The 51,332-nt window shown below is 61.0% G+C and carries 44 protein-coding genes and 7 pseudogenes; 25 read left to right on the top strand and 26 right to left on the bottom strand.

Annotation, left to right across the window (positions count from 1 at the left end; genetic code table 11):
* Positions 1-831: 831 nt before the first annotated feature.
* Positions 832-1,272 carry a cupin domain-containing protein gene (locus DN412_RS29145; protein WP_115214737.1) on the top strand — a complete coding sequence of 147 codons (441 nt, stop codon included), beginning with the start codon at positions 832-834 and terminating at the stop codon, positions 1,270-1,272.
* A 49-nt stretch (positions 1,273-1,321) separates the two neighbouring features.
* On the opposite strand, the pseudogene DN412_RS44800 reads toward DN412_RS29145, so the two are convergent.
* Both DN412_RS44800 and DN412_RS45985 read right to left on the bottom strand, forming a co-directional pair.
* A pseudogene (locus tag DN412_RS44800) lies at positions 1,322-2,115 on the bottom strand (ISKra4 family transposase); the annotation flags it as partial.
* A 77-nt stretch (positions 2,116-2,192) separates the two neighbouring features.
* Positions 2,193-2,520: pseudogene (locus DN412_RS45985) on the bottom strand (ISKra4-like element ISBte1 family transposase); the annotation flags it as partial.
* 541 nt (positions 2,521-3,061) lie between these two features.
* Between DN412_RS45985 and DN412_RS29130 the strand changes: the two are divergent.
* The 4 genes from DN412_RS29130 to DN412_RS29115 all read left to right on the top strand — a co-directional run bounded on the left by DN412_RS29130 (position 3,062) and on the right by DN412_RS29115 (position 4,634).
* Positions 3,062-3,277, top strand: coding sequence for a DUF4160 domain-containing protein (locus tag DN412_RS29130; RefSeq protein ID WP_208647676.1), 216 nt, complete (start codon positions 3,062-3,064; stop codon positions 3,275-3,277).
* Positions 3,264-3,689, top strand: coding sequence for a DUF2442 domain-containing protein (locus DN412_RS29125; RefSeq protein ID WP_115214733.1), 426 nt, complete (start codon positions 3,264-3,266; stop codon positions 3,687-3,689). Before DN412_RS29130 ends, DN412_RS29125 begins: the two co-directional genes overlap by 14 nt.
* Before the next feature lie 377 nt (positions 3,690-4,066).
* Complete coding sequence (gene relB / locus DN412_RS29120; protein WP_115214732.1) at positions 4,067-4,363, top strand: type II toxin-antitoxin system RelB family antitoxin; 297 nt, start codon at positions 4,067-4,069, stop codon at positions 4,361-4,363.
* Positions 4,350-4,634 carry a type II toxin-antitoxin system RelE/ParE family toxin gene (locus DN412_RS29115; RefSeq protein WP_115214731.1) on the top strand — a complete coding sequence of 95 codons (285 nt, stop codon included), beginning with the start codon at positions 4,350-4,352 and terminating at the stop codon, positions 4,632-4,634. Before relB ends, DN412_RS29115 begins: the two co-directional genes overlap by 14 nt.
* Before the next feature lie 244 nt (positions 4,635-4,878).
* On the opposite strand, the gene DN412_RS29110 is transcribed toward DN412_RS29115, so the two are convergent.
* Complete coding sequence (locus DN412_RS29110) at positions 4,879-5,190, bottom strand: hypothetical protein (protein ID WP_133303095.1); 312 nt, start codon at positions 5,188-5,190, stop codon at positions 4,879-4,881.
* Between the two features lie 557 nt (positions 5,191-5,747).
* Here DN412_RS29110 and DN412_RS29100 point away from each other — a divergent pair.
* From DN412_RS29100 to DN412_RS29080, 4 genes are all read left to right on the top strand, one after another.
* On the top strand, positions 5,748-8,426 hold the full coding sequence (locus tag DN412_RS29100) for a DEAD/DEAH box helicase (RefSeq protein WP_115214728.1): 2,679 nt from the start codon (positions 5,748-5,750) through the stop codon (positions 8,424-8,426).
* 18 nt (positions 8,427-8,444) lie between these two features.
* Positions 8,445-9,467, top strand: coding sequence for an SWIM zinc finger family protein (locus DN412_RS29095; protein ID WP_115214727.1), 1,023 nt, complete (start codon positions 8,445-8,447; stop codon positions 9,465-9,467).
* A 235-nt stretch (positions 9,468-9,702) separates the two neighbouring features.
* Positions 9,703-10,131, top strand: coding sequence for a hypothetical protein (locus DN412_RS29090; protein WP_115214726.1), 429 nt, complete (start codon positions 9,703-9,705; stop codon positions 10,129-10,131).
* Between the two features lie 734 nt (positions 10,132-10,865).
* Positions 10,866-11,114 (top strand): hypothetical protein, encoded by a 249-nt coding sequence (locus DN412_RS29080; RefSeq protein WP_011154088.1) that lies wholly within the window; start codon positions 10,866-10,868, stop codon positions 11,112-11,114.
* A gap of 236 nt (positions 11,115-11,350) precedes the next feature.
* Here DN412_RS29080 and DN412_RS29075 read toward each other — a convergent pair whose 3' ends face one another.
* The 5 genes and pseudogenes from DN412_RS29075 to DN412_RS44785 all read right to left on the bottom strand — a co-directional run bounded on the left by DN412_RS29075 (position 11,351) and on the right by DN412_RS44785 (position 14,238).
* Positions 11,351-11,656, bottom strand: coding sequence for a type II toxin-antitoxin system RelE/ParE family toxin (locus tag DN412_RS29075; protein WP_081862355.1), 306 nt, complete (start codon positions 11,654-11,656; stop codon positions 11,351-11,353).
* Positions 11,653-11,922, bottom strand: a complete 270-nt coding sequence (locus DN412_RS29070; RefSeq protein ID WP_011154086.1) for a type II toxin-antitoxin system ParD family antitoxin — start codon at positions 11,920-11,922, stop codon at positions 11,653-11,655. Before DN412_RS29070 ends, DN412_RS29075 begins: the two co-directional genes overlap by 4 nt.
* Before the next feature lie 629 nt (positions 11,923-12,551).
* Positions 12,552-12,742 (bottom strand): annotated as a pseudogene (locus tag DN412_RS44790) (hypothetical protein); the annotation flags it as partial.
* 137 nt (positions 12,743-12,879) lie between these two features.
* Positions 12,880-13,710: an alpha/beta fold hydrolase gene (locus DN412_RS29060; protein ID WP_115214725.1), complete on the bottom strand. Its 831-nt coding sequence runs from the start codon at positions 13,708-13,710 to the stop codon at positions 12,880-12,882.
* 273 nt (positions 13,711-13,983) lie between these two features.
* A complete protein-coding gene (locus DN412_RS44785) occupies positions 13,984-14,238 on the bottom strand; it encodes a hypothetical protein (protein WP_244222817.1) in 255 nt (84 codons plus the stop codon).
* Between the two features lie 413 nt (positions 14,239-14,651).
* On the opposite strand from DN412_RS44785, the gene DN412_RS29050 reads away from it, so the two are divergent.
* On the top strand, positions 14,652-15,677 hold the full coding sequence (locus tag DN412_RS29050) for a LysR family transcriptional regulator (RefSeq protein ID WP_115214742.1): 1,026 nt from the start codon (positions 14,652-14,654) through the stop codon (positions 15,675-15,677).
* Positions 15,678-15,984: 307 nt separating this feature from the next.
* Here the strand turns inward: DN412_RS29050 and DN412_RS29040 are convergent.
* Together DN412_RS29040 and DN412_RS44780 are read right to left on the bottom strand one after the other, a co-directional pair.
* Positions 15,985-16,820, bottom strand: a pseudogene (locus DN412_RS29040) (ISNCY family transposase); the annotation flags it as partial.
* A 1-nt stretch (position 16,821) separates the two neighbouring features.
* Positions 16,822-17,003 (bottom strand): annotated as a pseudogene (locus DN412_RS44780) (alpha/beta fold hydrolase); the annotation flags it as partial.
* A gap of 708 nt (positions 17,004-17,711) precedes the next feature.
* On the opposite strand from DN412_RS44780, the gene DN412_RS29030 reads away from it, so the two are divergent.
* Positions 17,712-18,296 carry a DUF6436 domain-containing protein gene (locus tag DN412_RS29030; protein ID WP_244222816.1) on the top strand — a complete coding sequence of 195 codons (585 nt, stop codon included), beginning with the start codon at positions 17,712-17,714 and terminating at the stop codon, positions 18,294-18,296.
* Between the two features lie 21 nt (positions 18,297-18,317).
* Here the strand turns inward: DN412_RS29030 and cyoE are convergent, their stop codons facing one another.
* From cyoE to DN412_RS28990, 8 genes and pseudogenes are all read right to left on the bottom strand, one after another.
* Complete coding sequence (gene cyoE, locus DN412_RS29025) at positions 18,318-19,205, bottom strand: heme o synthase (RefSeq protein ID WP_115214723.1); 888 nt, start codon at positions 19,203-19,205, stop codon at positions 18,318-18,320.
* A gap of 38 nt (positions 19,206-19,243) precedes the next feature.
* Positions 19,244-19,576 carry a cytochrome o ubiquinol oxidase subunit IV gene (gene cyoD, locus DN412_RS29020; protein ID WP_115214722.1) on the bottom strand — a complete coding sequence of 111 codons (333 nt, stop codon included), beginning with the start codon at positions 19,574-19,576 and terminating at the stop codon, positions 19,244-19,246.
* A 2-nt stretch (positions 19,577-19,578) separates the two neighbouring features.
* Positions 19,579-20,202, bottom strand: coding sequence for a cytochrome o ubiquinol oxidase subunit III (gene cyoC / locus DN412_RS29015; protein WP_115214721.1), 624 nt, complete (start codon positions 20,200-20,202; stop codon positions 19,579-19,581).
* A gap of 2 nt (positions 20,203-20,204) precedes the next feature.
* Positions 20,205-22,181 carry a cytochrome o ubiquinol oxidase subunit I gene (gene cyoB / locus DN412_RS29010; RefSeq protein WP_115214720.1) on the bottom strand — a complete coding sequence of 659 codons (1,977 nt, stop codon included), beginning with the start codon at positions 22,179-22,181 and terminating at the stop codon, positions 20,205-20,207.
* Positions 22,182-22,188: 7 nt separating this feature from the next.
* Positions 22,189-23,295 carry a ubiquinol oxidase subunit II gene (gene cyoA / locus DN412_RS29005; protein WP_244222815.1) on the bottom strand — a complete coding sequence of 369 codons (1,107 nt, stop codon included), beginning with the start codon at positions 23,293-23,295 and terminating at the stop codon, positions 22,189-22,191.
* Between the two features lie 19 nt (positions 23,296-23,314).
* Positions 23,315-23,467 (bottom strand): annotated as a pseudogene (locus DN412_RS44775) (acetoacetate decarboxylase); the annotation flags it as partial.
* 711 nt (positions 23,468-24,178) lie between these two features.
* Positions 24,179-24,817, bottom strand: a complete 639-nt coding sequence (locus DN412_RS28995; protein ID WP_115214719.1) for a response regulator — start codon at positions 24,815-24,817, stop codon at positions 24,179-24,181.
* Positions 24,814-26,043: a sensor histidine kinase gene (locus DN412_RS28990; protein ID WP_115214718.1), complete on the bottom strand. Its 1,230-nt coding sequence runs from the start codon at positions 26,041-26,043 to the stop codon at positions 24,814-24,816. Before DN412_RS28990 ends, DN412_RS28995 begins: the two co-directional genes overlap by 4 nt.
* Positions 26,044-26,478: 435 nt before the next feature.
* Here DN412_RS28990 and DN412_RS28985 point away from each other — a divergent pair, with 435 nt between their 5' ends.
* From DN412_RS28985 to DN412_RS28925, 13 genes are all read left to right on the top strand, one after another.
* Positions 26,479-27,096 carry a response regulator gene (locus DN412_RS28985; protein WP_115214717.1) on the top strand — a complete coding sequence of 206 codons (618 nt, stop codon included), beginning with the start codon at positions 26,479-26,481 and terminating at the stop codon, positions 27,094-27,096.
* 126 nt (positions 27,097-27,222) lie between these two features.
* A complete protein-coding gene (locus tag DN412_RS28980; protein WP_244222814.1) occupies positions 27,223-28,179 on the top strand; it encodes a 3-hydroxyacyl-CoA dehydrogenase in 957 nt (318 codons plus the stop codon).
* A gap of 48 nt (positions 28,180-28,227) precedes the next feature.
* Entirely contained in the window at positions 28,228-29,160 is a 933-nt protein-coding gene (locus DN412_RS28975) for a 3-hydroxyacyl-CoA dehydrogenase NAD-binding domain-containing protein (RefSeq protein WP_115214716.1), read from the top strand.
* 357 nt (positions 29,161-29,517) lie between these two features.
* A complete protein-coding gene (locus tag DN412_RS28970; RefSeq protein WP_115214715.1) occupies positions 29,518-30,348 on the top strand; it encodes an alpha/beta fold hydrolase in 831 nt (276 codons plus the stop codon).
* A gap of 95 nt (positions 30,349-30,443) precedes the next feature.
* Positions 30,444-30,578: a hypothetical protein gene (locus DN412_RS45540; RefSeq protein WP_279635252.1), complete on the top strand. Its 135-nt coding sequence runs from the start codon at positions 30,444-30,446 to the stop codon at positions 30,576-30,578.
* Between the two features lie 107 nt (positions 30,579-30,685).
* Positions 30,686-31,435: an electron transfer flavoprotein subunit beta/FixA family protein gene (locus tag DN412_RS28960; protein WP_115214713.1), complete on the top strand. Its 750-nt coding sequence runs from the start codon at positions 30,686-30,688 to the stop codon at positions 31,433-31,435.
* The gene (locus DN412_RS28955) at positions 31,432-32,373 is read left to right on the top strand and encodes an electron transfer flavoprotein subunit alpha/FixB family protein (protein ID WP_115214712.1); all 942 of its coding nucleotides are present in this window, start codon (positions 31,432-31,434) and stop codon (positions 32,371-32,373) included. The genes DN412_RS28960 and DN412_RS28955 overlap by 4 nt, the downstream gene beginning before the upstream one ends.
* A gap of 42 nt (positions 32,374-32,415) precedes the next feature.
* The gene (locus DN412_RS28950; protein ID WP_115214711.1) at positions 32,416-34,212 is read left to right on the top strand and encodes an acyl-CoA dehydrogenase C-terminal domain-containing protein; all 1,797 of its coding nucleotides are present in this window, start codon (positions 32,416-32,418) and stop codon (positions 34,210-34,212) included.
* Between the two features lie 14 nt (positions 34,213-34,226).
* Positions 34,227-35,885, top strand: a complete 1,659-nt coding sequence (locus tag DN412_RS28945) for an electron transfer flavoprotein-ubiquinone oxidoreductase (RefSeq protein ID WP_115214710.1) — start codon at positions 34,227-34,229, stop codon at positions 35,883-35,885.
* Between the two features lie 20 nt (positions 35,886-35,905).
* Positions 35,906-37,168 (top strand): CaiB/BaiF CoA transferase family protein, encoded by a 1,263-nt coding sequence (locus DN412_RS28940; protein WP_244222813.1) that lies wholly within the window; start codon positions 35,906-35,908, stop codon positions 37,166-37,168.
* 93 nt (positions 37,169-37,261) lie between these two features.
* On the top strand, positions 37,262-38,092 hold the full coding sequence (locus tag DN412_RS28935) for an enoyl-CoA hydratase/isomerase family protein (protein WP_115214708.1): 831 nt from the start codon (positions 37,262-37,264) through the stop codon (positions 38,090-38,092).
* A 248-nt stretch (positions 38,093-38,340) separates the two neighbouring features.
* Complete coding sequence (locus DN412_RS28930; protein ID WP_244222812.1) at positions 38,341-38,550, top strand: response regulator; 210 nt, start codon at positions 38,341-38,343, stop codon at positions 38,548-38,550.
* Between the two features lie 33 nt (positions 38,551-38,583).
* Positions 38,584-39,207, top strand: a complete 624-nt coding sequence (locus DN412_RS28925; RefSeq protein ID WP_167471145.1) for a response regulator transcription factor — start codon at positions 38,584-38,586, stop codon at positions 39,205-39,207.
* A 102-nt stretch (positions 39,208-39,309) separates the two neighbouring features.
* Here the strand turns inward: DN412_RS28925 and DN412_RS28920 are convergent.
* From DN412_RS28920 to DN412_RS44760, 3 genes and pseudogenes are all read right to left on the bottom strand, one after another.
* Positions 39,310-39,868 (bottom strand): annotated as a pseudogene (locus tag DN412_RS28920) (alpha/beta fold hydrolase); the annotation flags it as partial.
* A 788-nt stretch (positions 39,869-40,656) separates the two neighbouring features.
* Entirely contained in the window at positions 40,657-41,448 is a 792-nt protein-coding gene (locus DN412_RS44765) for a Kelch repeat-containing protein (protein ID WP_425267456.1), read from the bottom strand.
* The gene (locus DN412_RS44760; protein WP_115214705.1) at positions 41,336-42,106 is read right to left on the bottom strand and encodes a putative Ig domain-containing protein; all 771 of its coding nucleotides are present in this window, start codon (positions 42,104-42,106) and stop codon (positions 41,336-41,338) included. Before DN412_RS44760 ends, DN412_RS44765 begins: the two co-directional genes overlap by 113 nt.
* 701 nt (positions 42,107-42,807) lie before the next feature.
* Here DN412_RS44760 and DN412_RS28895 point away from each other — a divergent pair.
* Positions 42,808-44,331 carry a tannase/feruloyl esterase family alpha/beta hydrolase gene (locus DN412_RS28895; protein ID WP_161564055.1) on the top strand — a complete coding sequence of 508 codons (1,524 nt, stop codon included), beginning with the start codon at positions 42,808-42,810 and terminating at the stop codon, positions 44,329-44,331.
* Between the two features lie 443 nt (positions 44,332-44,774).
* Here the strand turns inward: DN412_RS28895 and DN412_RS28890 are convergent, their stop codons facing one another.
* From DN412_RS28890 to DN412_RS28870, 5 genes are all read right to left on the bottom strand, one after another.
* Positions 44,775-46,043 (bottom strand): patatin-like phospholipase family protein, encoded by a 1,269-nt coding sequence (locus DN412_RS28890; RefSeq protein WP_115214738.1) that lies wholly within the window; start codon positions 46,041-46,043, stop codon positions 44,775-44,777.
* A 396-nt stretch (positions 46,044-46,439) separates the two neighbouring features.
* Positions 46,440-47,150, bottom strand: a complete 711-nt coding sequence (locus DN412_RS28885; protein ID WP_115214703.1) for an SDR family NAD(P)-dependent oxidoreductase — start codon at positions 47,148-47,150, stop codon at positions 46,440-46,442.
* Positions 47,151-47,568: 418 nt separating this feature from the next.
* The gene (locus DN412_RS28880; protein ID WP_115214702.1) at positions 47,569-49,266 is read right to left on the bottom strand and encodes an FAD-dependent oxidoreductase; all 1,698 of its coding nucleotides are present in this window, start codon (positions 49,264-49,266) and stop codon (positions 47,569-47,571) included.
* Positions 49,267-49,438: 172 nt separating this feature from the next.
* Complete coding sequence (locus tag DN412_RS28875) at positions 49,439-49,918, bottom strand: carboxymuconolactone decarboxylase family protein (RefSeq protein WP_115214701.1); 480 nt, start codon at positions 49,916-49,918, stop codon at positions 49,439-49,441.
* A 1,059-nt stretch (positions 49,919-50,977) separates the two neighbouring features.
* The coding region (locus DN412_RS28870; protein WP_279635251.1) for a group II intron maturase-specific domain-containing protein at positions 50,978-51,332 on the bottom strand (355 nt) is incomplete at its 5' end.

The following is a 51,332-nucleotide window of genomic DNA, read 5'->3' as shown; positions in this document are numbered from 1 at the left end:
TCGATACGCCCTCGTGGAGACTCGCCAACCGCTGAGAACGCTCGATCAGCGCGACACCGTCTCAAAAGCCGCGGCGCACCGATCCATCGGATTCCCTCGGGCTCAAGTCCGACGGACTCCTAGCGCCTTCATACTAACTTTGCCCCCTTGCGTGTTGGACCTGGCTGGTGGTCTTAGGACGGCTCATGTAGAAGTAATGGCAGCTAGCCGCCCCGGGCTCCCGCCCGCGGATGGTGATGGTGGCGTTGCAAGCCTGGTCAATGGGCCCAGGAACCGGCCTCGCCGCAGCCGAGTCGGCCTGCTTCAAGGAAGTGGCCGTCACCACGCTGGTTGGTTCTGGGCGCGAATGCTGCCAACCATTTCTAGTATGGAATGTGCACGCGCTGAGCGCCACCCAAGCTGACCGATTCACTACCGGCCCCCGGAGCGGGCCATGCGACAGCGCGCGGTACTAGGAAACCGCGCCAAATCGGGGGCAACAACGACGTTCGCCGGCTTAGGATCTGCTAGGTGGCTCATTGGCCTTTCAGGAGCGGTAAGTCCAGGGAGGCCTGGAAGCGCTCGATGGGCGGCAGGGCGGGCATGGTTGAGGGAATTGGTGGTGGTTCGCATTGCGTCGGCAGATAATGAGCAGGCGGGTCGTTCCGCAGTGCGCCGCACCACAATCAGGTACAACGTTGCCCCGGACGTCCGTGCGGAAACGCTGACGGTGCAATGCCTTGGCGAAGCTGCGCTGCACGCGCCACACGGAGGGCCAGACGAGGCCCGGCGCGCCGATGGCGCGGATGTTGCATCGCCCGCATGGCTTCACCCAAGCGAAAGGAGCCTGTCATGGCCGAGCTCAAGCCAACGCGGTTTTCCCACGTCCGTCCCCAGGACACCGCCTTTGTCGACCAGGGTTTGCGAGATTTCTTCCTCTACCGCGATCTCGGCATTGCCGAGGCCACCGGCGGCCGGGTGCTGGCGCAGTTGGTCAAGGCCAACCAGCCGCCCGAGCATGGCACCGGCTGGCATCGTCACGAGGCCGACTTCCATATCGTGCTGATGCTCAAGGGCTGGGCCCGCTTCATGTACGAGGACAAGGAGACCAAGGTGGCTGCCGGGGATTGCGTGCACCAGCGGCCAGGCATCGTCCACTACCTGTTCGATTACTCGCCGGACATGGAGTACCTGGAGATTGTGGGGCCGGCCGACTTCAAGACCATCGATGTGGAAGGGCCTTGCGCGGTGCCTGCGGTCACGCCCTGGCCAACGGACCATCCGGCGCCATAGGGCGTGCCGCCCACGCTGATCACTGCGTGCTCCCCAACCGGGGGGCTGACTACTCGGCAAGGTGATGGTTTTCTTCTCCGGCGATGGACGGGTACCATCGTTCAACGTAAGACCGGAGCTGGTCATTGAGCACGGCCGTCCGGATTTGCAGTAGGTTGTGCGCGTGGCGAGGTCGCCAGGCCATCTGCTGCCGTTTGACGAACCGCTTGCTGACCACCTGGTTGACGGCTGACTCGACAAAACCTGAGGCAATGGGCTCGCCATGCCGATAGCGGTCACCGTAGTTCACGATGAAGTGCCGGTTGTTGTCCAGGTAGACAATGAACTCCTCGAGCTTGCCAAGGAGTTTGGCCTCCTCCGGGCTGGCCTCAGCGTCCAGATCCCAGCCCAGGCTTTCCAATCGGCGCAACGCCGGATAGGGGCAGCCGTGCCACAGGTGCCACTTGGCGCTATGCAGTGCCTTGATCAATGCCGCGTTGCTGGGGCAGTCGCGGTGTGCCGGCGGCCCTTGATAATCTGTTCGAGGTTCTGTATCCGCATGGCGATGTGGAACCAATCAAGGACGTACTAACCGCGGTCACCAAAACCGAGCTGTGCAAATCGTACGGTATCCCCTCCGTCCGACAGGAAGGTGACCGGCTGATCGGGCTGCACACCCTCTCCTAGCGGAAAATTTGACATCCGATCGGCCGGGCGGTGCTCCAGCTTGTGCACGTAGGCAAAAGTGTGGCCGGCTTCCTGATCCCGCATTGATTTCCCGACGATCACTTCAAACCAGCCGTCCTGGCGTCGTCCATGGCCCGCCATCCGAAGGTAGCCGCCGTCAATGCCAACTGCGCGCACCGGGCTGGGCTCCGGGACATCTTGCAAACGGGTGCCCGCGGCTATCTCCCCCTGCTGCCTGCCATCGGTCGCCTGGTCCGCTTCCAGCCTGCGACTGAGCGCCGTGACCTGACGTCGGATCGAGCTGGCTGCCAGGACGTGATCGAGCGGCAAAATCTCCTGTAGTACGTTGACGGTCAAGCCATAGGACATCAACGCGGCAAACTTGACCTCGAGATACTGTAGTTCGGGACTGATCCGCTCTGGCAGACAGCGGGCGACCGGACTGAAGGTAGGGGCGTAGGCCATGCATTGCCGGCAGGGATACAGCCTCGGACTATCAATCGACAGTCGTCCAAACGGCGAGCGGAAAACCAGCCGATGGTGCCCCTTGCAGGTCAACGGTGTACCGCACGTGGGACAAAGTTCGCCTTTGCTTGACGTATCGTGTTTGGCCCACCGCACGGGAGGAGGCGCACGAGATGCAAGGCTGGCAGAGCACGTACTTGGGCGCGCGGGAGGTGCCGCGTGAACTCAGCAGTTTCGAACTGCAGCCTGCGCACCGCCAGCGCCCCGCCTGGCGCACGATTTGAGGTTCCCAGGTGTTAATTTCCCGGCCCTTGAGGGGCGAGCTTCCCGGCGCACCATATCCTTAGCGAAGTGCGCTAAACGGCACTTCTCGCATAATAATCATTATGTTAAGTATGAGGCACATTTACGCATTGTACGTCGACTGGGCCGTTGGTTTGCGTAATTTTGTGCCTGGCCGCATGGGCTCGGCTGACGAGCGCTGCCGCAATCGAACCAGAGCCGGGCCTTAGCCCCTCCAGTGCCGTCCGCGTGCGAATCCGCGTATGGCGAACTAGTCATAGGCACCAGGCCGTTGTAAGATCATGCAACTAATAACCCAAGCCGCTTAGGTTTGGTACAATCAATGCCAACGGTCTTATCGATTTTCGGCCTGCGCGTGGTGATCTACCCCAACGACCATCGCCCGGCCCATGTCCACGTGATGGGCAAAGGCTGCGAAGCTGTCTTCAATCTGCACTGCCCGAAGGGGCCGCCAGAATTGCGCGAGAACTATGGCTTTTCGGCCAGGGACTTGGGGAAAATCGTCGACGCGCTGATCGCCCATCTGGCGGCGTTGTGCCGCGACTGGAGAGGCATCCATGGAAATTACTGACGACGTGCTGGCCGCTGCGAATGCGCGCGGCGCGGCCAAAAAGGCCTCCTTCCCGGCGGTGGTGTCGGTGCGCTATGACCGGCGCGTCTCGCGCGTGGTGATCGCGCTGGCATCCGGCCTTGAACTGGCGTTTTCGCCCAAGGCGGCGCGGGGTCTGGAGCACGCCCACCCGGCGGACCTGGCCGATGCCGAAATCAGCCCCTCGGGGCTTGGCATCCATTTCCCCCACCTGGACGCGGATCTGTATCTGCCGGCGCTGCTCGAAGGTTTTCTCGGCTCCAAGCGTTGGATGGCGTCAGAGCTGGGCAAACGCGGAGGTGCGGCCTCGACGGCTGCCAAGGCGGCGGCTGCGCGGGAAAACGGTAGGCTTGGCGGACGCCCCCGCAAAAGCAAGTTGCCTGCCGCCGCGTGAAACAAAGAGCGCCCCTGAAGCGCTTCAGCAGTGGCCAACCATGACGCACTATCGTTGCGAATTAACCCGCGGCCGGCCGAAGTGAATGGTGGCTGGCGCCTGCGATTGCTCGAGGATGGCGAGGACGATCCGTTGGGAAAGGAACAAAATTGCTTCAATCGTCGGCCGGCGGAACAGTTTTCTGCAAAATTGTTCCTATCGCCTCGGCAACCGGCTACCTGACGGGCGACCAGCGGGAACAAAATTATGCAAACCAACGGCCGGACAATGACTCGCTGACGTGGCATGGCGCATGCGGATACCACGGTCCTGCGCTTACCACCTTGGTTGTATCTCAATTGAGATGCATAATGTAGGTCAAAGCATAGGAGATTTCCATGGCGCATACTTCAATGCTGCACATCCGCGTGGACGACGACCTTAAAGCCCGGGCCACGCAAAACCTCGCCAGCGTCGGGCTAACCCTGTCCGACGCAGTTCGCATCCTGTTGACACGGATCGCCAAGGAGGGCGGGCTGCCGCCCGGTCTGACGACGGATCCCGAGACCTATGATGCTTGGTTCCGCGCCAAGGTCCAGCAAGCGCTGACCGACCCGGCCCCGCCGCTCCCACATGACCAGGTCATGGACGACGTTCAGGCGCTGATCGACCGGAAACGCCGTGCGCGCGGTTGAATGGACGCGGTGGGCCAGGGCCGATCTTCTCGCCATCGTTGACTACATCTCGGATGAGAATCCGGATGCGGCCCAGAGCCTGAAGGACGACCTCGAAGCGAAAGCGGCACGGCTGCCGGAACACCCCGAGCTCTACCGTGCCGGCCGCGTCGCGGGCACGCGCGAGATGGTCGTGGCCGCCAACTACCTGGTCGTGTACGCCGTGGATGCCACCTCCATCCGGATCCTGCGGGTACTCCATGCCGCGCAGCAATGGCCGTCGCCCGGTTGAGCCAGGCGAGGACTGACCAAAAAATGGGTGCGCCGCCCTGCCGCGACGCGCCTTCGGCTTCGCCCTCGGCGAACCCACCAGCCTTTTGCGTGACAGACCGCCTGACACCTCCAAGCACTAACGCTGCCTGACGTCGCGTCCAGGACGCGCAAACACGGCGCGCCGGCTTCGATGCTGGTCGTCGCGGCAGCTTGTCGACTGCCTTTTTGAGATTGTTGCCACGCGTTGGATGTGACTGCCGAACTCAGGGGCTAAGCACGAGTCCGTCGCCGAGCTTGGCCGCCAGAATCATCAAGTTCTGGCAGAACTTCCGCTTTTCCTCTGGCACCCCTGGCTGGTTGGCAATCCAACCCTTGAATGCGTAGAAGGACTCCGGGGAGATCGCGGTCAGGCGCTCCATGACGCCCGTATTGGTAAAAACGATTGTGCTGACCCGACCGCCACGCGGGAGCTTGGTCATCCCATATGACATGGCCGCCCCACTGTCATCCGCAATCGTGGTCGACAGCGTCGCTTCCGCTGTGCTCGCTTGCACGGCGCCAATGATGTCGACCACGAAGCCGACTTCGCTTCGCCCGCGCACGCAGGCAGCCGAGATACCCCACTCTGCCGCGCGTAGCCGCCTATCTCCGGACGCTCGAACGGTCGGCTCCGCTGAGGCAGCTGCCATTCGCCTCGTCAGTCGCCTTCAAAGCGATTCGGCCATTCGGGACACCTCCACTATTTTGTTTTCGCCGCGACGGTCGCCATCGACATCCCATCTCGTGGGACTGAGGTTTTGGTACCCTTTCACGGAAGGTCGTATTTCTTCTGGCAAAATTCGGAAGTTCGCGGGAGACCGTCACAAAGATCAGCTGGCGGCGAAGCCGGGAGCGAATTCGATCAGGTTGTCCTACAGCAGATGAAAAGACAGTTCACAAGACATGTGCAGCGCAGCGGACAGGCATACCCCGGACGGTTGGCCGAGCCGATGATTCGGTCGGTCCAGAGGCAATCGAAGATTCGTCCAGTCCAACCTAGGCCGGAGGGCCTGCTGATTGATTTCGCAGCCGCTTCCCTTGAAAGCATGCAGCTTCAGCGCTTGCTGCAACAGTGCGATTGGAACGGGCACCTGTGACTGCTCCCGACATTCTTGTGCCACACCTGACGCCCGGCGGGCACCTACTTGCAGTGCCGGAGGACGCCGCGCCAATCTTGGCAGATGAAACGCGACGGCGGCTTGAGAGTTCTTTTGCGCTTGGCGCGGGACATGGCCTGCTGCACCTGGGAACGGCCGAAATCGGCCGCATTTTGCCCCCTGCATGGGCCTGGTGGCGTGATTTTGCGGCGCGCTATGTTACTGCTTTGTGCGGCACGCCCGAAGGCGGCGAGATCGCGGTCGCAACGCCTGCTGCCAAGGATTTCGATGCCATGATTGGCGATGCACCGCCGATGACGGGCGGCGAGTATCTGACGCCAGATGTGCTGGGCACGTTGTGGGGCGAGATCGATACTGCCTTGCACCAGGAACTGGCGACCGCAAACGTCTCGCTTCAGGATTTCCTCAAGCTGCGTCACCCGGCCTGGAATCTCGTCGGCCGCGTGCATTTCAACCTTGCTGAGAACCGCAAGGACCCGGAGTCACCGTTCGCCTTCCTTGCGACTTACACGTCGCGTCTGTCGGCCCATGGTAAAGCGCAACATCAGCCACTGTCGCAGGCCCTGGCGGAATTCTCGGGAGTCAGGAGCAAGGCGCAGCTCCTGTCATTACTGCTGCCGGTGCAGCGCGCCGCGGAACACTGCGATTGGCTTCGCGAAATGGTGGATACCGGCGAGATATACCATCCGCTGCGCTGGACGCCGCTCGATGCCCATCGCCTTCTCTCGGACCTGTCCAAACTCGAAGCTGCCGGGATTGTCGTACGTATGCCAGGCGTCTGGCAGGCGGGCCGCCCTGCTCGTCCCGTTGTGAAAGCCAGCGTCGGAGCACGGCCGCCCTCGCTCTTTGGCAAAGACGCGTTGCTGGACTTTAGCATGGAGGTTTCGCTCGATGGCGAGTGTCTCAGCGCCACCGAGGTCAGGAATCTGCTCAAAGGCGCCGACGGCTTGCAGCTCATCCGTGGTCGCTGGGTCGAGGTGGACAAGAAAAAGCTCAGTCGCCTCATGAAGCGATTCGAGGCCATGGAAAAGGCGGCGCGAAGCGGTCTGCCTCTTAATGAGGCTCTACGCCTTCTGGCGGGGGTTTCGCTCGACGATAGTGCCGACCCCGCTGACCGCGACTGGTCGCAGCTTGTTGCAGGGCCCTGGCTGGCCGACACCCTGCAGGAGTTGCGTCAGCCGGAGGGGTTGGCGCAGGTCAGCCCGGGACCGGAACTGAAGGCCACCCTGCGGCCCTACCAACAGGCCGGCGTGCGGTGGTTGTACCTGCTCACCCGGCTCGGTTTGGGCGCTTGCCTGGCGGATGATATGGGCCTGGGCAAGACCATGCAGGTACTCTCGCTTCTGCTCGTGCTGAAGCGAGAAAGTGCCGAGGCGCGGCCCAGTCTGCTGGTCGCCCCTGCATCGCTGCTGGCCAACTGGGCGGCAGAGGCTGAGCGCTTTGCCCCCGGCTTGCGCCTACTGATCGCCCATCCGTCGGTCATGCCGACGGCCGAATTGCGTGCGCTGAACCCGGCGCGACTTGCGGACATCGATCTCGTCATCACCAGCTTTGGCTCGCTTCTTCGCCAGCCGGTACTGGGAGCCTTCCAATGGCGCGTTGCCATTGTCGACGAAGCGCAGGCGATAAAAAATCCGGGCGCCAAGCAAACGCGACAGGTCAAGCAGCTCCAGGCACAATCGCGCATCGCGCTGACCGGCACTCCTGTGGAAAACCGCCTGTCCGATCTGTGGTCCATATTCGATTTCACCCACCCCGGCTTACTGGGATCAGACAAAGTCTTTGCCGACTTTACCAGGCGGCTGGCGAAGGCCGAGCACTTCGGTCCGCTGCGAACGCTCGTGCGGCCCTACATCCTGCGCCGCCTGAAGACCGACAAGCGGATAATCGACGACCTTCCGGACAAGACCGAGCTCAAGGCCTGGTGCCACCTGAGCCCGAGCCAGGCGGCACTGTATCAGCGTGCGGTGAAGGATCTGGCTGCCGCGCTTGAAGATGCCGAAGGCATCGGTCGCAAGGGGGTAGTGCTGAGCTACCTGATGCGCTTCAAACAGATATGCAACCATCCGTCGCAGTGGTTGGGCGACGCCGCCTGGAAGGCGGAAGACAGCGGCAAGTTCGCCCGCCTGCGCCAACTGGCCGAAGTCATTGCCGCCAAACAGGAAAAGGTGCTGGTATTCACCCAGTTCCGCGAGACCACTGAGCCGCTTGCGGCATTTCTAGGTTCGGTCTTTGGCCGCGAAGGTCTGGTGCTTCATGGCGGCACCCCGGTAGCCAAGCGCCGCGAACTGGTGAAGCGATTCCAGGAAGATGAGCTGATCCCCTTCTTCGTGCTCTCACTCAAGGCCGGTGGGGCAGGTCTGAACCTTACCGCCGCGTCGCATGTGATCCATTACGACCGCTGGTGGAACCCGGCCGTGGAAAACCAGGCGACTGATCGTGCATTTCGTATCGGCCAGCGGAGGAACGTCCTGGTGCATAAGTTTATCTGCCGTGGCACGGTCGAGGACCGTATCGACCAGTTGATCGAAGCGAAGCAGCAATTGGTGAAGGATGTGTTGGAAGGCGGCGCAGAACTCCTGCTTACCGAGATGAGCAATCGTGAATTGCTCGATCTCGTGAAGCTAGACGTTCATGCCGCGCAAGAAAACTGATCGTCAAGAGGAACCGGAATGGGTTACGGTTACGGGGGATGGAAGCCCTATGTCTCAGTCGCCGAGCGCAGAAAAAAGGCTGAACGAGCCGCCGAGAAGGCGAAGAAGGCTGGTTCGGTGCTGTCGCCAATCGCCTCATACCGCGGTGCCATCGCCAAGACCTTCTGGGGCAAGGCCTGGTGCGACAATCTAGAAAGCTACAGCGACTATGCCAACCGCCTGCCGCGCGGCCGTACCTATGTGCGCAACGGTTCTGTGATCGACCTTCAGATTACGGCAGGCGAAGTCCGCGCGCAGGTAATGGGTTCGAGTCTGTACACGGTCGCTGTGACCGTGACGGCATGTCCCGCAAAGAAATGGCGAGCGATCGGCGCCGATTGCGCGGAGTCGATCGATTCGATCGTGGAACTCTTGCAGGGCAAGCTCTCGACAGCCGTGATGGAGCGCATCTGCAAACCTCGCAGCGGTCTTTTCCCGGTGCCGGAAGAAATCAGGTTCAGTTGCAGTTGTCCGGACTGGGCGTCAATGTGCAAGCACGTTGCTGCCGTACTTTACGGCATCGGCGCGCGGCTCGACCAACAGCCGGAATTGCTCTTCGCCCTGCGCCGCGTCGATGCCAATGATCTCGTCAGGCAGGCCGGCGCTGGCCTGCCCAAATCGACAAAACGACCCGCCACCAGCAAGGTGCTCGACGACGCCCTGGTGGCCGACGTGTTTGGCATCGAGATGGCCGACGCTAACCCACCGCCGAAGCCTGCTGTCAGACTTAACAAGCCACGGGCAGGTAAGGTGACAGCGAAGAAGGCGACCCAGTCGGCCGTCTCGACAACCCGTAAGCCACCTGCGAATGCGAAGACTGCGGAGGATAATAAGTCGGTAACAAAGAAGTCATCAGTCAAGGCATCCGCAGGGCCACGCAAATCAGCATCTGGCAACGTTGTTGCCGGTAAAGCAAACGTGGCGACCCCGCCTGCAACCCAGAACGAGGCTGCAACAAGGAAGCGCGTCAGTACTCGACCGGTGAAGGGGACGTCCCGCTAAACTTCGATTCCATCTCGCATGGAAGCCGTCGTGATATTCCGAGAAATTGTCCTGGCAAGAGTACGTGCGGGGCGATGCGCTTTCAGCGGTCGGTGGATGACCATGGATCTCGGCCTTCGGGCCGCGATGAGCGCTGCGGTACCATCATCATGCATCGGCCCTTGACGAAGACAGATGTCCGGCTGTCACCGAATATTGCTGGGCCGTTCACCTCGCAACCCAAGGGAGTACAGACATGGTCGCAGTCAAACACGACGATCTTTCCATGGCATTCGACTTCGTTAGCTGCGCGGCGCCGATGGAGCACAACGCGTATGTCTCACTCGATACGGGCAAAGTCTATTGGACTTCTGATTACAACGACACCTTCGACGAGGAGGTTCCTGACGACCTTGAAACCTCGGACCGCTACCTTGCGATACCGCATAAGAACGAACTCGGTCTTGGACGAAGCCTCGCCCTCCAATTTGTTGCACAGGAGTTGCCTGAGTGTTGCGACCAGGTGGAAGAATTCTTCCGACGACAAGGCGCTTACGCACGCTTCAAGCACTTGCTGGAGCGCAAAGGCATGCTCGAGCGCTGGTATTCGTTTGAAGCCGACTCGGCCGAAAGAGCGCTGAGGCAATGGTGTGCCGAAAGTGGGCTGGAGATTCTGGAGTCGTAGCGCCGGATAGACATGCCGCAATGTCTGGCGGTAAAGGGTGGTCCTCTGGGAATTCAGGCACCGCCGTAACAAACAAATTGCCTGGCAGATCGGCCATATACTGACGTTGGCCCACGGCTTTATGCGGAACGTTCGAGTGGCGGCTCCCCCGAACGTGGCCGATTTTCTTGCGCTTGAACCACGATCCGCTGTGAGTCGGCTAGCGATGACGAGCATAGCCGTCCGCGGGGCCCATTGTCACAATACTTTCATGATCATGAAAGTATTGATTGTGCGCGGCTCATTCGCCGCTGTCGCCTACCAGGCGTGCGGCCTAGCTCCTGGTCGACTAATCGGAAGTTCTCCGAAGTCAGGACTCCCTGCAACGAGCGCGTGGCCGCTCGTCAGCCTTCGCAGCCGAGCTGTGCCGGTTCTGCAGACGTTCGTGCATCGTCTCGCAGCGTATCAACATCATTGTCGCAGGCTCCTCGTCTGCGCCGGCGTCGGCAGCCTCCGCAGCGCTGCGCAAATATACTTGCCGGGAGACGATGGCGACGATCATGATCAGGGCGCCTACGCCGAGGGCGCGGGCCACAAACAAGAGGTATCGTGCCATCGACATCGCAACGAGTAGCAACAGGTGATTGGATGGTGAAGCCTACACGAAGGACGGTCTTCGCTGTTGCAGGGTGACACCATCCCCCGTTTCGCCTTCACTGGGCGATGGTGTCTTGTGTAACACCTCACTGGGCCTGATGAGCATGCCAAAGACGATCGAGCCCCTACCGAAGGGCCGCTACTGGGCCACACCCCACGCGTCCTTTCCGCTGGACGGACCGAATGGCCATGACGAAGTGTTTCCTGGCGCCCACTGCGTCAGCGACGGCAAATGGGTCATCTTCTACAAGGATGGCGAAGAAGTCTGGGCCTGCAATGCCATCTATGCCGCCGCGCATTTCGACTTTGCTGCCGTTTCGAGCGCCTGCGCTTCGACGGCCGACTGAGGTGCCGGTGGCGCCGACCGACGTCTCACCCTCCCCATTCCACATAACCCCCCTGCTACTGGCAAAATTACTCAGTACGGGCGTCATGTTCAAATTTGGCTGCGTTCACGCGGGGCGCTTCGTGATCGAGGCAGAATCGATCATGGCGCACCGCCTTCCTCTTTGATACCTAAGTCGTCGGGCTGCCGAAGCGACGCGGCCCCGAATGTCTACCGCCGTACTCTGGCCGGGAGGCCTCAGTTGAACAGCAGCGCGGCATAGTTGCGGGCGCTGTGAAGCACGTGCAGCACGTCGATTCGCGCAGGCGGATCGCCCACCACGCGGTAGAAGATCTGGTAGTTGCCGTGTACACGGTGCCGGACGCCTCGGTCCTCATAGCGAGGTACCAGCGGGAAGGCAAGCGGCATGTCTGCGAGCGACAGGCACCGGTCGCGCAACTCCTGCACGAAGGAAAGCGCGCGGCGCGGGTTGTCGCGGGCAATGTAGTCGGCGATGGCTTCGAGTTCGGCCTCGGCCAGCGGCGTCAGGCGAACGACGATCATGCGCCGTGCCCGGGTGTTCTGCCTGCCGCGGCGCGATACTTGGCCTCGAGGCGGTCGAACACGGTGGCTGCGTCGGTGCCGCGGCCCGCGTCCGCCTCGGCCAGGCTTTGCGCGAGCGCCGCGTCCAGCGCCATCAGTTGCGCTTCACGGTCCTGAATCAGACGTACGCCTTCGCGCAGTACTTCGCTCTTAGAGCCATAGCGGCCCGAGGCGACAAGTTCAGTCACGTAGCGCTCAAGTTGCTGTCCAAGGTCGGCACTGATCATATTTGCTCCTCTTCAGACGGGGCCGGCGCAGGGCGTACGCCGGTGTCATCAAGTGTACCGCCCTTGATAATAGTTATCAAATTCTTGGTGTAAAGTGCAGTAAGCAGCATCTACGACAGCTGTTCCTTCCCCGGTTCTGTATTCCTCGTGGCGCCTACTCGCCGATAAGCACAACGTTATCGCACCTTATCGCCGCGTCCCAGCAATGCCAAGGCCTCACGTGCAGTCCGGCTCGGCGCGCTGCGGCTAACCGTGACTCGCCAGAGATGGCAAAAGCGCAACGGCGGTAGCCGGCCATGAAGCGTCATCGGCTCGCTCCGTTGCTCAGACATTCAGGCGTCGGTTCCACATCAGGAATCGGCCATTCACTTCGGAATAGTGAAGTGTTGATTGTCGACCAATGCGGAAGTACAAAAGGAGGCGGCCCCAATTCTCGTGGAAGGTTGCGTTGACTAGCCAGGAAGTGGGTTGATGTTGATCGTTGGCGCCCGGCATTGCGGCACAGACTGATCACTGCCGCCTTCAGAAACTCCAGAGCACCCCACGTGGAACGTCCGCGGCTCCGCCGGATGGATATGGTGGTCGTTGATGCCGGTGGCCACGCCGCTGACAAATCTCCTCCGGTCCGCCGGCGACATCACGATGCTCAGCTTCGGACTGACGATGCGATCGCTGCCGTTGCCCGCGTTGGCAGGATTGTCGTTCGACACCCCGTACCAAAACTGGTCCGCCCGCAGTCCGGCGACCGTGCGCAGCCGCAGAAGCCGGTCGTGTTGCGCAGGTAGAGCGCCGCGCTGGTCTCGTTGACGGTGTCGGTGCGTTGAGGGGCGTCCGAGATGCCCCCCCGCCTCTCGGCATGCTGACATCATTGCCAGATCGTTTCGTTCCGTCCAGCGTCGGAGCGGCAACTGCTGGTCCGCCTCGAAGCGAACCAGCAGTGAATTCCACCAGGCTCGCTCAGGCCTTGATAAAGGCCAACAGGTCCGCGTTGATGACGTCCGCGTGCGTGGTCGGCATACCATGTGGGAAGCCTTTGTATGTCTTCAACGTGCCTTTCTTCAGAAGCTTGGCCGACAGCGGCCCGGAATCGGCATAAGGCACGATCTGATCATCGTCGCCGTGCATCACCAGAACAGGCAGGTTGATCTTCTTCAAGTCCTCGGTGAAGTCAGTCTGCGAAAACGCCACGATGCCGTCGTAGTGCGCCTTTGCGCTCCCCATCATTCCTTGCCGCCACCAGTTCTGGACAATGCCTTCCTGGGGCTTTGCGCCCGGCCGGTTGAAACCGTAGAACGGACCTGCGGGAAGGTCGCGGAAGAACTGCGCCCGGTTGGTTGCCGTCTGCAGTTGCAGACCGTCGAACACCTCCTTCGGCAGACCGCCCGGATTGGACGCAGTCTTGACCATAATCGGCGGCACTGCCGCGACAAGGCAGGCCTTCGAAGCATGCTTCTCGCCGTGGCGCGCCAGGTAACGCACAACTTCACCGCCGCCAGTGGAATGGCCAACGTGGATGGCACCCTTGAGGTTGAGATGAGTCACCACGGCTGCCAGGTCGTCGGCGTAATGGTCCATGTCGTGCCCGTCCCACACCTGCGATGAGCGCCCATGGCCCCGCCTGTCATGGGCAACGACGCGAAAGCCCTTGGAGAGGAAGAACATCATCTGGGCATCCCAATCATCGGAGCTCAGAGGCCATCCGTGCGAGAAGACGATGGGCGTCGCATTGGCGGGACCCCAGTCCTTGTAGAAGATTTGGACACCGTCCTTGGTTGTGACGTAGTTCATGGCTAAATATCCTTGCGAAGTTGCCGCGCTGCCAGACGCGGTCGAAGTAGCGGAGGCTGCATTGGGCACAGCCGCGGAAACTGCGGCGCCGGCCCCTAGAACCAGCAATTGGCGGCGCGTAATTTCAGGGAAGGTAGGCTTTGGTAATTCAGACAGGCATTTCATGACTAGATCTCACATAAGTTATACGGCGGTAATGAATGGGGCAATGAATAGGTATGAACGCTGTAGCTGCTCGCGAAGACGTTTCGTCTCCCATTGGAAGGAGCCAGATCACGCTCCATCTGTGTAGGGATCGCGCGGCTCTGCGACGCTTCGTGCTCCGTCGGTATAGGGATCGCGCGAATCGGTCACGCTTCGAGCGTTATCGTAGTAGGGGGTGCTCGCATCGCGAACGGGCCGCGCACTGTCAGTACGGACGTCGTGCTCGGCCAGCGCAGAGGCGGATGCCAACTGCGACGCAGAGGCAACAAGATAGACAACGGCGGCCGAAAGGCCGAAGACAAGTTTCTGGGCTGTGAATTTCATGGAAGGAAGGCTCCTACTGAATGGAGAAAGACATCTGTGCCAAACCTGGTGTAGTGCTTGGCGATCGTGAGGCTCAATGCGTGTCGATGTAGCGCCGCGGAAGTCGATGCCACAAGGCCAGCACGGTAAGAATGGTGTCAGGGCGGATGAAGAACAAGTCGTCGTTCCGAAACGACCGTCTCGCGCCGTGAGACGATCGGACCTGCAAAATTCTTATAGAATCCGCTGTAAAACACCGCGAATCTGCAGTCCGGACCGGAAGGCGCGATGCCTTTGGCGAAGGCTGCGGCGATCAGCGCAGCGGGCATTGGGGCCTGGAAAGAGCCCGTCTACAGCAGAGGGCGAGTCGTTCCAGAGTGCAGCGGGCGGCCCGCGATGGCTTCCCGGCAGGCGTGACGAGTGAGGCCGCGGGGATGGATAAGCTCAGTGCGATGAGAGCGTTTGTCAGAGTTGTCGAATGCGGCAGCTTCACAAAAGCGGCGGAAGCGCTAGGTTGGCCGAAGCCGACGGTGAGTCGCTGGGTCCAGTGGTTGGAGAGCGAGCTAAAAGTGGTCCTGCTCAACAGGACAGCAAGACGAGTCGTCGTAACGCCCTACGGGGCTGCGTACTTTGAGCGCGCGACCCGCATCCTCGCCGAAGTCGACGAACTGGAAGCAGGGCTTTCCAGCGAGCGGGCGATGCTGAGCGGCCAGCTTCGCGTCGACGTTGGGTCCTCCGTCGCCCAGACGATCCTTGTGTCTGCCATGCCAGATTTTTTCTCGCGCTACCCGGGCATTGATATCAAGCTCGGCGTGAGCGATCGTCCCGTTGACCTGGTGAGTGAAAACATCGACTGCGTTCTGCGCGCGGGGAACTTACGCGACGAGTCACTTGTGGCGAGGCAATTGGGGCAGTTTCGTTGGATCTTCTGTGCATCTCCAGAGTATCTGAGGCGACATGGCGTTCCCAACCATCCCAAGGACCTCGAAAGCGGATCTCACCGCGTCGTGAACTACTTCCTTCACCGGACCGGTCGCATCTATCCATTTGTTTTGTCCAGGGATGAGGAGCGCGTGGAAGTGCAGGGCTCTCACTCGTTAGCGACGAACGACGTGATGACGACGCTGGAGGCTGGCGTTCAAGGTTTGGGCGTCATCCGCACTACCACAGCGACTGCGGGGCGGCACCTTAAGTCAGGGGCTCTGCAGCAAGTGCTAACCGACTGGTCCACAGATACAGTTCCAATCTACATGGTGTATCCGTCGCATCGGCATATGAATGCTCGATTGCGGGTGTTCATCGACTGGGTCGCCGAGCTTTTTGCTCCCTACGATGCACACCAAGCACCGGCGGTGGTGCAAAGGGTTCATGACGACTCAATGATCGGCGTCACGGAAGTGGCTGACGTCGCTATCCCTGCCGGCACAGGGGGCGGAAAATGTGAGGATAAACCGTCATAGAAAAGCGTTCTTGAGCGGCTGCGCATCGACCAGCCGGACCTTCAGACCTTCAGGCCGGGCTGCTCCAGCATGTCATAGATGTACACCCAGATGGACTCAGGTGGCACCGTATCGCCCCCGCAGGCTAGCAGCCAGTCAGCCAACGCGTACTGTAAGCAGTTTCTTGGTTCAACGTCGTCTTCTACTTGGCAGCGGCCACTGAAATTTGACGCGTTCATCGGCCGCTTCGGGTCGGCAAGAGACGACCGTTGAATGTCCGCGGAATCCATCGTCACAACCCAATACTTTCACCATCGTGAAAGTATTGATCCACGATTGCGCCCTGGTTCACCTCCGACAACTTGTCATAGGTGGTGAACATGCCGTTCGCCCGCGGTTCGACCCGCCCATCCGGGAAGTGATACACCTCAATGTAGCGACCGACAAGGTGGCGATGTTCCGGCGTATCCGCCAACACATGGAGCATTTTTGTCGAACTGGATCGTCAGGCTCTTGGACACCCGACGGGGTTCCCGGCACGCAAAGATCAGATCTAGGTTTTCATCCGATCGCAGGGGCCGATGGGCGTTATGGCTGTTGGGCGGCACTTTGGCAAAGCGCGCGTTGTAGTCGGCGATGAATTGCGCAAACGCGCTCGCAGCCTCCATCGTGTTGATGCCTCGCAGACGTAGTTCCTGCACCAGCCGCTCTTGTAGCGTCAGGTGCGCCCGCTCAACGCGGCTCTTGGCCTGGCTGCTGTTGGCGCAGATGCCTTCAATGTTGAGCTCAAATAAGGCCCGGGAAAACCGGGTATGACCATCGCCGCCGGTGGCGTGGGGATGGTTGACGCGGAACACGCTCGCCTTGTCACTGTAAAACGCCACCGGCTTACCGTGGCGCTCCAAATATGTCCGCGTCGCAGCGAAATAGCTGAACGTAGACTCCGTATAGGTAAAGCGCAACTCCATGATCCGGCTGGTAGCGTCATCCACGTAGACCAGCAGCGTGCATGCCGGCGCACGATCCTCGAACCAGCGGTGATCGCAGCCGTCGATCTGAATTTGTTCGCCATAGCAGGCGCGCCGGTTACGAGGCTGGTAGACCCTTCGGCGGCCGTTGTTTGCGCGGCACCCACAGGCCGGCTGCTGCCATCAGTCGGCGGATTTCCATGGCCTCGCCGGTCATGGGCGACCACGCGATAGCCCCTGGAGAGGAAGAAGAGCATCTGGGCATCCCAGTCGTCAGAGCTCAGCGGCCATCCGTGCGAGAAGACGATGGGAGTCGCATTTGCGGGCCCCCAGTCTCTGTAGAAAATCTGAACGCCGCCTTGGTGGTGATGTAGCTCACAGCTAAGGCTCCTTGCGAGATTGCCGCGCTGTCCGACGCTGCAGCAGCAGCGGACACTACAAAGGGCACAGTCGCAGTCACCGCAGCGCCGGCCCCGAGAACCAGCAATTGGCGGCGTGTAATTTCAGGGCCGGTTGGCTGTAGTGGCTCGGAGATGCGTTGCATGGAGTCAATATCCTTCCTGGTTGATACAGCGGCAATGAACGGGTAAGGACACTGTAGGTGCTCGCAGCTATGGGCGCATCTCCCAATAGACGGAGGAGCCGCAGCGCCATCGGTGCAGGAGTTGCGCAGGTCGGTCACGCTTCGGGCACATCGTAGTGCCCGGCAGAATGCAAGATAGGCCAAAGGCGGGGCGGCACTCTATGAACGATGATGTTGGCGACACCGTCGTACAGGTGAGCGGAATAACGGGGCCGATCTGCAGAAACCACAACATCGGCGTCGACCGGTGCGCTCCGGCCCAGGAGCAATACCAAAGGTATATTGACTATCCGTTTGCAAACGGCGATCGTTGTTCCGTCGGAAGCGCTGCAGGAGTGGACACGATGGAAAACGAACTCGCACGTACTATGGATGTGGATGCACGTCCTCGGTTGATTTTGACCGCCTTACGGCATCGCGCCTGAGCGTGACATCAACATGCCCATACCCTCCTCTCCGCAACCGCCTGGTTCCTTCCAAACACCGATACTCAGTCGTAGTGCAGTGACTGCCCTGCTGTGTCTGCTGGCGACCATCCTCAGCATCGCCGGCGTCGAACTTTGGCGCTACCTTGGCGCCGGAATGCTGGCCAACTATTCGGAACGCGCCGTGGTGTTCGGCGATTCGGACTTGCATTTGCCCTCTGACCTCGCTGGCAATACCGGGCGAATCCGGGTTGTTCATTTCTGGGATCCCGATTGCACGTGCAACAAGGAGACGGACGCGCATCTGAACTATCTCATTCAGATGTACCGTAACGCCAATGTGGACTTTTATAGTGTGCAGAAACCAAGGACGCACGGCCAGCTTGCCGCCTTTCTACGAGGCAAGCTCAAACCGCTGGCCAAGATTGAAGGAATGCAACGCTTGCCGGCTACGCCCTCCATGGCTATCTGGGCTGCCAATGGCAAACTGGCCTACGCGGGGCCATACAGTGCGGGGCTAGTTTGCAGTTCAACAAACAGCTTTGTAGAGCCCATCTTGGACAAGCTCATTGCGGGCCAGGAAGTCAAGCCCATGGGTATGATGGCCGTGGGATGCTACTGCCCATGGAATACCGAGGCCGGGAGCGCGCGCTCGGAACCCTGACGGGTAAGATCGCTTGAGTGGCTAATGCCCGAAGGATGCCATGACCGGGGGTCGAGTGTCGTAATCCAGGGACATCGCGACGCACAGTACGACAACAACAGCAATCGACGTAAAGAAGATCTTCCGTGCCCACCGCGGCTCGCTGGCAGTGGTCCAACCGGCGAGGCTTTGCCGGAACCAATATAACCCGCTCACCAGGGCTAATAACATATAGAGTTTGCCGACATATCCGAGCAATCCTAGTGTCAGCGCTGCGGCAGTGAAGGCGAGAATATAGGTAGCGATGTGCAAGCGAGCTGCCTGGAATCCACGGACCACGGGCAGTACCGGGATACCAGCAGCGCGATAGTCCTTTTCCCTGAAGATTGCGATGGCGTAGGAGTGTGGCATCTGCCAGAGAGAGAAGATTGTAACTAACGCCAGCGCCGCGCCATCGAAGCTGCCGCTTGCCGTGCAATACCCGACGACAGGTGGCATTGCGCCAGAAATACTCCCCACGAGCGTTCCATGGATGGAGTTGCGCTTCAGGCAGAGGGTGTAGAGGCCAACATATACCACATAACCTGTCAGTAACAGATACACGGGCAACAGCCGATGAGCCGCGTAGTACAGAAGGCCAATTCCCGCGAGCCCCAGGATGAATCCGAACATGAGTGCCTGCGGCACCGAAACCCTTCCCTTGACCATCGGGCGGTTTCGGGTCCGCTTCATCATACCGTCGATGTCACGGTCGGCGACATTATTGAGAACACACCCTGAGGCGACAGTCAGCGCGACGCTCAAAGCAACGAGACAGCCTTGTTCCCAATTGACATTCCCACGCGAGGCCAGCAGAAAGCCGCCAGTCGCCGAGATCAGATTACCAATCACGATGCCAGGTTTGGTGACTTGAAGAAAGGAACGTAACATAGCGTTGCCGGTATTGGTTGAGCGCGCGCTTTGCTGCTTCAGTTGACCATCATGTTGTAATGCATGCTCCAGATGATCCAGACCGATAGCGCCACGATAATGAGCAGAATCAGCAGCGTAAAAGCGAAGCTGATCAGATTCCAGCCGCCCTCTGACGAACGGCTCATGTGCAGAAAGTACACGAGTTGAACGATGAGTTGTGCGACGGCAAACACCACAACAGTCAACAGCGTGGCCGGACGCGACAGCACGGGATGCATGACAAGCATGAACGGTATGATCGTGAGGATGGCCGATAGCGCGAATCCCAGGTTATACGACCGGGCGCTGCCGTGTTCGCCTCCGGTACGAGTCGTCGTAACGTTTGCCATTGTCAAAGCGCTCCAAACAGATACACGATGGTGAAGACACAAATCCAGATCAGATCCAAGAAGTGCCAGAACAAACTGAGGCCGGACAAGCGCGTCATGTTCGTGGCCGTCAGCCCGCGGCGAAAAACCTGGTGCCACACGACGGCCATCCAGATCAGTCCGGACGCTACGTGCAAGCCGTGAGTTCCCACCAGCGCGAAGAAGCCGGAGAGGAATGCACTGCGATTCGGGCCGTGATCTTCAGCGATCAGATGATGAAACTCATGGATCTCCATGCCGATGAAGGCCGCGCCGAGCAGCCACGTCACGCCCAGCCAGCGCAGGACCCCGGCTCGGTCGTGAAGGCGCATTGCGAGCATGGTGTAGCCGTACGTGATGCTGGAGAACAGCAGAACGAACGTTTCGGCCAGCACGTATGGCAGCTCGAAGAGGTCCTTCTGAGTCGGGCCACCTGCGTAAGCGCCATTTAGCACCACGTACGATGCGAACAGCGAGCCGAACAGAATGCAATCGGACATCAGGTAGATCCACATCCCCAGCGCTTTCGTCGAGCCGTGGGCATCGTGCACATGCTCGACGACCTGGACATGTGGACGCGCCGTCTGAAGCGAAGTGTAAGTGGTCATGATCAGGCTGCCTTATGTTCGAGACCGGTCAGGCCTGCGTTTTCGATGCGCGCCACTTCTTCGGCGGACACGTAGTAGTCGGTATCGTTGTCGTAGGAGCGAACGATGAGCGTCACGATGGTCGCGATCGCGCTGGTTGCGGCAAGCCACCATATGTGCCAGATGAGGGCGAAGCACAGCAAGAGGATGAACACGTTCATGATGAAGGGCACACCGGTACTGCGCGGCATGTGAATCGGCTCGTACCGTATGGGCCCGTTTGACAGACCACGCTTCTTTGCTTCGTGGAATGCATCAATCTCATCCACGTGCGGTACCACTGCGAAGTTGTAGAACGGCGGCGGAGAGGTAGTAGCCCATTCGAGCGTACGGGCGTCCCACGGGTCGCCGGTTACATCGAGATTGTCCATGCGATCCCGGATGCTGACGATGATTTGCAGTACCAGGAAGCCGATTCCAGCCAGCACGAACAGGGCACCAACGAAGGCGACATGGAGGTACGGGGTCCACAGCGGGTTGTCGTGGTGGTTCAGTCGACGCGTCATGCCCATGAAGCCGAGCATGTACAGTGGCATGAACGCAAGATAGAAGCCTATAACCCAGCACCAGAACGAGTACTTTCCCAGTCGCTCGTTCAGCTTGAAGCCGAAAGCCTTCGGGAACCAGTAGTACATGCCGGCGAAATAGCCGAACAGGCCGCCCGCGATAATCGTGTTGTGGAAGTGCGCGACCAGGAACAGGCTGTTGTGGAGCGGAAAATCCGCCCCGGGGATGGCCAGCAGTACCCCGGTCATACCGCCAATAGTGAACGTGACAAGGAACGCCAGGGTCCAGAGAATGGGCGGGGTGAACTCGACACGGCCGCCGTACAGGGTGAAAAGCCAGGTAAAGATCTTTACGCCGGTCGGGATGGCGATGATCATCGTCATGATGCCGAAGAAGGCATTGACGTTTGCCCCGGAGCCCATCGTGAAGAAGTGGTGCAGCCATACCAGGAAGGAAAGAACGCCAATGGCCAGGGTCGCGCCGACCATCGACTTGTAGCCGAACAGCTTCTTGCGCGCGAATGTTGCCGTGACTTCCGAGAAGATGCCGAAGGCCGGCAATACGAGGATATACACCTCGGGATGGCCCCACGCCCACACAAGGTTGACATACATTGTCGGGTTGCCACCGAGCGAATTGGTGTAGAAGTGGAAGTCGAGATAGCGGTCAAGCGCCAATGCGGCGAGCGCTACCGTCAGGATGGGGAAGGACGCGATGATGATGATGCTGGTGACAAATACCGTCCACGTAAAGATCGGCATCTTCATCATTGTCATGCCCGGCGCACGCATGCGCAGGATCGTGACAAACAGGTTTACGCCGGTAAGCAAGGTGCCTAACCCAGATGCCTGTAGCGCCCATATGTAGTAATCCACCCCTACGCCCGGGCTGAACTCCAGCTCGGACAGCGGTGGGTAGGCGACCCAGCCCGTTTGTGCGAACTCGCCAACGCCCAGTGAAAGCATGACCAGCACGACGCCAACCGCAAAGGTCCAGAAGCTGAATGCATTCAGGAAAGGGTAAGCCATGTCGCGCGCGCCGATCTGTAGCGGCACGATGATGTTCATCAGGCCGACCACGAATGGCGTGGCGGCGAAGAAGATCATGATCACGCCGTGTGCCGTAAAGATCTGGTCGTAGTGGTGCGGAGGCAGGAACCCTTCACTGCCAGGACCAGCCATGGCCAGTTGGGCACGCATCATGAGCGCGTCTGCAAAGCCGCGAAGCAGCATGACGATGGCAACCGCCACATACATGATGCCAATGCGCTTATGGTCGACGGTTGTCAGCCAGTCGGTCCACAGGACCTTCCATTTCCCGAAGTACGTCAGGGCCCCCAGTACCGCCACTCCCCCGACCAGAATGGCGGCCAACGTCACCGCGATGATGGGCTCCTGCAGCGGAATGTCACTCCAACTTAATTTGCCGAACATGAGTGTCTTACTCCTGGTTAGCCGTCGTTGCGGCACTGGCCATGGCCGCTTGAGTGGAAATTTGCTTGCCAGAGTCAACGAACTGGTCTATGAGCCGCTTGAACAGACCCGATTCGACCCTGGAAAAATGGACGACGTCGTTCGCCTGGCTCGGCCTGGAAACCTTTAGAAATGCGCTGTAGTCAAGCGACATCGGCGAGGTTCTGACCTGCGCCACCCAGCGATTGAACTCCCTTTCGCTCTTTGCATAGGCCGTGAAATGCATATCTGAAAATCCCGGGCCGCTGAAATTCCCGGACATGCCGCGATAGGCGCCCTTTTCATTGGCAATGAGATGAAGACTGGTGCGCATGCCGGCCATTGCGTACACCTGACCTCCCAATTGCGGGATGAAGAAGGTGTTCATCGTCGAATTCGATGTGATGCTGAACGCCACCTGACGATTATCGGGAAACACCAGCTCGTTGACGGTGGCGATGCCCAGGTCGGGATAGATGAAGACCCACTTCCAGTCGGTAGCGATGACTTCTACGTTGATCGGGTCGCCACCCTCGTTCAACGGCTTGTACGGATCAAGCTCGTGGGTCGACTTCCATACGATGGTGGCAAGCGCGACAATGATGACCAGAGGGATGCCCCACACAATTAGTTCAATTTTGGTGGAATGCGCCCAGTCCGGGGTGTATCTGGCTTTTTGATTGCTTGCCCGGTATTTCCATGCAAAGACAAAGGTCAGCACGATTGCGGGAACGACCACGAACAGCATTAGCGCAATACAGGTGATGATGAGATCGCGCTGCGCGACGCCGACACTACCCTTTGGGTTGAAGAGAACCCAACTGCAGCCGCTGAGGTTCGTCAGCGCCCATGCCACAGGCGCGTACCGCACGTATTTCCAAAGAATCTCTTTCATGCCAGTCCTAAGACCATAAGACATTGCGCGTCGATGAACCTCGACGCACCACCGGCTGCTCAGTAGCGTCGCGAGGCAAGAACCACCGGTCATGAAGTGCAAGCCGACTGCCGCACCATCATTGGCCAGTTGGCGTGTACATTGCTCGCCAATACCACTGGCAGCGCCGGTAACGAGCGCGACTTTCCCTTGCAATGACATGTTTACTCCTTGCGATGCGCTACTGGTTGACGACCAACTCCGCCGCCTCGGCTGGTGCGAGATAGTCGAAAGCGATTTCGCCGATATCAAGCGTGAGGTCTGTAATGAGATGCTTCGCGCCCACGACGCGGCGTACAGGCAGTTTGGCAACGGATGCCAGCGCATGCGCGTGCCGTCGGTGTGTCGGCATCGCTGCCGCAGACGGCTGACGGCGGCGCTGCGACGGGCGCTGATCGAAGGTCCGCTACACCAGGCGATGGCTGTTCGGTCGAGGAATTCCTGGCGTGGGAATGGAGAAGATCCGGTTACCGCTCAGTTCAAGCACGAACAGTCTGCCGGGGCTGGTACGCTGTACCCGTGGGTGCAGGTCCTTTGATATCCGCATGGTCAGCTCCTTAGGCCGCGTCAAACGTTCGCGGCATATGAAGCATTAAATGCCAGCGGACCTCCGGCCGACATCTCTCAAAAGAAGGGGCTGGCGACGCTCGAAAGGATGGATACTCAGTGTCCGGACACGGCCCCGCGCCGCAAAACCTCGGCAACCGCCTTTCCTCTGTGCATGACTATGCTGCAGTTCCCGAGGCAAGGACCATCCCACTTCTGCAACACGCAGATTCGCGCGGCACGCATCATCTGGTGGAGCATCCTTTGCCCGGTAAGTCTCTGGTTCCTGCGCGCAGGACGTGCCCGGTATCCTGATCGGTGTCGTGTTTTAGTGGTATTGATGAGCACCAGCCCGGCGCGATCGGCTTCGAGAAAGCGCCCCGCAACTTACTCAGGATGTCTAGCCACCGTATCCGGAGGTCGAGCAGCAGGACGCGCGGGTCCAGCGCACCCACGCGACAATCCCCTTTGTTCGGGGGACGTCGGCCACGGGAATCGCTCAATGGCCTGAGACAATCCCGCGCCGCGTAGCCTCGGCAACCGCCTCGGTCCTGTTGCGCACGCCGAGCTTGTCGAATACCGACCTCACGTGCCCCTTCACTGTGCCGAGCTCCAGCGACAGGTCGCGGGCGATCTCCTTGTTAGGCTTCCCAGCAGACAGCAAGCGCAGCACTTGCAACTCGCGCGGCGACAGTTCCACCCGGCTCCTGAGTTGCACATACTGGGCGGTGATATCTGGGGCGAGAACCATCCCGCCATCGGCCACACGGAGAATCGCGCTGTGCACCTCTTCCGGCGTAGCATCCTTGAGCAGGTAGCCCTTGGCCCCCGCGCGGAGAGCATGCCCGATATCGTGGTCGGTGTTGAAGGTCGTCATGATAAGGATCCGCGCAGTGCGATCGCCCTCCAGTACACGCCGTACGACTTCAAGGCCGTCTAGGCGCGGCATCCGCAGGTCGAGCAGCAGCACGTCTGGCCGTAGCGCAAAGTACGCTTCCAGCGCGCTCTGACCATCGCCGCATTCGGCGATGACCTCAACAGTTTCCCAGTGCTCGAGCACCGCGCGAATACCGTGTCGAAAAATTGCGTGATCGTCGGCCAGAATCACGCGTACCCGATTGGAGGCTCGCTCAGTCAAACCAATGAATCCTTAAAGGGCAACAGGGCATCGACGCGTGTCCCGCGCGGCGAACATGCTTCGATGAAAAGGCTGCCGCCACAACCTTCAGCCCGGTCGCGCATCCCTCGGAGGCCTCCGCGTTCGCGCGCGAGCTGAATCAGATCGTGCGCCATGTTGTCTCCGTCGTCCTCGATACGAACACGCAGCTTGCCTCCGCATTGCTCAAGCTGCACCGTCACGACGTTGGCGTCAGCGTGCTTCAGCGCGTTCTGCGTCGCCTCCTGGACGATGCGGTAGATGGTGTCCTCAACCGCCGGTGTGACAGCGGGCACTCCCACGTGATTGACAAGGACAAATTTCGTTCGTCCGTTCGTTGACAGGCTGTTCACCAACCGCTCCAGTGCGCGGATCAATCCGTCGCGCTCCAATTGGACCGAACGGAGCGAAAACACGGAGCGGCGCGCCTCCTCGAGACCCGCAATTGCCGCCGATTCAATCTCGTCCAGAGACTTCAGCAGCCGCTGCGTGTCCGTTCGACAGTCGCCTAGCCGTGCTGCGCGCGAGTGGACTATGACGGCTAGGAATGCCTGCGCCAGGTTGTCATGGATCTCGCCTGCCATGCGTGCGCGTTCCGCTTCGATCACTGCTCGGCCAGTAGCCTCGCAGGCGCTGTTTCGCAGGTGCTGCATGCCGATCGCTACGGCGGCATGCTGGCCGAGCATGCGCGTTATGTTCGGGCCGGCTTCGCACCGTCCCCCTTCCGGGCCAAAGACCAACGACAGAAATCCAAGCGTCCTACCGCCAAATCGGATGGGTACCCGCAGGGCATCACGGTGGCCCTTCGGGTAAATGAATCGCAGTTTCACTGGAATATGTCGCCATTCGAGTCGGTGCCAGAATGGCTCGTCTGCCGCCTTGGCGGCTCTCCAAAGCTCGCCCGGAAATCGGGTCACCGGAAGGACCCGCTCGACAAGATGGATTGAAACCATTTTGCCGCTCTGCATGTCGCGCTTCACGGCGCCAACGATCTCGAAGTGGGTCTCGTCGGCCGATGGCAAGGTGAACCACCCCGCGGATGCATCGACTATCTCAATCGCATGCCGAACAATCGTCTCCAGAAAGTAGTCGAGACCATCAGACTCCAGATGTGCGACCGACGCGAGCAGCGCTTCATTGATTCTTCGAAGAGCGCCCGGCGGCGCGCAAGCCGACTCATAGTGCGAAACATTTGAAAGATTCATCATGGGCACGCCTCATCACAACTGACTTGCAGCGCGGTCTCCACACCTGGGGCTTGGTTACCGCCTTCTCATTTGCCGTGGCCGCTCCCGCAAGCCGACCGCAAGCGCATGCTAGCACCGCCTTCACGAGCTTGCAGTTCGCCGAATTCTCTCGGCGAAACAGGTGCCGCCAACGGTCGCGCGAGGAGTGCTCGAATCGCCATGGCAGGCGCCCTTGTTACCACCTGGTAGAGAAACACGGCCTGCAGTACCGCACTTCTTTGCACCCATCTCTGCGTTTTCGGAGCCTCCGCAGTGGAGCATTCGCGACATTCAGCTCCAGCCTCTATCCAAGGATCTACCCGACCCTGTGCCAAAGGGCAGTTGTCGGCCGAGGCGTTGATCAATAGCCTGAGGTAACAGTCACGCGGTGGCACACCCTGTGGAGGCCTTTGCATCATGAACGCACCAACCAGAGTCATGATCGCTGACGACCACGCGATCCTTCGCGCCGGCTTGCGCGCACTGCTTTCATCGCATGGGGACCTTGCCATTGTGGGGGAAGCGTCCGACGGGGCCGAGGCCATCGCGCTGTGGCGGGAGACCAAGCCAGACGTGGGGCTGTTCGACCTGAACATGCCAACACTGGACGGAGCGGAAGCGCTGCGTCAAATCCGGGAGCATCAACCGCAGGCCGCCGTAATCATGCTGACGACATTGGCCCGAGACGCGGACATTGAGCGCGCAGTCGGCGCTGGGGCACGTGCCTATCTGCTCAAGGACACTGCCACATCGGAGATCGTTGCGTGTATCCGCTCTGTGCTGAACGGAGATCCGCGAGTCCTTGATCACCTGAAGAAGAGGTTGTCGAATCGCGCCACTGTGGAACCTTTGACTTCCCGTGAAAAAGAGGTGCTCGAAGGCATCGCCACCGGAAGGAGCAATCAGTGCATTGCCACGATGCTCGGCATCGGCGCGGGCACCGTGAAGACTCACCTGAAGCGGATCTTCGGAAAGCTGTGCGCCCGGAATCGTACAGAAGCGGTTGTAATAGCACGCGAGAGGGGACTGCTCTAGCACAAGCGGCCCGGGATCGCCGTCGGACACCGAGGCGCAATCTTTCGATTACCGGCACCCCATCCGTTTGGGAGACGTCAACCGCAGGGCCTTCGCGATTCAATGCTTCTTACGCGGCGAACACGCATGCCGCGCAAGGAGCTGACAATGCGGAAATCGAATTACCTGCGTGCACAGGCGCAGCGGGCCACCACCGGTAGGCTGTTCGTACTCGAACTGAGCGGAAACCGGATCTTCTCCATCGACACTGCTGGCCGCGATTTGCGGGTGCTGGCAACAGACTGCCGCCTGCCTGACGGGATCGCGGTCGACGCGGACCACGGCCACATCTACTGGACCAACATGGGCGACCCACAGGCCAACGATGGCTCGATCGAGCGCGTCGACCTAGGCGGCAGCAATCGTCGCACCATCGTAGCGGCTGGCGGCACTCACACACCCAAGCAACTGCACCTTTCGACAGACTCCCGCAAGCTGTACTGGTGCGATCGCGAAGGCATGCGGGTCATGCGCTGCAACGTCGACGGGACAGACGTCGAGACGCTGGTGGCGAGTGGCGAAGGAGATACCGACCGCGCGCATGTACGCAATTGGTGTGTCGGTGTCGCTGTCGATCCCGTTCGACGCCACCTCTACTGGACTCAGAAGGGTGCGGACAACACCAACGATGGTCGCATCTTCCGCGCCAGCCTGGACCTGCCTGCAGGCGAAACCCCTGCGAGCCGGTCGGACATCGAAGTCCTCTATAGCGGTCTGCCGGAGCCGATTGATCTCGAACTGGATCTCGAGCACCGGATGATGTACTGGACTGATCGCGGCGACGCGCCGCGAGGCAATACAGTGAATCGCGCACCGATGGACGTCGCGCTCAAGGACCGCGGCGCGCAGGAGATCGTCTTTTCCGGGCTGATGGAAGGCATTGGTATCGCCCTTGACGTAAAGGGCGGGCGCATGTTCATGACCGACCTCGGCGGATCGGTCTACGCCTCCGCACTCGATGGTTCCGACCAGCGCGTGCTGACGTTCGCGCAAGGCAACCTCGCCGGCATCGCCTACGCCGAAGTTCCCGTCGAGAGTCACTGACGGCCCGCCCTGTCGATTCCCTACTTTCTTTTGCAGGAGAACTGCTTCATGACTTATGCCAAGCATATCCGTCGCGTTGCCATCGTCGGTACAGGCCTCATCGGCTCTGGCTGGACAGCGCATTACCTGGCTCGAGGATTTGACGTCGTGGCGACTGACCCCGCTCCAAACGCGGAAGGAGCGCTACGCAAATTTGTGGACGACGCCTGGCCCTTGCTCTTGCGGGTAGGAATCGCCAATGGCGCCAGCCGCGATCGGCTGCGCTTCGAGCCCGACATGCGCCGGGCATTGCACGATGCCGACTTTGTGCAGGAGAGCGGTCCAGAGCGCCCCGACTTCAAGACAAGGCTGTTCGCTGACATGGATGACGCAACGCCCTTCGACAGCCTGATCGCCTCGAGCTCCTCAGGTATCACCATGGACGTGATGCAGTCGCTCTGCAAACATCCGGAGCGCTGTGTAGTCGGCCACCCCTTCAACCCACCGCATGTGGTGCCGCTCGTCGAAGTGGTAGGCGGCGCGAAAACATCGCAGGCCGCGCTCGACCAGGCCATGTCGTTCTATTCCGCCGTCGGCAAGAAGCCCATTTTGCTGCGCAAGGCGCTTCCCGGCCATGTCGCAAACCGATTGCAAGCGGCGCTCTATCGTGAGGTCGCGTATCTCGTCCAGCATGACGTGCTGAGTGTCGAGGACGCCGACATCGCCGTGTGTTACGGACCGGGCCTGCGCTGGGGCGTCATGGGCCCGACGCTGCAGTGGCACTTGGGTGGGGGCGCTGGCGGCATCCAGCACTTCATGGAGCACCTGATGGACGGTCTGTTCAGCCGCATGAATGAGCTTGGCCACCCTGAGCTTACACCAGCGCTTCGTCAGACACTCATCGACGGAGCGCTGCAACAGGCCGGTGAGCGTTCGGTTCAGGAACTCGCCGCATGGGAGAACGAAGTGATGACCGGCGTACTCAAGCTGCGCGCTGCATGACTTGCTCAAGCGCCACGGAGAGGTGCCTGTGGGCGCCCCTCGGTTCCTCTGTGCGCGTACGAGTTGATGCTTGTGGGCCAGTGGCACCGGCACCCGGACTATTCCCTCCCCCTTCCAACGGGAGATGGAACGAAGGCCACGAGGACCTACATTGATTTAGCCGACTACCCCCTTGACCAACCCCTGAAGGGTATTGACACCATGAAACCCGAGTCCGTCCAACCACACTGTCAAATCAGTCGCCGCCAATTACTGGTCCTGGGTACCGGCGCTGCGGTGACAGCCGCTTTGCCCCGTCCATCCTCCGCAGCCTCTACCGCACCGAGCAGCGCACTGACTTCGCAAGGGAACTTTGCCATGAGCTACATCACCACCAAGGACGGCGTTCAGATCTTCTACAAAGACTGGGGGCCCGCAAATGCGACTCCCATCGTCTTCTCGCACGGATGGCCGCTGAGCTCTGACGACTGGGATGCCCAGATGCTCTTCTTCCTCTCCAGGGGCTATCGCGTGGTCGCCCATGACCGGCGAGGCCATGGACGCTCGTCGCAAGTCTGGGACGGGCACGACCTGGACCACTATGCCGACGACCTGGCCGTCGTGGTAAATCATCTCGACCTCAAGGGTGTCATCCATGTCGGCCATTCAACAGGCGGCGGTGAAGTGGTGCGCTATCTGGCACGCCACGGCGAGAAGCGAGCCTCGAAAGCCTGTCTGATCGCAGCGGTGCCACCGCTCATGGTCAAGACCGCGTCCAACCCGGGCGGTCTCCCGAAGAGCGTGTTCGACGACCTCCAGCAGCAGACCGCCACCAACCGGGCCCAGTTCTTCCGAGACCTCCCCGCGGGGCCGTTCTATGGCTTCAACCGGCCGGGTGTGAAACCCCAGGAGGGCGTTATCAACAACTGGTGGCGGCAAGGAATGATGGGTAGTGCGAAGGCGCACTACGATGGAATCGTCGCGTTCTCGCAAACTGACTTCACCGATGACCTGAAGAAGATCAACCTGCCCGTGCTGGTAATGCACGGCGACGACGATCAGATCGTGCCCTACGCAGACTCCGGGCCCCTGTCGGCGAAGCTCCTGAGGAACGGAACGCTGAAGACCTACAAGGGCTTTCCGCACGGCATGCCGACGACGCAGGCGGCAGTCATCAACGCGGACCTCCTGGCCTTCATCAAGGCCTGAACCCGCCAATCGGAATGAACCGCTGGTGCGTGTTGAAGCCCACCAGTGACTACTTCCCCCTGTTTGTTGGGAGTTCCTTCATAGGAGAAGCTGACGTGAGTGCGGTAATTGTCTACTTGCTCGCCGTCATCTTCGGCGCAACGGCTGCGGCTTTCATCGCATGTGGCGCCGACGCATTCATGATTGCAACGATGACGGCTCACCTCGGCATGTTCTGCGGAATGCTGTGAAGCAGCCTCGCAGCAAACAGGGATTCAGGCCCTCTGCCTCGCGAGTCGAATCGGAACCCACGAGCATCCAGGGTAATGACACACCACCAATCACTGCCGATACATACATGAAAATCCTTGTCACTGTGAAGCGCGTCGTCGACGCCAATGTGAAGGTCCGCGTTAAGGCCGACGGTTCCGGCGTCGACCTCGCGAACTTGAAGATGTCCATCAACCCGTTCGACGAGATCGCAGTCGAAGAGGCCGTCCGCCTTAAGGAGCGAGGCGCCGCGACCGAGGTCGTTGCAGTCTCGATAGGCCCACCTGGTGTCGAGGATGTTCTGCGGTCGGCGCTGGCCATCGGCGCCGACCGCGGCGTGTTACTGCAGCACGACGGCGAGATCGAGCCGTTGGCAGTAGCGAAGGCACTCAGGCAGATCACCCTCGAGGAAGCGCCGGGGCTCGTGATCCTCGGCAAGCAGACCATCGACTATGACTGCGACCAGACCGGACAGATGCTTGCAGGCCTGTTGGGCTGGCCGCAGGCCACCTTCGCATCGGAGATTGCGATCGAAGGCGACCGTGCGGTAGTCAAGCGGGAGGTGGACGCAGGCCACCAGACAGTCAACATGTGTCTGCCTGGAATCGTCACCGCCGACCTGAGGCTCAATCAGCCTCGCCATGTGAGTCTGCCGAGCATCATGAAGGCAAAGAAGAAGCCTATCGCGATGCGCGAACTCGCCAGCCTGGGGGTCGACGTCGCGCCGCGGCTTGCAGTCCTGAAGATGGCCGATCCGCCGCACCGCGAGGCCGGCGTCAAGGTGGCCTCAGTCCAGGAGCTTGTCCAGAAACTCAAGCAATCAGGAGCATTGGCATGACCTGTCTCGTTCTAGCAGACCACGACAACATCACGCTGCGCGATACCACATCTCGGGCCGTCAGCGCCGCACTCAAGCTGGATAAGAATGTGCACGTTCTTGTCGCGGGGTCCGGCTGCCGCCCGGCCGCGGAAGCGGCTGCATGCCTTGCCGGCGTCGGCAAGGTGTTCATCGCCGACGCGCAAGCCTACGACCATCTGCTCGCCGAACCCGTGGCGGCGCTCGTCGTGTCACTTGCACCCGCTTACGGCGCGCTGCTGGCACCCTCCTCTACGGTCGGCCGGGACGTCATGCCGCGCGTGGCAGCACTACTGGACGTCATGCAGGTGTCAGACATGATCGCCGTGCACGACACCGAGACATTCGACCGGCCGATCTTCGCGGGCAACGTCATCGAGACGGTCCGCAGCATGGACGCGAAGAAAGTCATCACCGTGCGTACGAGCGCATTTCAGGCCGTGAGCACCGGGGGCTCCGCCGCACCCATCGAATCGGTTGCTGCCGCGGCGGATTCCGGCCTCACGCAGTTTTTGTCACAGGACCTGCCGAAGCTCGAGCGGCCGGAATTGACGTCCGCCCACATTGTCGTATCGGGTGGCCGCGGCGTTTCGAGCCACGACAACTTCAAGAACTACATCGAGCCGCTGGCCGACAGGCTAGGCGCCGCCGTGGGCGCGTCGCGCGCGGCAGTCGATGCCGGCTATGCGCCCAACGACTGGCAGGTTGGCCAGACCGGAAAGATCGTGGCTCCCGACTTGTATGTTGCCATCGGCATCTCGGGTGCGATCCAGCATCTGGCAGGCATGAAGGACTCGCGAATCATCGTCGCGATCAACAAGGACCCCGAGGCCCCCATCTTCTCCATTGCCGATTTCGGCCTGGTTGCTGACCTGTTCCAGGCCGTGCCCGAACTCGTGCAAGCACTCGCCAAGGGCTGAAGCCCTCCCCACCCCTGCAACTTCATTCCCAGAGAGACCTCCATGCCCACCTACAAAGCCCCCGTGCAGGACTACCTGTTCCTGCTCAATGATGTCTTCCATATCGAGCGCTACGCCGACTTGCCCTGCTATGCTGACTTCTCGCCCGACCTGGTCGAGGCAACGCTTACCGAGGCGGCCAGGCTCTGCGACAACGTTCTTGCCCCCCTCAACCGTACCGGCGACAGCGAGGGCTGCGTGCGTCACGATGACGGCAGCGTCACCACGCCGCGCGGCTTCAAGGAGGCCTACGCGCAGTACCGCGAAGGCGGCTGGAACGGCCTGAAGTTCCCTCAGGAGTACGGCGGCCAGGGCCTCCCGTCCGTCCTCGCTGGCGCGCTGACAGAGTTCATGGCGGGGGCGAACCTGTCCTTTTCGATGTACGGCGGCCTGACTCGGGGCGCAGTCGCTGCGTTACTGCAACATGCCAGCGACGAACTGAAGCGCAAGTTCGTCCCCAAAATGGTCTCAGCCGAGTGGACCGGCACGATGAACCTCACCGAGGCGCACGCTGGCACCGACCTCGGCCTGCTCCGCACCCGGGCCACGCGCCGCCCGGACGGTTCGTTCACGATCGACGGGACGAAGATCTTCATTTCCGCCGGGGAGCACGACCTGGCCGAGAACATCGTCCACCTCGTGCTCGCCCGCATCGAAGGGGCGCCTGCCGGCACGCATGGCATCTCGCTCTTCGTGGTCCCAAAGTTCATGCCCACCGACCATGGGGCGGTCGGCCCGCGCAACGCCGCGTCCTGCGGCTCCATCGAGCACAAGATGGGCATCCACGGCAACAGCACATGCGTGATGAATTTCGACGGTGCGACAGGTTGGCTCGTCGGCGAGGAGAACCGGGGCCTCAATGCACTGTTTACGATGATGAACGAGGCCCGGCTCAGCACTGGCGTGCATGGCTTCGCGATCGGCGAGGCTGCGTACCAGAATGCCGCCGCCTATGCGCACGAGCGTCTGCAAAGCCGCGCGCTGACCGGCAGGAAGCAGGCAGACAAGCCGGCGGACCCGATCGTCGTGCACCCCGACGTGCGGCGCATGCTGCTGACGGTCCGTGCCACAACGGAAGCCGGCCGAGCGCTGGCCGTCTGGACCGGCATCCAGAGCGACTTTGCCGCTTGCGCCGTCGAACCCGAGGTGCGCGAACAGGCGGAAGGTCACATGGCCCTGCTGACCCCGGTCATCAAGGCCTTCTGCACCGACATGGGATTCAACGGCGCCGTGCTGGCCCAGCAGGTCTACGGCGGACACGGCTATATCGCGGAGAACGGCATGGAGCAGTTCGTGCGCGATGCCCGCATCAACCAGATCTACGAAGGCGCCAACGGCATCCAGGCAATGGATCTGGTCGTCCGCAAGCTCGACATGAATGGCGGCGAGCCCATGAAGGCGTTCGTGCGCGAAGTCGAAGCCTGGCTGCAACGGAATGCCGGCAACCCGGCATTTGCCATGCACGTATCGGGCCTCAAGGCGGCGCTTGGCGATCTACAGCAGGCCGGCCAGTGGATCACCACGCATGCCGGCGACGACCCCAACGTCTTCGGCACCTCCGCGTATGACTTCCTGAACCTGTTCGGGCTGGTGGCGTTCGGTTACATGTGGGGTCGAATGTGCGAAGCGGCCAGCAGCAGGCTGGCCACCGCCCCGGGGCATGGCGATACCTACCTGAGCGCCAAGCTCGCTGTCGGCCGCTTCTTCTTCGAGCGCATGCTGCCCGAGACCGCGCTGCTGCTGGAGCGGATCAAGACGGGGACCGGCTCCCTGATGGACCTTCCCGACGAAGCGTTCTGAGCGCGGAGGCCAGCATGGACAACAATGCATTGCCTGCCCGCGAGGCGATGGAGTTCGACGTGGTGATTGTCGGCGCCGGCCCCGCGGGGCTGGCCGCTGCGATCCGCCTGAAGCAGGTCGATCCGTCCCTGCATGTGGTGCTCGTCGAGAAAGGCTCGGAGGTCGGCGCACACGTCCTCTCCGGTGCGGTGATCGACCCGATCGGCATCGACCGTCTGCTGCCAGAATGGCGCACGGACCCAGCCTGTCCCATCCGGCAACCGGTGCTCGACGACCGCTTCTACTGGCTGACCCGGAAGCACGCGATCCGCATTCCCACCCGGGCCATGCCGCCGCTAATGAGCAACGAGGGAAACTTCATCGTGTCGCTCGGGGAGGTGTGTCGCTGGCTCGCGAAGAAGGCCGAAGACCTGGGCGTCGAGATCTATCCCGGCTTCGCCGCGAGCGAGGTGCTGTACGGCGACAAGGGCCAGGTCATCGGCGTCGCGACCGGCGATATGGGCGTGGGACGCGACGGCAAGCCGATGGACGACTACACGCGCGGCATCGAGCTGAGAGGCAGGTACACACTGTTCGCCGAGGGAGCGCGAGGCAGTCTGAGCAAAACAGTCATCGAGCGCTTTGGCTTGCAAGCCGGTCGGGATACGCCGAAGTTCGGCCTTGGCATCAAGGAGTTGTGGCAGGTACAGCCGCAAGTCCATCGCCCAGGCATGGTGCAGCACACCCTCGGATGGCCGCTCTCCAACGATACGGGTGGGGGCTCGTTCCTCTATCACTTTGGCGAGCGCCTCGTCGCGGTCGGCTTCGTCGTTCACCTAAACTACCGAAACCCCTGGCTCAGCCCGTTCGAGGAGTTCCAGCGCTTCAAGACGCACGGGCTGGTGCGTGCCACGTTGGAGGATGGCAAGCGACTGGTGTACGGCGCGCGGGCGATCAGCGAAGGCGGCTGGCAGTCAGTGCCCCGGCTCGTCTTCCCCGGTGGCGCGCTTGTAGGGTGCGCCGCCGGCTTCGTGAACGTGGCGCGTATCAAGGGCAGCCATAACGCGATCCTGTCTGCCATCCTGGCGGCCGAGGATGCAGCAGCCGCCCTGAAGAGTGGGCGCGCGCACGACGAACTGGCCGGCTACGAGGACGGGTGGCGCACCTCGCCGATCGGCCAGGACTTGAAGAAGGTGCGCAACCTGAAGCCGCTGTTGTCGAAACTGGGCACCGCGGCCGGCACTCTGTTCGGCGGGCTCGACATGTGGACGAACACCGCGGGATTCAGCATGTTCGGCACCCTGCGCCATGGACACCCCGACCACCAGGCGCTGCTGCCATCTAGTGCCACGCCCAAGATCGCGTACCCCAAACCAGACGGCAAGCTGACGTTCGACCGGCTGTCATCGGTGTTCCTGTCCAACACGAACCAGACGGAGAATCAGCCCGTACACCTGCGTGTTGCCGACGCCGCACTGCAAGCGAGCTCCGAGCACGATGTGTACGGCGGGCCTTCCACGCGCTACTGCCCGGCCGGCGTGTACGAATGGACGACCCAGGGCGAGCAGAACGTGTACGTCATCAACGCGCAGAACTGCGTGCACTGCAAGACCTGCGACATCAAGGATCCAAACGGCAACATCACCTGGACCGCACCAGAGGGTGGCGGCGGTCCGAATTACCCAAACATGTAAAGCGGCAACGCCGGACATGCATGAATCCATCAACCATTTCATCGATCCATCCCATGACTCAAGAAAATATCTTCAGCGGCCTCAAGGTCCTCGATGTCGCAAGCTTTATCGCGGGCCCGGCTGCCGCCACGATCCTGTCGGACTTTGGCGCCACCGTCGTTAAAGTCGAGCCGCCGACCGGCGATCCATATCGCGACACGTCATCACGCTCGCCATATCCGGCGAGCCCCCGCAACTACGCCTGGCAGCTCACCGGCCGCAACAAGCGAAGCATCGCCCTGAACCTCAAAGATCCCGCGGCGCGCGAGGTGATGAATCGCCTCGTCATCTGGGCCGACGTGCTTGTCACCAATTACCCACCCAACGTGCGCCGCAAGCTGGGGCTTGACTACGAGACGCTCGCGCCGCTGAATGAGCGCCTGGTCTACGCGGACATTACGGGCTACGGCGAACGCGGTGCAGAGGCAGACAAGCCGGGCTTTGACATCACGGCCTACTGGGCGCGTTCCGGGCTCATGCACATGACCCACGACACGAGCGGCCCACCCTCCATGTCAGTGCCCGGTATCGGCGACCATGCCACGGCGAGCACTCTGTACGGTGCGATCGTCACAGGCCTCTACCAGCGCGAGCGGACAGGTAAGGGCTGCAAGGTCGGCACCTCGTTGATCGCCGAGGGCGCCTGGGCGGCGGCCGAAATGATCGAGGCAGCGCTGAACGACGCGAAATTTCCCCCGCAGAACAGCCGCACGAGTCCGGACTCGCCAACGCTTAATCCGTATCGAACGGCCGATGGCCGCTGGCTGATGCTGGCAATCCAGTCGAAAGACTTTCCGGCTTTCGCACAGGTAATTGGCCAGCCAGGCCTGGCCGACGACCCGCGGTTTGTGGATCCACCCGCGCGCCAGCGCAACTCGGTGGCACTGGTCGCTGAACTCGACGCCGTGTTCGCCAGCCAGCCGATCGCGCACTGGAAGCAGGTGCTCGACGCCGGCCGCGTCATCTTCAGTGTCGTCCAGGAACTGTCGGAGGTTGCACAGGATCCGCAAATGCACGCGAACGGCATATTCATGCCCGTGCGTGATCCTGCGGTGGGCGCTAGCTTCACCGTCAGCAGTCCGCAATACGTCGCCGGCGTGCAAAAGACAGAGCCGGGACGCGCGCCGCGCGTGGGCGAGCACACGCGGGAAATCCTGCGCGACCTCGGTTTCCCGGCATCGGACATCGAGCAGCTCTTGGCCGGCCACACAGTCGTGGACGATGTGACCGGCGGGACGCGATGAACTACTCACCTGCCCCGCCTCGGTCCCGTTTCGCAGGCCAGCGCGGGGGCATGCCTCAATCCCAGATCACAACCCATCACCTGGAGGTCCCGCATGAGCCACCACACTCCTGCCAGTGACGTCGACTACAGCAACGTCCTCTACGAGCGGTTCGCGAACATCATCTACGAGAAGCACGGAAACACGGCACACCTCACGATCAGCCGACCGGAGGCCATGAACGCCCTCAACTCCGCAACGATGTCCGAGATCGGCGAGGCGATCGCCGATGCACGCGACGATCCCGCCGTGCGCGGCGTCATCATCACCGGCGCGGGCAAAGCCTTCGTCGCAGGCGCTGACATCAACGACCTGGTGAGCCTCGATGCTCTCTCTGCCGAGCGCTCCACTGCCTTTGGCCAGGGCGTCATGTCGCTGATCGAGAACCTCAGTAAGCCGGTCATCGCGGCGGTCAACGGCTATGCACTTGGCGGGGGCTGCGAACTCGCCATGGCCTGCACCATCCGCATCGCCTCTCAGCACGCCCGCTTCGGTCAGCCCGAGGTCAAGCTGGGGGTGGTGCCAGGCTACGGCGGCACACAGCGCCTGCCGCGTCTGGTCGGCAAGGGCCCTGCCATGCAGCTCATCCTTACCGGGCAGGTCATCGACGCACAGGAAGCGATGCGTATCGGGCTGGTCAATGAAGTTGTGCCTGCCGAGTCATTGCTGGCGAGAGCGCAGGAGATCCTCGATGCGATCTCCGCCAACGCGCCGATTGCGACCCGGCTTGCCATGGAGGCCGTGAACCGCGGGGAGAGCATGCCGCTGCCGGAGGCCTTGGCATTCGAGCGGACACTGTTTGCGATTTGTGCGAGTTCGGAGGACAAGGGGGAAGGCACATCGGCCTTCGTCGCCAAGCGCAAGGCGGTCTTTCAGGGCCGGTGATCCGGACACCGGGCATCCAGCCTTTCGGGCGCTGCCAACCCCTTCATTTCGGAGAGGTGGGGCCCGGGTCCGGTGCGATTCACTGCTTCACACGCAGCAAATTTTCACTCCAGGCGAGGAGCTGACCATGCGGAAATCATTCTTTGACTTGCCGATGGCCGCCGTTTTCCTCGCCTGCGACGCAGGGGCATTCATGTTTGCCGCCTCTGCTGCCCACCTCCGTAGGTTCATCGGAATGTCCCACTGCCGTGCTTTACGTGGTGGTGGTATTGCTGATCGCGCTGAGCGGATCCCGGCTGCGACGCCGCCAATCCGTCCCGATCGTCTTCATCACGGCGCACGAGGACGAGGCCCAGCGCCGGCGCATGCTCGAACCGGGTGCAGTCGAGTACCTGTTCAAGCCATTCAGCGACACCGCTCTGCTCGGCGCGATCCAGGCCGCGCTCCGGGCAGACTGAATCCGCCCGGGTAGCCTGTGATTGGAGTTGCCGATGTCATCAGCCCATGCCATGGAACGTAGCCCGGAAGCGTCGTCGGCGCACACCCCGCCGGTCGTCTTCGTCGTTGACGACGACATCTCGGTGCGTGAGTCGCTGGAAGCGATGATCCGCTTCGCGGGTTTCAGGGCGGAGACGTTCGCCTCCGCGCAGGCGTTTCTTCAGTGCCCGCTCGCCATGGTCCCAAACTGCCTGGTGCTGGACGTCAGCCTTCCCGATCTCAGCGGCCTCGACCTACAGAACCTGATCGCTTCCGAGCGCACCGACATGCCGATCATCTTTATCACCGGCTACGGCGACGTACCGATGACGGTGCGGGCCATGAAGGCGGGAGCGGTTGAATTTCTGACCAAGCCTTTCGAAGATCAAGTCCTGCTTGATGCCATCCGGCACGGCCTCGAGCGCAGCCGCGTGGCATTGGCAGAGAAAGCCGGGCTCAACGCCCTCCAGGAACGCTACGCCTCACTCAGTCCACGCGAGCGCGAAGTCATGGCGCTGGTGGCGTCGGGCCTCCTGAACATGCAGGTAGGCGGCGAGCTGGGCATCAGCGAGATCACGGTGAAGGCGCACCGCGGGCAGGTCATGCGGAAGATGAATGCTCGCTCGCCGACCTGGTGACCATGGCTACAAGGCTTGGCCTCGATCGCGTGATGAAATAGCCCGCATTCGCCTGCCTCGCGGCGGGTTCCCATCCCCCGGATACGGGCGACCACTCGCGCGTCAGCGCCTGTCGACGTCGAGCACCGCCTGCGCAAATGCCGTGGGCGCTTCCTGCGGCGGATTGTGGCCTCGCTTCGCCGGTGGCCAGTCCCTGCCGCCAGCGGTAATGGTGATTTCCACGTGGTCGGGGTTGTCGAAGGCGGCGGCGCTGCGCTCGAACGTGGCATCGTCGAAAGCCCCTTTGGCGACGCCAGTTTCCAGATCAACGTGGCGAACTAGCGCATGTACTTCTGATAGCCTGCGCGACCACGGTCCGTGGCGAAATAGAACTGGTACCACTACTGCAGCTCGGCTTTCGGCGGCAACGGCTGCTTGCCGGCCGCCTGGCTACCGATCAGGTAGCCGCTGACCGCGACCAGCCCCCTGCAACGCTCCGGCCACAGGGTGGCCATGATGTCGGCGGTGCGCGCGCCCCAGTCGAAGCCTGCCACCGCGGCGTTCCGGATCTTGAGCGCTTCCCCATCAGCGCGATCATGTCGGCGGCTATGGCCGAGGGCTGGCCGTTGCGCATGGTTCGACGACCTTCCTGTCGGCCGACACCATAGCCACGCAAGTAGGGACCGTACCGGCCAATGAACTTGCTGGCATAGGCGCTGAGGTGCGGGTGCGGCGCGCCGTGGCATCGCCTTCCATGGTGATGGTGGGCACGCTGATGGTAGGCGCCGTGGCGAGTCGCTTCTCGATATCGTCGAACCGATCACGCGATAGCCGCGGTCTCCTAGCCCCGCCTGTTTCCTTCCCTAGTTTCTCAATCAAGCAGCATTGGCATGAGCGCTATCACCACGATCCTGCAAATCGATGGCTTCGATCCGTTGTCGCTGACTTGTTCTTGGAATGAGCTTCCGCGAACTTGAGCGCAGTGCGTCGTGCAGCGTTAATTTGTTGATCCGTCCTCGGAGAGGACTGTTTGCATGCATATCGAGGATTGCGTCTCCGTTCGAAACAAGTCACCTGTAAGCGAATGGCCGTTGCGTAAACCATATCGATCATGCTGCTTGCTAGGTCTGACCGGCCGACAAGGGTCGGTCAGAGACGGTCGCGGCTTCGCGGCGGCTATCGGACCGAGATCGGCCACAAGCAGTCACCGAGCAGTCCAACAACCCCGCCGTTCGAAGGTCTCCTGAGCATCCATGAGGAGACATCCGGCGAACACCCCCGAGCGTTCGGCGCGGCTAACACGTCCGGCATTGGGCAGTTCACCCGGATGGAGCTTTGCGCGATAGCTGCGACTGCAAAAAAGATTCGCCGGCACTCCTCGGTGCACCTTGGATACCTGCCGCCGTTTATGAGCCGGTTCGAGATCTCTGCTGCAATCATTGCCGGGACACCCGCACCGATGGTGCGTGTTCAATGGAACAACTCGGCTGACGTCAGGTACCCAATACCGAGGCCTCCCGCTGCGAGCACGCGCCCATCCGGGAGCAGTGTGGCAGTTTGCTGACGGCGGGCCTGGTGAAGGCTGACGGTCAGTGACCACGTGCCGGCGGCCGGATCGTAGAGTTCCGTTGAGAATAGATAGGATGAGGTGGCGCTATTTCCGCCTTCGACGAGGACCTTACCGTCGGGCAAAAGTGTCGCCGCGTGGTTGTAACGCGCCTGGTTCAGGTTCCCCGTGGCAGACCATGCGCCCGTCGCCAGGTTGAACACTTCGGCGGAGGCGAGTGCGGCCGGTACGAAGAATCCGCCTGCGACGAGAACGCGACCGTCGGACAGCAGTGAGGCCGTGTGGAGGCTGCGCCCCTGCGCCAGGTTGCCTGTCGGCGACCTGGTGCCCGTTGCCGGATCGTAAATCTCGGCGCTGGACAGGCGTACGGTACCGTTGTACCCCCCTACCACCAGCACCCGGCCATCGGCTAGCAGCGTGGCGGTGTGGAAGTAGCGCGCCTGCGCCAGACCACCTGTCGGCGACCACGTACCCGTTGCCGGATCGTACAGTTCGGCTGAGGCGAGCGCCCCCGTCTTGGTGGTGTCCTCGCCACCTGCGACGAGTACCTTTCCATTCGCGAGTAATGTGGCTGTGTGGGTGTCACGCGCCTGACTCATGCTGCCTGTGCCCGACCATGTACCCGTGGTCGGGGCGTACAGCTCGGCCGAAGACTGCGAGGTTGCATTGCTGGCGGATCCACCTGCCGCGAGCACCCGGCCATCGGGCAAAAAGCGTGGCGGTTTGATAGTAGCGCGCCTGCGCCAGACCGCTGGTTGTCGACCATGAATCTGATGCCGGGTCGTAAAGCTCGGCTGAGGACAAAGCGTCTCCATTTTTGTACCCTCCCGCGACAAGCACCTGACCGCCGGCAAGCAGGGTGGCAGCGTGCCGGGAGCGCCCCTGATTCATCGCGTCAGCCGGCAGCCATTCCCCAATCACCGCGTTATCGACATCAATGATGACCTGCGCCGTGACGCTGCCTGCACTGTTGCTGCCCGTTATGGTGTAGGCGGTCGGTGCTGCCGCGGTAGTCGGCGTACCGCTGATCTCGCCGGTCTGTGCATTGATACTCAGTCCGGTCGGTAATCTTGGCGAGACGGAGAACTGGGTAATGTCACCGCCCGACGACTGCGGCTCGTTGTCCACGATCGGCAGGCCGACGATGTACACCGGATTCGGATCCAAGTAAGCGAGACTCGTTGGCGGTTCGATCTGCGGTGCCACTTCGATCGTGAGTTGCGTCTCGACACTGTCCGCGCTGTTGCTACCGGTGATCGTGTAGACAGCCGAGGCGGTCACTGCGGTGGGCGTGCCGGTAATCACCCCGGTCTGAGGATCCAGGACAAGTCCGACGGGCAGCGCAGGGGACACGCTGTATTGAGTAATCTCGCCGCCTGTCGTGATTGGCGTATTGGGCCTGATCTGCAGGTTGGCGAATAGACGACCGACGCATCCAGCTCAAATTGCTGCCAGCGCGCACAGATATTCTTCTCAGCGCAGGCGCTCGGGGGGCGCAAGAGCGAGAGTTCGTTCCCCTGTACCGCGAGGTCAATAAGGCGAGCCATACCATCGATTTCCCCGCTGAATGCGTAGCGCGACAGGTTGCCGCACGGCGTATTTTCTGAGACGGCCTTCGACCAAGACGGCTAACTCAATTTGGTGACCATCGAAGGCAGCCCCGTCAATCGGGCTGAGCTATACGACATCAATGCCAAACGCGAAGCACTCGTCGTTCGACAAGCTGCCCACCTGAGCAACATCGTCGAGTTGGACCATCGGACCATCGGACCATCAAAAACATCACCCAACTGATGCTTGGCTTCAAGACCTTTTTCCGCACGCGCATCGTGAGTTGGCGACAGATGCACCTGATTGCCATGGGCCAGATGCAGCGCCCCGACAAGGCAATCCATATTCTACAATATGTGACGCTAACGACATTTTATGGTCTAAACCGTCGATTCTGGTTAACGATAGGCTAAGTCGTTTGCTATTGACAAATATTTGGAGTCTCGCGCAGAGTGTTGGACATGCAAGGCAACACGAGTTGTCCAAACCACGGGAGACAAGAAATGCAGAACGGACGCGCATATGCGCTTGCGGCAGTACCGGCGCTGATTGCGGTAGCAGGTTGTGGAGGCGGCGGATCAGACACCCCAAGTGCGCCAGCGACGAATGCTGTTACGGCAAGTGTTGCTATCGCCCCGGTCGTCTCATGTGCGTCATTGAACGGGAAGCAATTCGAGGACGCCACGGTGACTTCCGCGACTCCTGTGGCAGCATCGGGGACGTTGCCTGCATATTGCAAGGTGACAGCGACGCAGAATGGCACTCAGCACGATATTCAGGTCCTTTTGCCGGACGCGTGGCAGGATCGTTACTATCAGCAAGGCGGTGGGGGCTTTGATGGTGCGATTCCGAACTTGACACCCGCTGTAGATTCGAGCGGGAATAACAGCTCAACTGCGCTTCGATCTGGAGCAATGGTCCTGGGAAACAATGGCGGACACCGTGATTCCACCGGAGCTGACTTTCTCAATAACCCAACCGTCGTCGAGTTGTATTCCCATACCGCAATAGGCGTCGCCCGTGATTTCGGCGACGCTCTCGCTCAAAACTACTACGGAAAGATCCCGAAGTACGCATACTATGAGGGCTGCTCCAACGGTGGACGAGGCGCATTGAATGCTGCCGCGAAGTATGGCGACAAGTTCAACGCTGTGATCGCGGGCGCTCCGACACGCAATCTTGAAGGGCAGGTGCCCCAGTGGACCCGCGCTGCTGCGCTGTCCCTTCCCTCGGCGGACAAACTGAAGCAAATCGCCTCCGCGGCAATCGCCAAGTGTGACGCACTCGATGGTGTCTCCGACGGAGTCATCAGCAACTGGCAGAAGTGCACCTTCGACCCTACGGCTGATGTTCCCGCTTCCGTACAACTCACGAGTAGTGAAGCCGCCGCCGTGAAGGCATTGATGACGGACCTCACATTGTCGAATGGCACGGTTATCTACTCCGGATACGGCTTCGGCGACATGTCGTTCTGGGGCCCATGGTATGCCGGGCTTGGGCTCGGTCACATGAAGAACATTGTTCTCAACAATCCTACCTGGGACGTTTCAACTTTCAACGTTGATCAGTATTTCCCAACGATCTCGAGTGTCCTCCAAACTCAATACCATTTTGATGCCGAGAGAAATGGTCTGGTGCAGTTTTTAGCTGCTGGAAAGAAAATAGTCATTTGGCATGGATCTGACGACGCTCTGCTCTCACACAAAGATACGATCAGAACGTGGCAGGAAGTTGCTAATGGGGCTGGAGCCTCATTGACTCAGGACAATTCAAGAATGTATATCGCCGCCGGCGTCAATCATTGTGGCCAGGGACCGGGCGCTGACACTTTTGATCTGTTTACGCCAACCATGAATTGGGTCGAGAAAGGAACTGCCCCACCGGTACCAGTCGCATCGAAACTATCGACGGATCAGACGAAAACGCTGTTCACGCGGCCGCTTTGTACGTACCCACAATATCCCCAATACAAGGGATCAGGGGATGTCAACGACGCCACGAACTTCACTTGCGTGTCGCAAACGTAGAGGGTCTTAAGCTAGCCGCTCTGGGTGTGTGACCCATAGGCGGCTGGCTGCAATTTGCGAGCATCACCACGTCGGTTCGCGTCCAGCGAACTATTTGTGAGTCGATTAGCCGAGCATCGCCGGGAATTTTTCTTGCTGAGCGCACGCAACAGATTGAGAGCGGGCCTCAGCGTCCAGCGCAGACATTAACCACCGATTTGCGAGCACACTTTAATTGGCTCAGCGCACCGACGCTAACAGACCTGCTGCCGGAGCAACAGTGGAGGCGGATGACCGTTGGACTCGGATAGCCGCCATCGATTTCTGGAAGAGTCGAGCGGCACAGAAGGGTCGGTAGTTGCCTCTGGCGCCCGCGCACCCACGCACGGGTGGGCCTACGTCGGATTCCGGTCATTTTGAGACTCTCGCCACCGCCCGCCTCACCCACGCCGCGTGCCGCGGGACTATCGCGCCTCGGTCGATTCGCGCTCGAACTCGCGAATCACCGAATTGCCAAGGATGGCATCCCTCCCCGCCTCGATCAGGCGATCGACGTCCCTCTCGGGCAGACGAAGTCTGGTCGGCACATCGTTCAGACTTGCAGCACGCTCCTTGTCGAGGGCTTCAAACGAGATCCGCGTGACGAAGAATTCGACTTCGTTGCACCGCCAGCCTGGGCGGCGTGCAGCGATCTCCTGCTGCCGAGAATGCGGCATGCCACACCGATACGCCACGAGGTCGTCGCGCCACTGCTGCATCATGGGAACGAAGGCGTCATAGCTCATTCGGACGTTGGTTCCCATTGCCGCATCGATGGCCGCGCTTGCGACTTCGATTCCGGATGGGCCATCCTGACTTCGGTTCCAATCGCCGCGCGGGCCGTGACCGGCGTCAACAACGATGAAAAGCAGCCGCCGCACATTGATCGCGTCGTTCTCGCTCATGGGACCGTAAGCCGTGCCCAGCAGCAGGCGCGATTGCAAAATGGTGGCCAAGCCGTAATTGTCGGTCACCCCGCCGTCGACCAGCTTGATGTACCTTCCCTTCGAAGTGTCCCGGAGACCGCGAACGGCGTTTGCCAACGCCCCAAACAGCAGCGATTGCCCTGGCGCCTGGGCCTTGTCAAGGTCCGGCAGCGGTGCACTGCAAGCCTCGGGATGCTTTTGAAGGACGATCGGTGCGAAGAAGAGCGGGACCGCCATGGATGCGGCGACGGCCTCGGAAACGGGAAAGCTCGCGAGATCACTGCATAGCGCATCGAATGCCTGCTGGCTGAACGGGAACGCGACCCGGTAGTAGACGTTCGTGGCGTTGATCCAAACGATTGGCTTGCCGCGGCGGAACATGTCGGCGTACGTCGCGCCCTTGAACACGTCTTCGTCGAGCCATGTCCTGAGATCTTCCCGATCGTTGAGCCCCCCCGCGAAGAGGCGCGCAAGGTTGACCGGATTCAGGAGACTGAAGCGAAGTCCCGCCTCTCCGTCCTTCAAGAGCACTGATCGAAAGGTCGCCAGGCTGGCCTTGCCGTGCAGACCGTAGTATGCAGCGGTGATGGAGCCTCCGGACACGCTGCTAATGAATGCGACGTTGTCGAGCAAGGACGCGCCCCCAGGACCTCTCATGGCGTCGAGCCCCTGCAGCGCGCCGAAGGCGAAGGCTGCGGCTCGCGTGCCACCGCCAGAGAACGACATGGCGACGGTTGTCTGGCCGGCGACGTCGGCGGCTTCTCGCATGGCCGCGGATGCGCTGCCAGCCGCGGCCTGAGGCAGATTGCGCGGAGCATTGTGAGGAAGCGCCCCGCAGGCACTGAGTCCCGCAAGTAGAAGCAGCATCAGAGTGCGGTAGGCCCTGCCGCAGGCGTGTCGCTCTCTCCCCGCCTCCCCCATTCGCCAAGGCAGACTGCTCTTGCGCCGAAGAGTGTAGTCATGTCGAAACTTCCGCATTGGACTAGGTCAGGCGTCTATGTGCTGGAGGGCATATGTCGATACTCGGTCGCATGCGTGCGCGTGGCGGGCGTCGAGGTGGCGGGGCGGTTGTTTGCGATAGCTCGCTGCTGCGGCCCTGCATGTGCAATTTGCATGCGGACTTTGCAGCATGCGGCGGTGCATTCACGAGAGCGTGAAGAGTACTCAATGACCGGCGACCTGGCCGCCATCGACATGCAGAATTTCGCCTGTCACGAACGGCGCCGAATCCAGATACAGGATCGCTTCGACGATGTCGCTCATTTCCCCCATGCGGCCCATTGGATGCAACGCGCCGAATTTCGTGTACAAGTCCGGGGGAAACATCGGAGTCTTGATCATTCCCGGTGAGACCGCATTCACGCGGATGCCGCGCTTCGCATATTCGATCGCAAGCGCGCGAGTGGCCGCCGCGATTCCGCCCTTCGTCAGCGACGCCATAGCCGCTGGCAAGGCTTCCATCGCGTGGTCGACGAGGCTCGCCGTGACGTTGACGATGTGCCCGCTCGATTGCTTCTCCATTCGAGCCAGCGCGAGCTGCGTGATATAGAAAAATCCCGCCAAGTTCACATTGATCAATGATGTGAAATCTTCGGCAGTGTATTCGGCGAAAGGCTTCGCGATGAAAATGCCGGCATTGTTCACTAGCGTGTCGACACGCCCAAAGCGTTTGATCGTTTCATCGATCACACGGCGCGCGGTAGCGGGTTCGCCGATATCGCCTGCCACGGCCAACAGGTCGGCGTCGTCAGTCGCTTTGATGGAGCGGGCCGTTGCGACAACGTGGTGCCCCCGGCAGCGAAATGCTTTGACCGCCTCCGCTCCCATGCCTTGCGAAGCGCCGGTGATAACAATGACCTTTTGTTGGTTGCTCATGCTACACCTCCTCCAGTTGTGGGTTGACGCGGTGCAGTCCCGGGCTCAAAAACCTCCGAACCGCTCAGTAAGCGTCGGCGCGGCTATGCGCTGTTATCGTCGTCGACAGATGTTCCTGTTCAACGATGGGACGAGCGTATACATGTGGTACGCGTTGGTTCCGAATTAGTCCAGTGGCGCGGCCTGTCGACGGATAATTTTGAACGTACGAGCATTCGGAAGACATTCAGTAAGCCTTCACAAACGTCCGACGCAGGAGTCCGGATCGCTTCGCTTGATTGCCTGTACCGCACAGCGGCGTGTGCCCTGCAGTGAACAGCCTTCGACGCCATGGCCCACTCGCGCATATCCAGGGACGTGTACCAATCACCAGTAGCGAGAGACAACACGGGCGTCCAGAGAGCCTGCCCCGAGGGCCTCAGGCCGCTTCCCGAGCGACGGCGAGATAGCCGTGGATCTGCGACACAACCGCTGCGCCCTCGCCCACCGCAGTGGCCACGCGCTTGGTCGAGCCGGAGCGGACATCGCCGATGGCGAAGACGCCCGACACGCAGGTTTCCAGCGTATTGGACTGTAGCCCGGCGTCTATGCCGGTCAGCACGAACCCCTTGGCATCTACCCCCACATCGCAGCCGTCCAGCCACGATGTGTTCGGCTGCGCGCCAGTAAACAGGAACACGTGCTGCACCCGCATCGTCATCTGCGTGCCCATATTGCAATCACGCAGGGATACGCCTGTCAGCCGCGTATTGCCTTCGAGGTCCACCACTTCGGTGCGGGCATGGACCGTGATGTTGCGCTGCGCGGCGATGCGGTCGATCAGGTAGCGCGACATGCTGGTGTCGAGGCTATCGCCGCGAATCACAACGTGGACGTGCGCGACATGGGCGCCCAGGAACACGGCGGCCTGGCCGGCGGAATTGCCGCCACCCACCAGCATGACTTCCCGCTTGGCGCAGAGCTTGGCTTCCACCGGCGACGCCCAGTAGTAGACGCCACTCCCTTCAAACTCGGCCCGGCGCGGAATCGGCGGCCGACGGTACGCGGCGCCGCTGGCGATGATGACGGTACGCGCCTGGATCGTATCGCCGGCCCGCGTACGCAACTGGTGTACGGCGCCGCAATCGAGCCGTTCGATTTCCGTGGGAAAGGCGATGTGCGCGCCGAACTTCTGCGCCTGCGCACAAGCATTGGTGGTAAGCGCATGGCCCGAAATTCCGGCGGGAAATCCCAGGTAGTTCTCGATGCGCGCGCTGGCACCAGCCTGACCGCCCGGCGACAACGCATCGAGCACGATCACGCGCAACCCTTCCGACGCCGCATAGACCGCCGCCGCCAGCCCGGCCGGGCCCGCGCCAATGATCGCCACATCATAGATCCGGATGCCATCGATATGCGGCAGCAACCCCAGGCACGACAGCACCTGCGTGGTATCGGGACGGCGCAGCACCGTGCCATTGGGGTCGATGACGAGCGGCAGATCGTCATCGGTGGCATCGAACTTGCCGGGCATTTCCGCCGCTTCAGCATCCGCGTCGATATCAACCACCGAATACGGATAGTTGTTACGCCGCAGGAGCGCCTGCAGGTCGAACATGGCCGGATCGCTCCCACGGCCGATCAGCGTCGGCCCGCGTCCACGCTGGATCAGCGCCGTGCGGCGCAGCATCATCGCCTGCATGATCAACTCGCCGAGCGCGGCCTCGGCCACCATCAGCGCGCGCAAGCACGCCGGGCGCACGACGATGGCGCGCACATCCTCGATGGCGATGCCGTCGACGAGTTCGGGCGTACCAGAAAGCTGGCCGATTTCGGCCAGAAAATTGCCGGGCCCGTGCTCGGAGGCCAGAGCGCTGTCACCGATGCCATCGCGCTGCACGATGCGCACACGCCCTTCGATGACGAGGATCATGCCATTGGCCGGATCCCCGGTACGTACCACGTACTCGCCGGCCTGCCAGGTCTGTTCCCGGCCATAGGGCGCGATGCGCGCGATATCGGCGGCAGATAAGTGCGGATACATCTGCCGCTCGTGCAAGACTACGACGGCCGGGGCCGCTTCCGGCACGGCGCCGGATGCATCGGCGGACGACTTGTGTTGGGCGGAGATGTCCATGGCGGATGGATGTGGTGGTCTGCCTTGCGTGCAAGCGTAGCAGTCCAGTCCTCGAAACGCAGTCATGCACCGGGCGTGCCATGACAGGACTTGCGTATAGGAGGCGCGTCGGAACGGAGGGGCGAAGCATCGCTAGCCGCATGCGGCAAACGCGGCGATCGCCTTCTAGACGTCACTCGAGATTGGCCTTGTCGAGCCCGAACGCCTTGTCCGACGAACCAGGCACCATGCGGAACGCCACGTTCAGGCGATTCCAGGTATTGATCGCCCCCACCAGGAAGGTGAGGTCCGACAGTTCCCTCTCGCTGTACTGGGTGCGCACGCGCTCATAGATATCGTCGGGCACGCCGTCGGCGGGAAGCCTCGTCAGCACCTCGGTCCAGGCCAGCGCGGCGCGTTCGCGCGGCGAGAACAGCGTCGACTCGCGCCAGATCGCCACATGATGCAGGCGCAGTTCGCGCTCGCCGTGGATCTTTGCCATCTTGATATGCATGTCGACGCAGAACGCGCAGCCATTGAGCTGCGATGCGCGAATCTCGACGAGCTCGCGAATGGGCTCTTCAATCGTGGTCTTCTGGAACAGCGCGCCGAACTCCATGAGCTTCTTGGTCAGTTCGGAGGACTGCTGGAAGTAGTTAAGGCGTTGCATCATGATTCTCTGCTGGCAGTTGACTAAAAGTTGAGCTCACCGAGGCTGCGCGGCGTTATTTGCCTCGGGGTCGGCTTGGACGGAATAATACGCTTCGACAGACCACGCGGTAGTGCTTTCACGGTACCCACTCTGTTGTCGCATCGGCACCAATCGCAGCGTTTTTTATGGTGCAACATTCGCGCAACGGTCCTTGTGACGCGCGAATGCGCCAACAACGCATCTCCGCAACAGAAACATTCGTAGTCGTTGGGCGAGACCTGCAGAGTCGAATGATTAGGGGATCCGGAATAGTCTCCATTGCACGCTGGCCGCAAGTCGCCCGGTTCAAGTTCGTATCCGGCCTTTCTCCGGCTTCCGCCATGGCTTGCAGGGAAACGGCCGCCTCAGCCCGATCAGGAGGGAAAAATATGCCTGGATACTAATTAGCGTGCACTATTCAGTAAATGGTAATCGGCCAAGGGAATATGCCGACCCCTCGTCACGATAGGACTTGTTGGTCCCATGCACTTATCCGTACATGGCTATCACGCTGCAGCATCCCAAATTCGGCCCGCGCCGTGGCAACAAAGTAATCCAGCGTCTGACTTGCGCTGGCGACGACGACCGTTGCGTTTTTGTGCTTGAGTGTCGCTACTTCACATCAGCCATGACCCCTAGAGGCCTGCGCGTCTATCCAGGCGCCAAGAATTGGCGCTTGTCCAGCGGCGAACTCGTCGAGTTAATCGACAAAGATCTGTTTCGAGTTTCGCATACAGGAGAAGTACTCTTGAGAGTCGCATGAGTCATCATCCGCCCTCTGTCGTGAAACGCCGTGCAGACACTGGCTAAGCAGATCACGGTAAGCCGACGAACAAACGCGTTGCCGAGAAGCGCGCTTGTCGTTGGAAAGGGATCTGCGAGAGCGGCTCAATCCACGGCCGGTAGTGGCCGACCGTGGCGGCGCCCTCGGGTGTTTATGATCGAAGGCCGAGTCCGGCCAGTGGATAGGGGTAGGAAACGGCTTTCGCCGTCCCCTCCCTCCGAACCCGGTGTGCGGTTTTCCCGCGACGGGCTCTCCAGTCAGTTGTTTCCACATCGGGATTGGCGCGCCAATTGATGAGCCTCGTACATCGTGAACAGCCCAAGATTGGCGAAGAAGGCATTTGGCCATCGACTGTGATCGCGAAAGCATCGGCCCTGACCTGGACGATGTAGCTGTCGGCGCAGGACCGCTCGCAGTCGACGACGAACAAAGCCGTCGACGGACGAGAAGGTGTAGCGGTGGGCATGCCGGAAGTATCCGAACCAGCCTCGCAGGATCGGATTGATCGACGCGATGATGCTCTCGATCGAATCGCCCCGGTGGCGCTTGGTCAGGGCACGGATTCGATCCCGCAGCCCCATCAGACTCTTCTTGCGCACCCAGCGTTGGCCC

Origin of the sequence: Cupriavidus lacunae, assembly GCF_003353055.1 — a bacterium.
Taxonomy (GTDB): domain Bacteria; phylum Pseudomonadota; class Gammaproteobacteria; order Burkholderiales; family Burkholderiaceae; genus Cupriavidus; species Cupriavidus lacunae.
The sequence above is the reverse complement of the archived record's forward strand: the minus strand, read 5'-3'. Positions and strand labels throughout refer to the sequence as shown.

Coding starts and splice junctions, on each gene's coding strand:
- DN412_RS29145 (WP_115214737.1), top strand. CDS start 832: ATGGCCGAGCTCAAGCCAACGCGGTTTTCCCACGTCCGTCCCCAGGAC.
- DN412_RS29125 (WP_115214733.1), top strand. CDS start 3,264: ATGGAAATTACTGACGACGTGCTGGCCGCTGCGAATGCGCGCGGCGCG.
- relB (WP_115214732.1), top strand. CDS start 4,067: ATGGCGCATACTTCAATGCTGCACATCCGCGTGGACGACGACCTTAAA.
- DN412_RS29095 (WP_115214727.1), top strand. CDS start 8,445: ATGGGTTACGGTTACGGGGGATGGAAGCCCTATGTCTCAGTCGCCGAG.
- DN412_RS29090 (WP_115214726.1), top strand. CDS start 9,703: ATGGTCGCAGTCAAACACGACGATCTTTCCATGGCATTCGACTTCGTT.
- DN412_RS29080 (WP_011154088.1), top strand. CDS start 10,866: ATGAGCATGCCAAAGACGATCGAGCCCCTACCGAAGGGCCGCTACTGG.
- DN412_RS29075 (WP_081862355.1), bottom strand. CDS start 11,656: ATGATCGTCGTTCGCCTGACGCCGCTGGCCGAGGCCGAACTCGAAGCC.
- DN412_RS29070 (WP_011154086.1), bottom strand. CDS start 11,922: ATGATCAGTGCCGACCTTGGACAGCAACTTGAGCGCTACGTGACTGAA.
- DN412_RS29060 (WP_115214725.1), bottom strand. CDS start 13,710: ATGAACTACGTCACAACCAAGGACGGTGTCCAAATCTTCTACAAGGAC.
- DN412_RS44785 (WP_244222817.1), bottom strand. CDS start 14,238: ATGAAATTCACAGCCCAGAAACTTGTCTTCGGCCTTTCGGCCGCCGTT.
- DN412_RS29050 (WP_115214742.1), top strand. CDS start 14,652: ATGGATAAGCTCAGTGCGATGAGAGCGTTTGTCAGAGTTGTCGAATGC.
- cyoE (WP_115214723.1), bottom strand. CDS start 19,205: ATGTTACGTTCCTTTCTTCAAGTCACCAAACCTGGCATCGTGATTGGT.
- cyoD (WP_115214722.1), bottom strand. CDS start 19,576: ATGGCAAACGTTACGACGACTCGTACCGGAGGCGAACACGGCAGCGCC.
- cyoC (WP_115214721.1), bottom strand. CDS start 20,202: ATGACCACTTACACTTCGCTTCAGACGGCGCGTCCACATGTCCAGGTC.
- cyoB (WP_115214720.1), bottom strand. CDS start 22,181: ATGTTCGGCAAATTAAGTTGGAGTGACATTCCGCTGCAGGAGCCCATC.
- cyoA (WP_244222815.1), bottom strand. CDS start 23,295: ATGTCATTGCAAGGGAAAGTCGCGCTCGTTACCGGCGCTGCCAGTGGT.
- DN412_RS28990 (WP_115214718.1), bottom strand. CDS start 26,043: ATGATGAATCTTTCAAATGTTTCGCACTATGAGTCGGCTTGCGCGCCG.
- DN412_RS28985 (WP_115214717.1), top strand. CDS start 26,479: ATGAACGCACCAACCAGAGTCATGATCGCTGACGACCACGCGATCCTT.
- DN412_RS28980 (WP_244222814.1), top strand. CDS start 27,223: ATGCCGCGCAAGGAGCTGACAATGCGGAAATCGAATTACCTGCGTGCA.
- DN412_RS28975 (WP_115214716.1), top strand. CDS start 28,228: ATGACTTATGCCAAGCATATCCGTCGCGTTGCCATCGTCGGTACAGGC.
- DN412_RS28970 (WP_115214715.1), top strand. CDS start 29,518: ATGAGCTACATCACCACCAAGGACGGCGTTCAGATCTTCTACAAAGAC.
- DN412_RS28960 (WP_115214713.1), top strand. CDS start 30,686: ATGAAAATCCTTGTCACTGTGAAGCGCGTCGTCGACGCCAATGTGAAG.
- DN412_RS28955 (WP_115214712.1), top strand. CDS start 31,432: ATGACCTGTCTCGTTCTAGCAGACCACGACAACATCACGCTGCGCGAT.
- DN412_RS28950 (WP_115214711.1), top strand. CDS start 32,416: ATGCCCACCTACAAAGCCCCCGTGCAGGACTACCTGTTCCTGCTCAAT.
- DN412_RS28945 (WP_115214710.1), top strand. CDS start 34,227: ATGGACAACAATGCATTGCCTGCCCGCGAGGCGATGGAGTTCGACGTG.
- DN412_RS28940 (WP_244222813.1), top strand. CDS start 35,906: ATGAATCCATCAACCATTTCATCGATCCATCCCATGACTCAAGAAAAT.
- DN412_RS28935 (WP_115214708.1), top strand. CDS start 37,262: ATGAGCCACCACACTCCTGCCAGTGACGTCGACTACAGCAACGTCCTC.
- DN412_RS28925 (WP_167471145.1), top strand. CDS start 38,584: ATGTCATCAGCCCATGCCATGGAACGTAGCCCGGAAGCGTCGTCGGCG.
- DN412_RS28895 (WP_161564055.1), top strand. CDS start 42,808: ATGCAGAACGGACGCGCATATGCGCTTGCGGCAGTACCGGCGCTGATT.
- DN412_RS28890 (WP_115214738.1), bottom strand. CDS start 46,043: ATGCGAGAAGCCGCCGACGTCGCCGGCCAGACAACCGTCGCCATGTCG.
- DN412_RS28885 (WP_115214703.1), bottom strand. CDS start 47,150: ATGAGCAACCAACAAAAGGTCATTGTTATCACCGGCGCTTCGCAAGGC.
- DN412_RS28880 (WP_115214702.1), bottom strand. CDS start 49,266: ATGGACATCTCCGCCCAACACAAGTCGTCCGCCGATGCATCCGGCGCC.
- DN412_RS28875 (WP_115214701.1), bottom strand. CDS start 49,918: ATGATGCAACGCCTTAACTACTTCCAGCAGTCCTCCGAACTGACCAAG.